The organism is Sphingomonas sp. Leaf25 (assembly GCF_001421635.1).
Lineage (GTDB): Bacteria > Pseudomonadota > Alphaproteobacteria > Sphingomonadales > Sphingomonadaceae > Sphingomonas.
Map to the genome: position 1 here is coordinate 1 of NZ_LMKU01000026.1, position 40694 is coordinate 40694.

28 protein-coding genes are annotated in these 40694 nt (G+C 66.2%); 18 read left to right on the top strand and 10 right to left on the bottom strand.

The genetic code is table 11. The features are described from left to right. The 6 genes from ASE78_RS10275 to ASE78_RS10295 all read right to left on the bottom strand — a co-directional run. Positions 1–936: helix-turn-helix domain-containing protein (locus tag ASE78_RS10275; RefSeq protein ID WP_156351446.1), on the bottom strand; the 936-nt coding region annotated here is incomplete at its 3' end. A 409-nt stretch (positions 937–1345) separates the two neighbouring features. Then, positions 1346–2278, bottom strand: coding sequence for a replication initiator protein A (locus ASE78_RS10280; RefSeq protein ID WP_056496606.1), 933 nt, complete (start codon positions 2276–2278; stop codon positions 1346–1348). After that, on the bottom strand, positions 2275–2472 hold the full coding sequence (locus ASE78_RS18700) for a hypothetical protein (protein ID WP_156351447.1): 198 nt from the start codon (positions 2470–2472) through the stop codon (positions 2275–2277). Before ASE78_RS18700 ends, ASE78_RS10280 begins: the two co-directional genes overlap by 4 nt. Positions 2473–2711: 239 nt before the next feature. Further along, on the bottom strand, positions 2712–4145 hold the full coding sequence (locus ASE78_RS10285) for an oligosaccharide flippase family protein (protein WP_056496609.1): 1434 nt from the start codon (positions 4143–4145) through the stop codon (positions 2712–2714). A 267-nt stretch (positions 4146–4412) separates the two neighbouring features. Beyond that, positions 4413–5381, bottom strand: coding sequence for a glycosyltransferase (locus tag ASE78_RS10290; RefSeq protein ID WP_082467133.1), 969 nt, complete (start codon positions 5379–5381; stop codon positions 4413–4415). Between the two features lie 10 nt (positions 5382–5391). Continuing rightward, complete coding sequence (locus ASE78_RS10295; protein ID WP_082467134.1) at positions 5392–6786, bottom strand: exopolysaccharide biosynthesis polyprenyl glycosylphosphotransferase; 1395 nt, start codon at positions 6784–6786, stop codon at positions 5392–5394. A gap of 502 nt (positions 6787–7288) precedes the next feature. On the opposite strand from ASE78_RS10295, the gene ASE78_RS10300 reads away from it, so the two are divergent. The 5 genes from ASE78_RS10300 to ASE78_RS10320 all read left to right on the top strand — a co-directional run bounded on the left by ASE78_RS10300 (position 7289) and on the right by ASE78_RS10320 (position 14163). Continuing rightward, positions 7289–8665 (top strand): O-antigen ligase family protein, encoded by a 1377-nt coding sequence (locus ASE78_RS10300; RefSeq protein ID WP_056496614.1) that lies wholly within the window; start codon positions 7289–7291, stop codon positions 8663–8665. An 84-nt stretch (positions 8666–8749) separates the two neighbouring features. Continuing rightward, on the top strand, positions 8750–9463 hold the full coding sequence (locus tag ASE78_RS10305; RefSeq protein WP_235515005.1) for a polysaccharide biosynthesis/export family protein: 714 nt from the start codon (positions 8750–8752) through the stop codon (positions 9461–9463). 23 nt (positions 9464–9486) lie between these two features. After that, positions 9487–11688, top strand: coding sequence for a GumC family protein (locus ASE78_RS10310; protein ID WP_156351448.1), 2202 nt, complete (start codon positions 9487–9489; stop codon positions 11686–11688). Continuing rightward, positions 11672–12904: a hypothetical protein gene (locus tag ASE78_RS10315; RefSeq protein ID WP_056496617.1), complete on the top strand. Its 1233-nt coding sequence runs from the start codon at positions 11672–11674 to the stop codon at positions 12902–12904. Before ASE78_RS10310 ends, ASE78_RS10315 begins: the two co-directional genes overlap by 17 nt. Beyond that, positions 12901–14163: a hypothetical protein gene (locus ASE78_RS10320; RefSeq protein ID WP_156351449.1), complete on the top strand. Its 1263-nt coding sequence runs from the start codon at positions 12901–12903 to the stop codon at positions 14161–14163. The genes ASE78_RS10315 and ASE78_RS10320 overlap by 4 nt, the downstream gene beginning before the upstream one ends. Before the next feature lie 235 nt (positions 14164–14398). Here the strand turns inward: ASE78_RS10320 and ASE78_RS18955 are convergent, their stop codons facing one another. Both ASE78_RS18955 and ASE78_RS18960 read right to left on the bottom strand, forming a co-directional pair. Continuing rightward, the gene (locus ASE78_RS18955) at positions 14399–15409 is read right to left on the bottom strand and encodes a rhamnan synthesis F family protein (protein WP_056496622.1); all 1011 of its coding nucleotides are present in this window, start codon (positions 15407–15409) and stop codon (positions 14399–14401) included. 2 nt (positions 15410–15411) lie between these two features. After that, positions 15412–16659: a hypothetical protein gene (locus tag ASE78_RS18960; RefSeq protein WP_056496624.1), complete on the bottom strand. Its 1248-nt coding sequence runs from the start codon at positions 16657–16659 to the stop codon at positions 15412–15414. 187 nt (positions 16660–16846) lie between these two features. On the opposite strand from ASE78_RS18960, the gene ASE78_RS10335 reads away from it, so the two are divergent. The 4 genes from ASE78_RS10335 (at position 16847) to ASE78_RS18305 (ending at position 21358) form a co-directional block, all read left to right on the top strand. After that, a complete protein-coding gene (locus ASE78_RS10335; RefSeq protein ID WP_056496627.1) occupies positions 16847–17878 on the top strand; it encodes an acyltransferase family protein in 1032 nt (343 codons plus the stop codon). Beyond that, a complete protein-coding gene (locus ASE78_RS10340; RefSeq protein ID WP_056496631.1) occupies positions 17875–19398 on the top strand; it encodes a hypothetical protein in 1524 nt (507 codons plus the stop codon). The genes ASE78_RS10335 and ASE78_RS10340 overlap by 4 nt, the downstream gene beginning before the upstream one ends. A gap of 161 nt (positions 19399–19559) precedes the next feature. Further along, positions 19560–20456, top strand: a complete 897-nt coding sequence (locus ASE78_RS18965; RefSeq protein ID WP_056496633.1) for a hypothetical protein — start codon at positions 19560–19562, stop codon at positions 20454–20456. Further along, positions 20453–21358, top strand: a complete 906-nt coding sequence (locus tag ASE78_RS18305; protein WP_162236488.1) for a glycosyltransferase family 2 protein — start codon at positions 20453–20455, stop codon at positions 21356–21358. The genes ASE78_RS18965 and ASE78_RS18305 overlap by 4 nt, the downstream gene beginning before the upstream one ends. 91 nt (positions 21359–21449) lie before the next feature. Here the strand turns inward: ASE78_RS18305 and ASE78_RS10355 are convergent, their stop codons facing one another. After that, positions 21450–23069, bottom strand: a complete 1620-nt coding sequence (locus ASE78_RS10355; protein ID WP_056496639.1) for a glycosyl hydrolase family 28-related protein — start codon at positions 23067–23069, stop codon at positions 21450–21452. 407 nt (positions 23070–23476) lie between these two features. On the opposite strand from ASE78_RS10355, the gene rfbC reads away from it, so the two are divergent. The 5 genes from rfbC to ASE78_RS10380 are packed head-to-tail and all read left to right on the top strand — an operon-like array spanning position 23477 to position 28037. Continuing rightward, positions 23477–24034, top strand: coding sequence for a dTDP-4-dehydrorhamnose 3,5-epimerase (gene rfbC / locus ASE78_RS10360; RefSeq protein ID WP_056496642.1), 558 nt, complete (start codon positions 23477–23479; stop codon positions 24032–24034). Between the two features lie 13 nt (positions 24035–24047). Next, the gene (gene rfbB, locus ASE78_RS10365) at positions 24048–25100 is read left to right on the top strand and encodes a dTDP-glucose 4,6-dehydratase (RefSeq protein ID WP_056496646.1); all 1053 of its coding nucleotides are present in this window, start codon (positions 24048–24050) and stop codon (positions 25098–25100) included. A 33-nt stretch (positions 25101–25133) separates the two neighbouring features. Beyond that, positions 25134–26024: a dTDP-4-dehydrorhamnose reductase gene (gene rfbD / locus ASE78_RS10370; RefSeq protein WP_235515007.1), complete on the top strand. Its 891-nt coding sequence runs from the start codon at positions 25134–25136 to the stop codon at positions 26022–26024. After that, positions 26021–26896: a glucose-1-phosphate thymidylyltransferase RfbA gene (rfbA, locus tag ASE78_RS10375; protein ID WP_056496653.1), complete on the top strand. Its 876-nt coding sequence runs from the start codon at positions 26021–26023 to the stop codon at positions 26894–26896. Before rfbD ends, rfbA begins: the two co-directional genes overlap by 4 nt. Positions 26897–26921: 25 nt before the next feature. Further along, a complete protein-coding gene (locus tag ASE78_RS10380) occupies positions 26922–28037 on the top strand; it encodes a glycosyltransferase family 4 protein (protein ID WP_056496656.1) in 1116 nt (371 codons plus the stop codon). 64 nt (positions 28038–28101) lie between these two features. Here ASE78_RS10380 and ASE78_RS10385 read toward each other — a convergent pair whose 3' ends face one another. Then, positions 28102–28416 carry a hypothetical protein gene (locus ASE78_RS10385; protein WP_156351450.1) on the bottom strand — a complete coding sequence of 105 codons (315 nt, stop codon included), beginning with the start codon at positions 28414–28416 and terminating at the stop codon, positions 28102–28104. Between the two features lie 355 nt (positions 28417–28771). Here ASE78_RS10385 and ASE78_RS10390 point away from each other — a divergent pair, with 355 nt between their 5' ends. The 4 genes from ASE78_RS10390 (at position 28772) to ASE78_RS10405 (ending at position 40432) form a co-directional block, all read left to right on the top strand. Beyond that, positions 28772–35602, top strand: coding sequence for a M10 family metallopeptidase C-terminal domain-containing protein (locus ASE78_RS10390; RefSeq protein ID WP_162236489.1), 6831 nt, complete (start codon positions 28772–28774; stop codon positions 35600–35602). A gap of 112 nt (positions 35603–35714) precedes the next feature. After that, a complete protein-coding gene (locus ASE78_RS10395) occupies positions 35715–37373 on the top strand; it encodes a TolC family protein (protein ID WP_162236490.1) in 1659 nt (552 codons plus the stop codon). Beyond that, complete coding sequence (locus ASE78_RS10400; RefSeq protein WP_056496666.1) at positions 37373–39106, top strand: type I secretion system permease/ATPase; 1734 nt, start codon at positions 37373–37375, stop codon at positions 39104–39106. Before ASE78_RS10395 ends, ASE78_RS10400 begins: the two co-directional genes overlap by 1 nt. A 9-nt stretch (positions 39107–39115) precedes the next feature. After that, a complete protein-coding gene (locus ASE78_RS10405) occupies positions 39116–40432 on the top strand; it encodes an HlyD family type I secretion periplasmic adaptor subunit (protein ID WP_056496669.1) in 1317 nt (438 codons plus the stop codon). Positions 40433–40694 lie beyond the last annotated feature (262 nt).

Below are 40694 nucleotides of genomic sequence, written 5' to 3' on the forward strand. Positions count from 1 at the left end.
CCGTGTCGTTCGCTGTTCGTTCGGGCCTGGCGTACGCAAAGCGCACTTTCGTGCAGTGACCCCGGAGAGCATTGCCCCGGCAACGCCGGGGCTTCCCCGTTTCTGTTTTGGGGTTTGCCGTTTGTAACCGTCGGCACTTTTGCTTCCATCGTTCAAGATAATCCGGCGACCGGTACGGTCGACGTCCGAACTTCCCCTATCAATAGATTTCGAGAGTGGTTCAGGATGGAAATGAGACTCGCACTCGGCACGATCGACTGCCGCACCTAATCGGGCGAGCATCGCACCCAGCTCACCGCCGACACTCGCTTCGGCCAGTTCCCGACAAGTAAGCGTCGCCAGCATCGACACATGGTCGGCCCCGCGCTCGGCTTGGTGTTGCCCGACATCGTCGGGAAGCGGCACGGCCTGAAACCAGCGCGGCAGCAGCCGCAACAGTGCCGCTGGCAGCAGCGCGCGGTAGATATTCGAGGTCTGGCGATAGCGCGCCTCGCCATCGACGCCGCGACAGAAACGCCGTTGCCGCTGGAGGAAACCGGCCGCTTCGAGCAGGTTCAGCGCCCGCGCCACCGTCGCCCGGCCGAGCGCGGTCGCCTTCGCCAGATGGTCGTAGCTGGGGAACACCTTGCCGGCGTTCAGCCGGGCGAGGGTGCAGATTTCCTCGAACACCCGCACCGCACCGGCGGTGAGCGCGGCGATCGCGCGTTCGGGAGCGCTCAGCTCGCGCGGCTCGCTGCGCACCTCGCGCCGCAACCGCCGCCCGGCGTCGAGCGCGGCGCGCGCCATCGCCAGCAGCCGGTCGGTCTCGCCCTTGCCCGGCACCGCGAAGAAGCGCGCCTCGACCGTTCCCGCCTCGACGCTGCCGCGCCGCACCGGACAGCGAGGCCGGGCAGGGGCGAACGCCCGCGCCGCCACGTCACGCAATGACAATGCCATCGTTTCCCCACCCCCTGTGTCGGGCCGGGACCAAAAAATGCAAAAAGGGGCGTGGCGCGAAACGCGCGTCCTTGATCCGGTAGGGAATCGGGGGTATTTGAAAACCACCTTGAGAGTGGATGCGACGTTTGGCGACGTCGTTTCAAAACCCTGGGACGCCCGGCCTTCGTGCCGGGCTTTCCTTTATGTGGTCACGGCTATTCCCTCATCCGCCAACCCCATTGCCGGCTTCTCGGGCCGACTGTTGCAGATGATTTCCAACAACGGAAGCGTTCCCGGTTCGTGCTTTCGCGGATGATGCACGAAAATCGTTCGTGCTATCGCGGATGAACCCCGCCGGATTCGTGCTTTCGCGGATGCCAAAGCGTGCCGGATTCGTGCTTTCGCGGATGCGTGCGACGTTTGACCGCTATTCGTCGCTCGCCGAGTCGGGGGCCTCCGCCGTCACCTCCGCACCCGATTCGCCGGCGTCGTCCTGCTCGATCTCGGGCAGGCGCGGTTCGATCCGCACCTGGGTGTACCCCGGCGTCCGCGGGCCCTTCGTGCCGCTCGGCGGGGCGTTGGTCGCCCCGATCAGCACCAGGCGATAGTCGGGGATCGCATCGGCCTCGACGATGGCTTTGAGGGCATGGCGGAAGTGCGGCAGCGAATTCTGATAGCCCAGTTGCCGCCGCAGCTCGTCGAGTTCCATTTCGCACGGGCCATCGCTGCACGATGACCTTGCGATCTCGTACAGCCGCCGCTCGACCGGCCCCAGTTGGAAGTACCCGCTGGCGTAATCGAGGATCTGTCCGTCGTGCAGGATTGCGCGGTACAACCAGTCGCACAGTCGAACGCGGATCGCCTTCAGTCGCCGCGTGTCGCCGCCGGCATCCTTGGACCGGGTATAGTAGAGCTTGGCTTCGGACAGCCACGAGAAATAGCCTTCCTCGCCCTCACCGCCCGCCTCGATATTGGTCTTGATCTGCGTGCCCTGCAATCGCTCCAGCGCCTGCGACAACCGGCCATAGGAGCGCGCGGAGGGGTTGTTGCCGGTAACGCAGAACAGGTCGTGCGCGGTGAAGTGGAACTCCTGGTTCACCTCTTCTCCGGCTTCGAGGCGGGCGATCATCAGGCTGGCGATATAGAGCACGATCTCCTTGTCGTAGATCGTGGCCGCCCCCTTGGCGGTCGGCACGATCTCAATCGAGACGGTGCCGTTGTCGTACGACAGCGGCCGCGTCCATTTGCCCTTGCTGAGCGCAAAGAACGGAAACGCCATCAACGACCGCTCGCCGCGCACATCGGCAAGGAGGGGACTGTCGAGCACGAACAGGTCGCGCTGTGGGCGGGGCACGATCATGCTCGAACCCCGATCATGGCATCATCCGCGAAAGCACGAATTATAGAGCGACCATCATCCGCGAAAGCACGAATCCGCAGGGGAGAGGAGCTGGAAAGGCAGGTTTTGGGCGTCTTGGCCGCCACCAATTCGTGCTTTCGCGGATGATGCCGGATTGCCGGTTCGATCGTGAAAAATTGCTGCGACAAAATCATGCCTGTCAATCTAGCAGCCTAGCGTCTCCTCCTCAAACATGTGGCGGTAGAGAGGCGGTTTTGGAACACCGAACATGTTTGATCCCGGCATGCAGCCGCCGCGCTCAGGTCGGCCTCGACAACGGCGAGGCGCACCACGCGCTGAAGAACCGCTCTGCGCATCGGTCGGCAAGGCGAGATCCGTGATCGCACCGCTAACGGTGCATAGAGCAGGCGCATCGTCTGGTCGGAAAACCGCTCTACCGCCGTAGCCGCGCCAGCAGCAATCGCACCTCCTCGAAGATCGGGTGCTCACGCCGCCACAATAGCAGCGCCCAGCCCGCCCCACCCAGCGCGGTCGACGCCACGATCCATGCGATCGGCACGTCGGGCGACCAGCGCTGCGACAGCATCGTCACCGCGACCGGGAGCGTCGCGGTGATCGTGAGCAGCAGGCTCTCGCGATAGATGCCGCCGATCTCACCTTGGGGCGTACCCGCGAGCCGATCGATATGGGGGCGATAGAGGAGATAGCCGACCACCGCCTCGCCGATGCGGCCTAGCGCGGCAGCCGCGATGCTGAAGAGGCAGCCGATCGCGAAGATCGCGGTGCCCACCACCGCGCGGATGATCTCGATCCGGGTCTGGCGGGCGGTTTCCTTGCGCAGCACGAACAATTCCCAGTTCATGCCGAACCCTAGCACCACGAACTGCGCGATCATCAGCAGCGACAGCGGCGTGGCGGCGGGCAGCCAGCGGCGGCCGTAGAGCAACTGCACCACCGGCCCCGCCACGATGGCAAGGCCGATCAGCAGCGGCCACATCACCCCGGTGATCATGCGCAGCGCGCGCACGAAGCTGTGATGGATCTCACCCGTCTCGCGCAGGTCGCGCGACAGCTTGGCGAAGATCACCCCGGTCGCGAGGCCATAGACGTTGACGAAGATCAGCGCCGACAGGCTGGAGGCCCGCGCATAGAGACCGAGCGCCGCCAGCCCCAGCATGCTGCCGAGCAGGATGTCCGACCCGCGCGAGGCGACCTGCGCGACGCCGCTGATCGACAGCATCTGTACCCCGAACACCGCGATCGCGCGGAACTGGTACAACCCGGGGCGGAATATCAGGTCACGCGGGCGCAGCGCCATGTAGAGCAGCGCGCACACCAGATTGGCGACCACCGGTCCTGCGGCCAGCCCCGGCACCCCCGCCCCGCCGAACACGAGGCCAAGCGTGACGCCCGCGGTGACCAGCACGCGCACCACCGTGACGGACGAGATGACGCCGTAGCGCATCTCGCGCATGAACAACGTGGCGGGCACGAATTCGAGCGCCGAGAGCAGCGGCCCGAACCCCATGATGAGGAACACGGTGGCGAGCGCCTGCTGGTCCAGCCACAACTCGATCGCTCCGGCAGCGAACAGGCACAGCGCCAGCGCCGCGCTGAGCACCAGGTTGACGGTGAACGCCGAGCGGACGACGCGCGGGTCCAAGTCGGCCTCGCGCACCAGATAGGCCTGCGTCCCGAACGACAGGAAGACGCCGAGCACCCCCGATATCGCCAGCGCCAGCGCATAGATACCCATATCTACCGGTGAGAGCAGGCGGGTGACGATGACCGAGGTGGCGAAGGTGACGCCGAGGGTGACGGCCTGGCTGCCGTAGGACCAGAGCAGGGATTTGCGAACCGACGCCATTCAGTCGCGCTTCCCTGCACGCATCGGGGTGAACCACACTGTCTCTGTCTCCACAACGCCGCTCCGGCCCCGATCGTCGGGCGCCCTAGCAGATACGCCAGGCAATGGCGCAAGGATTGTGCGGCGATACTGATGGTGCCGCCAGTGCCGCCAGTGCCGGCGTCCGTTCCGGGTGCGGGCGGAACGATGCCCCGGCATCCCGGTGCCGCTCGCGCTGTTCGCACTCGCCGCGCTGATTGCCGGGACCAAACATCTAGACCGAGCGGTTCAGCTCCGCTGTCGCCAGTAAAAGGGCTGCATCGACAGGCGCTGCTTCCATGCGTTGGACAGCCGCTTTTCGCGACTCCCCATCTTGTACCCGGCATATTTTGCAAAGGTCCGTGCGACAGCCGATGGCAATTGCGTCGGATCGTTGCGAACAAGATAGGACAGTTCCGAACGAATGAAGCGCAGTCCCTCACCTTCCGCTCTGCCAAAGGTGTCGGTCAGCCAGGGATTGCGGCCATGAAATACGCCGACATCAAAATAGCGCCGGAATTCCTCGGCAATGGTATAGCCATGGCTGTGTTCGACCTCGGCATCGCCTCGATACGCGATTCTCCAGCCTTTCATCAGCATCTGCCCGGCGACAAGCTGATCTTCCGCGAAGAAAGCATCTTCGGGAAAGCCTCCTACGGCCTGCAGGGCGGTGGCACGATAGGCAGCAAAAGAGTCCGAGCAGAATACCGTCTTTACGCCGACACGTTTGCGATCATCAAAGCCGCGTGTTTCGGATTGCGGCGGGTAATTGGTCAAACGGGCATGACGTTCGATCCCACGAGCGATCCGGCGGGGTAGTTGGCGGCCATATGCCATACCGATAGCGGGATCGGCAAAGGCGTCGACCAACCGTCGGATTGAGTCTGCATGCTGTGGGATGGCGTCTTGCGTCAACATGACCACGACCTCAGCCTCGGGACGCATCTCGACAGCGCGCTGGCGTGTGCCGCCGTGATTGAAAGTCTTGGGATCAATGCCGACGACCCGTGCGCCGAATGACTCGAACGCGGCACGACTGTTGTCGGTGGATTTGGAATCGATGACCAGAAACTGGTCATTGGGCAATCCCTGCTGAGCAAGAGCCGGCAGCAATGCACCGAGATACGGCTCCGCATTCAGGATGGGAATGACCACCGAAACACGTGCCGGGTCGACGGACCAACCGGTGGTATCACGGAGACGGGGGTGTTCGGGCAATGCTACTTCCTCAGAATGCGTTGTCGTGGCGTAGTACAAAGATCGTACGGAACAGGATCCACAGATCCTTGCGCATCGACCATTCCTGCAAATATTCCAGATCCGCCGACACGCGATTGGTCAGGTCCGTCGCAAGTACGGTGGCACCGCGAAATCCGCGAATTTGGGCAAGGCCGGTTACCCCTGGCTTTACGGCATGACGATGGCGATAGCGTGCATCGACGTCCCAATACAGCTGTTCGGCAGCTTTTGCGGACAGCGCATGTGGGCGCGGACCCACCAAGCTCATACTGCCAAATAGGACGTTTATAAATTGTGGAAGTTCGTCGATGCTGTTCGCGCGGATGAACTTCCCGACGCGGGTAACCCGGCTGTCGGAACGTGCTGTTAATACCGACGCATCGGCATCGCTACGGTCATTGTACATGCTACGGAACTTCAGCATCATGAACAGAGTGTTGTCGCGCCCGATCCGTTGCTGACGGAATAGGACAGGGCCGCGGGACTCGATCTTGATCGCGATCGCCACTGTGATCAGCACGGGCAAAAGAAGGAAGAGCGCGGTGGCCGATGCGACAATGTCGAAAAGGCGTTTAACCGCACGGTCACGCAGATGCAGCGGGCCCGCCGAAACGACCATCGTACGGGCATCTCGATATCTTCCAACGCCAATTATGCCGATGCGATCGACTTCGGGAGCGAGGATTTCCCCATCTACTGCCATGGATTTCAGCACATTCGCCCAAGCGGCCACATGATCGTCGTGGCAGGCGATCAGAACGCGGTCGGCATGAGCAATCCGCTTTGCCAGTTCGTGATAGGCAAGTGGGTCGTCTGTGCGCGGATTGAAACCGAGTTGTCGAGCATCCAGCATGATGTGATCCGCCGTCGCTTCCCACGGCACGCCATCGACGACGACCACCGTGCTGAAGGGTGCCCCGTCGAACACGCGCAACAGTAACTGCCCGATCAACAACCGTCCCGCCGTGAGTAGGACGATCACGAACATCATCCCGATCCAGAAGACGACGCGCGAAAATACCGCACCGATCTTGAATGAATAAGCGATGATGAGCATCGTCGCTGCGGCAAAGGCGATTGCCCGGACCGCCCGAAACGCACCAATTCGCGGATCGCGAAGCGTGGCGGCATTGTACAAGTCATTGATGGCGGCGGACCAGAGATAGATCGGCAGCATGACCGAGATCATCGTGATTCCGTGCGATGCCGACCATTGGCCGAGATAGACGAAGTTGGCGAGCAAGAAGCTGCTCACGATCGCAGCAGCGTCGCAACCGGCCAGGGCAGCATAGCAGCGTATCCGCTGCCGCTCCATGTTTTCGATCCGCACCGGTTCCGCAACGGCAGAAAATGGACCGATGTCTTCTCGGTTATGGATGTTCATCGACTTATTTCCGCAATGCGATCGGGAAAGGAAATGACATTATCATGCGACTGCACTATCAAATGATCCAAAAATATCGCCGTATCGGGACGATAGCGGTCCTATAACGGCGCGTTTCTAATGCACAAAGCCGTGATGGCCTATAGCCCGGTAAAGCAGGCTACGTACAGAAAGCGGGCGATCGATCCTGGCGACGGGTGGCCGTCCTGATACCGGCAGGTTGTAGCGTCATGGACATTTCAACGCGATCCATAGTGGGTCTAATGATCCGTTCCCGAATAGGCTTTGCCGGAAATGAAAGATCCGTTGCAATGCCTGACGCTCGATCCGGCCCTGCCGCTTGCCGGTTTCCCGCTTGCCCATGGGTCCGCGGCCGTACCCCCGCACATGCCGGGGAACGGCGCATCCGCCGCCCCGTCCCGTGCGATCAAAGAATTAGCGGTGGCGCGGCCGGTAGGATAAGGGGCGGCGGACCGGCTGTACCAGGGGATCGATCGACGGGATGAAGGGCAGGAATATTTCGAACGTGGCGACGATGCGCCAGTATCTGTTCGGCGCGCTGCTGGTGACGTGCGCGCTGCTTGGGGGATCGTCGCGCGCGACGGTGCCGGGCCTGCTCGTGCTGCGCCCGGTCATCGTGCTGTTCCTGGGGGCCTTCCTGCTGCTCCCAGGCGCGATCGCCTGGCGGTCGGTACGCGTGCCGCTGGCGCTGCTCGGCGCATTCGCCGCGACGATGCTGATCCAGCTCGTTCCGCTGCCGCCGTCGTGGTGGGTCGCGTTGCCGGGCCATGCGCCGCTTGCCCCCTCGCTGGCGCTGGCGGGCGATGCACTGACGTGGCGGCCGATCTCGCTCGACCCCGACATGACGCTCAACGCGCTGGTGGCGCTGCTCCCCGCATTCACGGTCATCGTCGGCTATGCCGGGCTCGACCCCGCGCGCCGCCGCGCGTTGCCGGTGTGGCTGGCGGGGATCGCGATCGGCAGCGCGCTGCTCGGCCTCGCCCAGATCGCCTCGGGCGGGCAGGGCGCGGCCTATTTCTTCCGCAACACCTCGTTCGGGCTGCCGGTCGGGCTGTTCGCCAACCGCAACCACCAGGCGGTGTTCCTCGCGCTCGCCGTGCCCGTGCTGTGGTTTTGGGCGCGCACCGCATCGGCCCCCGCGCCGGTGCTGCGTCTCAGCGTCGCGCTCGGCGCCACGCTGCTGTTCGTGCCGATGATCCTGATGACCGGGTCGCGCGCGGGGATCATGGCGCTCGCCGCCGCGCTGCTGCTGACGCCGTGGCTGGCGCGGCTGCGGCTGCCGCGCGGGATGCCGCGCGCCCGGCGACGGCTGCTGCTCACCGCGCTCGCCGCGGGCGCGCTGCTGGTCGCCGGGCTGATCGCCTATACCGTGGTGGCGGGGCAGGCGCTCTCGCTCGACCGGCTGAACGACATGGACGGCCTGTCTGGCGAGAAGCGGCTGCGCGCGCTGCCGGTGCTGCTGCGGATGCTTTCCGACTTCTTTCCCTTCGGACTGGGACACGGCGCGTTCGAACCCGCCTTCCGCATGTACGAACCCGATGCATTGTTGATGGCGACCTATTTCAACCGCGCGCACAACGATCCGCTCGAAGTGGCGATGTCGGGCGGGCTGCCTGCGATTGCGGTGATGGGCGCGCTGCTCATCTGGCTTGCGACGCGGCTGCTGTCGGCATGGCGCGGCAGCGCATCCGATCCGACGAACGCGCTGGCACGTTTGGGCGGAGCGGTGGCGACGGGCTGGCTGCTGGCCAGCATCGCCGACTATCCGCTGCGGACCCCGCTTGCCGCCGCCATGTTCATGCTGTGCTGCCTGTGGCTGGAGGACGGCTTCCAGGCGCGCCGCGCCACGGCCGCCTGAGGACACAGGCAACCATTAGGTTTACAATCGAACACCCGCTGGGGTAGGCGCAGACCAAGCGGCTTCCTGCCATCAAGGACCCTTATGCATTCCAAGTTCGCCCGCCGGGCGGCAATCCTGCTGACGATCACGCTGACCGGCTGCTATTCCACCGACCGCATGGTTGGCAGGCCCGACCTGAGCGTCGTCCAGCAGGGCGATCTGCCCGCTCCGCTCGGATCGGACCAGATATTGCAGCAGCGCCCCTATCTGATCGGTCCGCTCGACAAGGTCGTGATCGAGGTCTACCAGGTGCCTGAGCTGACCCGCACGCTGCAGGTCGATGCCAACGGCCAGATCTCGCTGCCGCTGCTCGGCACCGTGTCGGCGGCGGGCAAATCGCCCGCGGAACTCGCAACCTATATCACCGAAAACTTGCGCGGGCGCTATGTCCGCAACCCGCAGGTGACGGTCAACGCCGACACGATCAACCAGACCTTCACCGTCGACGGACAGGTCAAGGAGCCGGGGCTCTACCCGGTGCTGGGCAAGATGACGCTGCAACGCGCCGTCGCCTCGGCCAAGGGGCTGTCCGAATATGCGAACACCAATTACGTCGTCATCTTCCGCCAAGTCGGCGACCGGCAGATGGCGGGCATCTACGACCTGCGCGCCATCCGGCAGGGCCAGTATCCCGATCCTGAGGTGTTCACCAACGACATCGTGCTGGTCGGTGAATCCGGCGGTCGCCGCGCGATCCAGAACATCATTGCCAGCGGCGCCCTGTTGACGGGCCCGCTGATCGCCATCCTTCAATAAGCGTATCCAGACAGGCCCGCCCAGTGAGCAGCACCCTCGACCCGACCATGGATCTGCCCGGCGCAGTTCCCCATGTTCCCGCGCGCGAACCGCACGGGAGGCCGTCGATCGTGGCGGAAATCCTGTCGATCGTCCGCCGCCGCCGGCTGCTGATCGCGGCGATCGTCGCCGCGATGCTGACCATCGGACTCGTCTACACGCTGCTTGCTCCGCGCAAGTATACCGCCGCCGCACTGATCGAAATCCAGCGCGAGCGTGGCAGTTTCATCGAGGTCGAGGGCGCACAGAAAAGTGACAGCCTTGCCGACCAGGAATTCTACCAGACGCAATACGGCCTGTTGCAGTCGCAGTCGCTGGCCGAGCGCGTGGCCAACGACCTGCGCCTGTATGACAATGTAGAGTTCCTGACCACCGCCAAGATTCTCGACACCGATGCCGCCAACCAGTCGCGCCGCGCATTGTCGAGCGAGGAGCGCCGCAGCCGGACGACGGCGGCAGCGAGCTATCTGCTGCGCAATTTCGAGATCGAGCCCGAACGTTTCTCGCGGCTCGTCACGATCCGCTTCACGGGACGCGACCCGGCGCTGGCCAAGCGCGTGATCGATGCGTGGAGCGCCGATTTCGTGCGCATGACGCTGGCGCGCCGCTACGAGGCGACCGCCTATGCCCGCAGCTTCCTTGAACAGCGGTTGCAGCAGTTGCGCGGCCGCATCAACGAAAGCGAGCGGCAACTCGTCGCCTATGCCTCGCAACAGGGGATCGTGAACCTGCCCGCCAACAGCGGCGGGGCGGGGGGGCAGGCGGAGGGCGAACGCTCGCTGATCGCCGACGATCTCGCCAGCCTGAACCAGGAACTCAGCCGCGCCGTCGCCGATCGCGTCAAGGCGCAGAGCCGCACCGGATCGTCCGATGGCGCGGTGAGCGAGGCGATCGCTAACCCGGCGATCTCGACACTGCGCAACAAGCGCGCCGAACTGGCAGCGGATTATGCCAAGATGATGGTGCAGTTCGAACCCGGCTACCCCCCGGCACGCGCGCTGCAACGCCAGATCCAACAGCTCGACCAGTCGATCAACCGCGAGGAACGGCGCGTCCAGCAGACGCTGAGCGAGGAATATCGCGCCGCCGCCTCGCGCGAGGAAGCGCTCCAGAGCCGGATCACTGGTCTCAAGACCGGGCTGCTCGATTTCCGCCGGCGCAGCATCCAGTACAACATCCTCCAGCGCGAGGTCGACACCAACCGGCAGCTCTATGACGCTCTGCTCCAGCGCTACAAGGAAATCGGTGTCGCCGGCGGCGTAGGTGTGAACAACATTTCGGTAGTGGACGGTGCGCAGCTCCCGACCCGCCCGTCCAGTCCCAAGCTGCTGCTCACGATGGCGGCTGCGCTGCTGGCCGGACTCATCGTCGCGGGCGGCGTGGTGTTCGTGCTGGAGCAGATGAACCACGGCATCAACGATCCCGAACAGGTAGAGGAAGTCCTGGGCGTACCCCTGCTTGGAACGGTGCCGACGGTGCCGGGAAGCAACATGACCGAAATGCTCGCCGACCGAAAGACGCCGATCAGCGAAGCCTATCTGTCGATCCAGACCAATTTGCGCTTTGCGACTGACCAAGGTTTTCCCCAGATACTGGCGATCACCAGCACTCGCGCTGCCGAGGGCAAATCTACCACTGCCTTCGCGCTGGCGCATGCCATGGCGCGTCTGGGCGGACGGGTGCTGCTGATCGATGCCGATATGCGTTCGCCATCGGTGCATCATCTGATCGACTGCACCAATGCCTATGGTCTCAGCGACTTCCTTGCTGGTCGGGACGACATCGACGCGCTGATCCATCGGTTCGCCGATGCTCCGGCGGTCATGACCGCCGGTCCGCAGCCGCCCAGCGCAGCCGAACTGCTTTCGGGCAGTGGTCTGAAGCGCCTGGTGCAGGTGTTGCGTGAACGGTTCGATCATGTCGTGTTCGACATGCCGCCGGTCATGGGGCTGGCCGATGCGCCATTGGTCGCCAGCGCGGTCGATGGGGTGGTGTTCGTGATGCAGGCCGGCGAAACGCACAGCACCATGGCGAAAGCCGCGATCGGGCGACTGTCCGATGCCCATGCCCGCGTGTTCGGCGCGGTGCTGACCAAGTTCGATCCCAAGCGGGCCACCTTCGGCTATGGCTATGATTATGGCTATGGCTATGGCTATGGGAATACGGCCGATGCCAAGGGCGGTTGATCCAAGACGTTCGCCCGGCCAGGGACCGGTCCGCGTCGGGCTGATCATTGCGCTGCTGTTGCTGTTGGGCTGGCTCTCGCTGGCGGTGACCGTGGATCAGGTGCTGGGACGCAGCGTGCCCGGGATCGCCGCACGCTGGGCGCCGTGGGCAGCGGGCTGGCGGATACAGAGCGCGACACACAAGCTGATCGACGGCAATCCGACCCCCGCGCTGCGCGCGCAGGCCGCGGCAGAATCGCGCGCTGCAATCAATCGCGCCCCGCTGCGTGCCGCCGCCGCGCGTTTGCTGGGCACGACGCAGTTGCTGGAAGGCAGCCAGGCCGTCGGCGCTTACCGCTATGCGCATCGGCTATCGCGCCGCGACCTGCCGACCCAACTCTATCTGATCGAGACGAAGGTCGCCGCCAACGACGTGGCCGGGGCGCTGCGCCATTACGACATCGCGATGCGCACCAATGTCACGAGCCGGGCGATGCTGGGCGACATTCTCATCAACGCATCGGACACGCCCGAGATCGCCCAGGCGCTCGGCCGGCTGCTCGCTACCCGCCCGGCATGGCTGCCCGAATTTTATCAGCGCTTTGCGGCGCAGGCGAAAAATCCGGCCGCAATCCTGATTGTCGCCGGCGCGCTGGACTTTCGCGGCGACCGCGACGAGGATGCCGAGTTCATCACCATGGCACTGGAACGCCTGGTGCAACTGGGGGCGGTCGGCGATGCCGAACATTATTATCAGCGCGTCACGCGCACGACCGATCGCATAGCCCTGATCCGCAATGGCGGATTCGAACGCCCCAACCGTTTCCAGCCCTTCGACTGGATCATCGCCAGTGAACCGACCCACAGCGGGATCGTCGAACGGCGCCCCAATGCACGGGGTGTCGCCCTGACCCTCACCGGCAACGAAAGTCACGCGATCGCCCGGCAATTGCTGGTCCTGCATCCGGGACGCTACCGGATAACGGCTACCGTAGGCAACGTGCCGCAGGCGGTGGAGGAACGTCCGAAGCTGGTGCTGTCTTGCCAGTCGGGTGCGGCGATCGCCACGCTTCCCTTCGCCGCAGTGGGTGAGAAACCGCGCCGTTTGGAGGCTGGCTTCACCGTTCCTCAGGGGTGCGAGGCGCAGTGGCTGGACATCGTCAACACGCCCGCGTTCGACGGAGAGCCGGCCGACCCGTGGATCGACGACATCGGTATCGCCGCCGGGGCACCATGACCCATGCCGCTGTATCCGGGCGATGGAGCTACCGCGCCTTCCTGATGCGGACGCCCTTCGCCTTCGCCTTTCTGGCGATGATGCTATGCATGCCTTCGGCCGTCGCCTTTCTGGCGCAGGGAGGGTCGCATTCGCCGGGCCTGACCGTCGCCGCGGTCCTTGTCCTGCTGGCGTTGGTGCCGGTGCTGCGCGTCCATCTGCGCTACGACATTCTCGGCGGATTCCTGCTGTTCCTCGTGATTCATTTCTTCGTTGCCCGCCAGATCGCATTGACATCGACCGGACGGTTCGCAGGGTCGCTGATGGTGATCGTGCTGCTGTTCGTCGCCGCGACCTATTATGCCCAGTGGCTGATCCGGCTGACGCCGCAGGTCATGGACCGGGCCGTGCGCTACCTCGCGTGGTTCCTGGTCGCGGTGACGATCCTTGCCGTTGTGCGCTTGCAGCCGCTGGGCGGCGGCATCTGGGAAAAGCCGACCTTCCCGTTTACCGAACCCTCGCATTTCGCTGCGGTCTTTACCCCGGTCCTGCTGGCATTGTGCTCGCGACCGGGCGGGCGGCAACGCTTCGTGTGGCTGGGCGTGGGTCTGCTGACCGGGGCGCTGCTCCAGAACCTGACGGTGCTGGTCGGGGTCATGCTGGTCGTCGTCATCACCGCGCCCATATGGCAGTTCTGTATCGTGCTGGTGGTGGTGGTGGCGGCTGCGACCCAGATCGACCTTACCTATTATCTTTCCCGGCTCGATTTTTCGGTACAGACCCAAAATCTCTCGTCACTGGTCTATCTTCAGGGACTGGACTTCATTCAACAGAGTTTCGCGCGGACGTGGGGCTGGGGTGTAGGGTTCCAGCAACTTGGTTTCACCCCGCTCCACAGCCCGGCGACACTAGTCATATATTCGCTCAATAGCGGGTCGTTCCTTAACCTCCAGGATGGCGGGTTCGTTGCCGCCAAGGCGTTGAGCGAACTGGGCGTGTTCGGCGCGGTGCTGATCGGCGTCATGACGATCGCGGCGGTGCGCGCCGCGCTGATCCTGCGTCGCTCGGCGCTGACCGGCAATCCGATCGATCCGCGTCGCCGCTTCTGCCTCGCGATCACCGCGGGATATCTGATCGATATCTACGTGCGCGGTGTGGGATATTTCAGCGCGACGACCATGTTTCTGGGCATTGCGATCTTTGCGTTGAGCGCCATGCGCAAGGCAAACGTCGTCGACACATGGCAATCGCCGGGTACGGCCCGATCGCCGAAATCATAATCGGGACAACAACGCTCCGGCACTACCGCGTTGCACTGCGATCATCGTCGATTCCCGCACCCCCGATCCGGTCGTCGACGGTGTCCGCTCGATCGAACACATCGCTGCCGAATGACCCGACGTGCATCTGCTGCGTACCGAGAACAACGGCTTTGGGGACGGCGTCAACCTGGGCGTTCGGGCAACCGACAGCGAACGGGTGCGCCTCGCGTCGTTATGCTCCGGCGTTGCCGGATCAGCCCCGCAGCCGCAGCAGCACGCCAAATGCACGCGCGGCGACCCAGCGGGGGCCGCGCGTCAGGGCGGTCACCACGCGGAACAGCGTCAGGTAGCGCGCGGCATGCCGCCCGCCGCTGCGATGATCGGCCAGCACGATGCCGCGGACCTCCGGCCAATAGACGTCGCGGTCGCGGCTGATCGCCAGCTGGCCCGGCGGCGGCACCGTGCCCCGCTGCGCGAGATCGGCCTCGATCGGCGGCACCATGTCGGGGGCATGCGCCCCCACCACCGCGCGCCAGCGTGCGGTGGTGCTCACCCGCATCCGGTTGAGCCGCAGCAGTTCTACCTTGAGGAACGGTACGCCGCTCTCAATCATCTCGCGCCACAGCAGATGTGCGGGGTTGTAGGGAACGGCGCGTGCGATCCCCCCACAATCGGCAAGAGTGAAGGCGGCATGATAGCGATAGCCCGCCCGCGCCAGCGCCTGGGTCAGCCCCACCTCGTAGCGCGTGACCAGTTCGAGCTTGCTGCCGGTCGGGGCCATGGGTTGCAGCATCAGCGCCGCGAACGCATCGGAGCGATAGGCGGAAGGGCGCAACAGCACGAACCAGCTTTGCAGATGCGGCGCGATCTCGAACGTCTCCAGTGCGCCGTAGAAATCAGCGTCGACGCCGGTCAGCCGGTCGACGAAGGCGGTGAGGTCGCCCAAGGGCGCATAGACGCTGTCGTTGGCCAGCAGCAGCAGCTCGGCCTGGATCGGGAACAGCGCGCGGCATGCCTCGATCCATCCGCCGAAGTCCATGCCGTGGTTGGCGCGCAGCACCAGTTCGGCACCCGTGGCGCGGACCTTCGCGCATTCCCCTTCGCTCAGCGGCGAGGTGGAAAGTACCAGCACAGCGAACCCCGCATCGGCCAGCGCGCGCAGATAGCGCACGACATGATCGGCGACGATCGCGTCCTGATGATACTGGGCGAACAGGCAGAGCCGCCGCGCGCCGCGCAGCCGGGTGAGGTCCACCCCGTGCATCGTCACCGTGCCGCCGGGCGCAACGCGGCGAGGACCGGGGCGAAGCTCGTCGCCCAGTCGCGCAGCAGCCGGTCGTCGCGCAGCGCCGCCTCGCGCACGCCCGTGTCGCGCGCGCGCGCCGCGCCTTCGCGCAGCGCCGCGACCAAGGCATCGATCGACAGCGGGGCATAGAGGATATTGTCGCTGTAATGCCGTTCGGTCCCCTTGGGACCGAAGCGGTTGGTCACCACCACCGCGCCGCAGGCGGCAAGATCGAGCGGGGGATAGCTGGGATGCGGGGTGTACATCAGCGACAGGCCGAGATCGGCTTGGCGGACCAGTTCGGCATAGGCCGCCCAGGGGACGGTGTCGTGATATTCGATCGCGCGGTCGCCGAAGTCGATGTGCGGCACGTCGACGCCGAAGAAATGGACGTTCCATTCCGCCGCCGGGAACAGCCCCTCGGCAAAGGCGCGCTCCAGCACCGCGATGCCGCGCAGGAACAGGTTCCGCGCATGGTTGGGCCGGGCATAGAAGAACAGGTTGCTCCGCCCGTCGTGCGGGGCGGGGTGGTAGATCGACGCGGGAAAGGCGGGTTCGAACGCGATGCCGTTCGCGGCGGGGCCCGTCGTGCCGGTCTGGCGGAAATGGTCGAGCAGCAGAGCGGTGTTGATGACGTAGCGGATGCCGGTGTCTGCCAACACCTCGTCGCACAGCAGTTGCTGGTCGCCGCCGGCATAGAACATCCGCTCGTCCTCCTGGAGCAGATAGACGATCTGGTGCGGCGGCACCGCGTGACGCGCCGACCAGGTACTCCACCACGAGGTGGTCAGCACGATGTCGTCCGGCCCCAGCGGGACGGCCGCATCGGTGGCCGCGCCGGTGAAGTGCAGCACCTCGATCGTACCGGTGAAGGCCACGCCCTGAAGCTTGAGCAGGCCGTGCAGCGCGGCGATATCGTGGCGCTGCTGGCGGGTGACGATGCGCAGCGGGCGACCCCACGCCTCGGCCATGGTCGCGGCGAGCAGCAGCGCGGTGCCGACCCCGCCCATCAGTTGTTCGGGCACGATACTGTCGGTCACCATCGTGATCCGCGCCGCATCCCCCGGGCGCGCCACGATGCGCAGCGGGTTCAGGTTGCCGAGCGCGCGGGTAGTCAGTGCGGCGACGCTCACCGGGCGGGTATTGCGCTTGCGGCGGCGCAGCGCGGCGACGACCGGGTCTTGCACCGCGACGGGCAGACGCGCGAAGGCACGCCGGAGAATGGACATCGGGGCAACTCCTGGGACAGATCGTCGGCCCGTCCCTAGGCAAAGCAGGCCGCAAACTCAATCGCACGGGGCCATGCGGAGTATGGGGCGCCGATTGTCCGCAGGCGGCGCGCGGTCTATGGACGCGCTTTCCCAGGGCCAACGGAGACGCATCATTCCATCCCCGCCTCCCGCCCCCGACCGACAGATGCTGCCCAGCCTGCAACTTGGGCGATTCCTCGCCGCGCTGGCGGTGGTGTGCTTCCATGCGAACCTGACGCTGGCGCTGCCCAAATATTACGGGTCCGAAGTGCTGCCGCTGGCCCGCGCCGGCTATGCCGGGGTCGAATATTTCTTCGTACTCAGCGGCTTCATCATCGTCGTCGCCCATTGGCGCGACCTGACCGGCACCCCGCGCCCCGCCGCCTTCGCGTGGAAGCGGTTCCGGCGCATCTTCCCGCCGCTATGGGTGGTGCTGTTGCCGCTGGCGGTGCTGGTGCTGGCGAAGCCGGAGTTCAGCCCGCTGCCCGGCGTCGGCCCGGTCGATATCCTATGGTCGTTCGCGCTGCTGCCGCCGCGCGACGCCTATCAGCACGAACCGCTGCTGTCGGTGCTGTGGACGCTGCGCTTCGAGATGCTGTTCTACGCGCTGTTCCTGCTGTTCCTGCTCCGGCGCGGCGCGGCGATCGTGGTGGGAGCAGCGTGGCTGCTGGCGTCGGCCGCCAGCCTTGCCGGTGAAGGGGAATCGCTCCACCCCTTCTGGATTGCGCCCTTTCCGCTGCTGTTCGCGATCGGCGCGGGAGCGGGGTGGCTGCACGCACGGCAGGTGCGCCTCGCATGGCCGCCGCTGCTGGGGGCGGGGGGCGTGCTGCTGGCGCTCGCCGCCACGATCGCGATGCGCGCGCCCGGCGGTTTCCATGCGGCATGGCTGGTGCTGCTGTTCGGGGCCGGGGCGGGGCTGTGCATCGTGGGTGCCGCCGCGCGCGACCGCGCCCGCGGCGGGCAGGGCGGATCGCGGATCGCCACCTTCCTCGGCGATGCCTCCTATGCGATCTACCTCGTGCATTTCCCGCTGCTCTCGATCCTGTGCAAGCTCGCGGTGCGGCTGATGCCGGGGGTGCCCGCGAGCGCGGTGTTCGCGGGGGCGGTCGCCGCTTCGGTCGCGGCGGGGGTAGCGTTCCATGTCGCGGTCGAGCGCCCGCTGCTGCGCTGGATCCCGGCGCGGTTGCCCGGCCAGTGACGGTCGGGCGCCGCGCCGCTCTGGGCGGGGGGTTGCTGCTGGGCGGTGGGGCGCTGCTCGGCCTGCCCCGCCCACCGTCCGCGCCGCCGCCCGCCGGCCCGGAGGATGCGGCGCTCGTCGCGCGTTCGGCGCGGATCGCACGGGGTGGGCAGGTCGCGCATCTCCAGACGCCCGTCACCGGGCTGAACGTGCAGATGACCGACGGCCAGTCGCTGGCCGACGGGCAGGAGACCTGGCCTGCGCTGTCGACCGGAAATTACGACGGCAATCTCATGCTGGGCGATGCGGTGTGGTACGCCAACCGCGACCCCGCAGACCGCAAGGGGCAGTTCGTGCCCTTCGGCGCGGAGGCGTTGCGACCGTTACGCGCGGTGACGCTGGATGCGGCGCATACCGCGATCCTCGACCCTGCCAGGGTCGCGGCGCTGCCGCCGGGCGACGCCGCGTTCGGCGAGCCGCCCGCGATCGGCCTCGCCAACGGCCTCAAGCGGCTGATGAACCGCCGCCGCCGCATCGCCGCCGACCCTGCGCGGCGGATCGTCGCGGTCGATACCGCCTATTCGGGGCAGGACATCGCCCGGCTGCTGCCCGGCGCGCCGTTCGGCTTCTTCGAACGATCGGTCGATGCGGTTCGCCGCGTCCATGCGCTGCGCCGGGCGGAGGCGTGCGTCGTGCTGCTCAATCTGCTGATGGTGGGCGAGTTCAACTATTACGACCCCGACGGGCGCGGGGTGGACACGACCCATGCCCATTTCGTGCGTGCGCTGAACGCCTATATCGATGCCAAACAGCGCCATTTCGCCGCGATCACCGGCCAGTCGCGCCCGTTCGCGACCTTTCTACACCAGGCAGGCGGGGTCTATACCCGCGACCGCGACGCGACCGGACGCCCCGGCCTTGCCGTCGGGCAGGCGCAGGTCGACGTGTCGCTGGCGCGTCGCGATACCTTTCTCGTCGGGCCGGTCTATCCGGTGACCGACAAGAACGGGCATCTCGACAGCAACGGATCGCGCTGGTTCGGCAATCAGGTCGCGAAGGTCGCGTACCGGGTGCTGGTCGAGGGGCGCGACTGGGAACCGCTCCATCCGCTCTGGATCGACCGGGAAGGCCGGGTGATCCGCATCGGCTTCCACGTGCCCGCCCCGCCGCTGCGCTTCGCCGCACCGTGGATCGGCAGCGTGGCGCAGCCGGTGGCGCACCACGGCTTTCGTATCAGCGACGATGCGGGCGACGTGCCGATTGCCGACGTGGCGCTGGCCGGGCAGGCGATCGTGCGCATCGACCTGGCGCGCGATGTCCGGGGGCAGGCGCAGGTCTGGTTCGCGCACGAGGGCGTCGGCGGCAACGGCGGCTTGTGCGACAGCGACGATGTCGTGCTGCCCGATCGCTATGTCGATCGCCCCGGCATGTATCCCGCGGCACGGATAGCGGCGTTGCTGGATCGGTCCTATCCGGCGGCGAACTGGTGCGTCGCCTTCTGGCGCCCGGTCGGTTTCCGCGATCCGCGCGGGATCGGGTAAGCGGGAAATAGCTTGCTGCCGCCTGCGACACTACTTCCCCCTTGGAACGGAGGGGAGAAGCCAAACGCCCGATCCGTCCCGCCGTAACGGACGCCAGGTTTTCACCCCACTGTTCGGCGCGCCGATTGCAGTCCGCCCCCCGCTGGTCCAAAGGGCCACGCATGCACAGCCTCGCGCCGACCGCCCGTCCGGTTCCCGGCACCATCTCCCCCTGGCCGTTCCGTGCGTCGCGCCGCGCGCCGCGCGCGCTGGCCGGGCGGGTGCGGGGCATGCTCCGCAGCCTGCGTGGCGCACCCGCGAGCCTCGAGATCAAGCCGGTAACGCAGCGTCCGCGCTGGTCGCTGTATTTCGTCTGGGCTCCGGACGGAAGGATCGAGGATTGCCACCGCTTCACGCTTGCCCGGCTGCGCGAACGCGACGCCGGGGTGCTGGTGGTGGTGGCGACGCCGACCCCGGCGGACATCCCGCGCGAGCTCTACGATGCCGCCGATGCGCTGTGGTGGAAGGCCCTCTCGGGCTACGATTTCTCCGCCTATGCGATCGGACTGCACGCGATCGCCGCCGCGTCACCGGCGGCGGACGTGTTCGTAATGAACGATTCAGTGTTCGGCCCGCTGCTCCCCCTCGAACCGCTGCTCGACACGCCATGGGATCTTACGGCCATGACCGCATCGTCGCTGTTCGAGAATCATGTGCAGAGCTATGCCTTCCACCTGCGCGGGGTGACGCCTGCGCGGATGCGCGCGCTGGCGTCGGTATTCTCCCGCCGTTGGAGCGTCGGGCAGTTCCAGGACGTGGTGTTCCTGCAGGAGACGCGCTTCGCCCGCGTCGCGGCGCGGACCATGTCGGTCGGCGCATGGTGGTGGGCGGCGCAGGGCACCGGCAGCGACCTGATGGTGCGCGAAACCGGCGCGCTGGTCGATGCGGGCATGCCCTTCGTCAAGCGATCGCTGTTCGGCAAGAAGCGCGAGGAGGCGGATGCCCCCGCCGTCGCTGCCGCCCTCGCGCTGCTGGCGCGCCATCATCACCCTATAGCCGGACTGGACCCCGCCGCATGACCCCGCCCCCCCCGGCATCTTCCGCTCCCCCGCGCATCGCAATCGTCACCGTGCTGTATAACAGCGCCGAGGTGCTCCCCGATTTCCTCGCCTCGCTCGACCGGCAAACGGCGCGCGACTGGCTGCTGATCGCGGTCGACAATGCATCGAGCGACACGTGCGTCGCGATGGTCCAGGGCTGGGCCGGCCCCGCCGACATCATCCGCAACACCGCCAATGTCGGCTTCGCCGTTGCGACCAATCAGGGGATCGAGCGGGCGCGGACGCTGGGCTATGACTCGGTGCTGCTGCTGAACAACGACACCGCGTTCGACGGCGACTTCATGGGCGGGCTCGCCGAACAGGCGACGCAGGTGCCCGCGCCGATCCTCGCCCCGGTGGTGCTGTATCACGCGACGCCCGACCGGGCGTGGTTCGCGGGCGGCGGCTTCACCTGGGCGCGCGGCGCATACATGGCTCATGCCAGCGAGAAGATCCCGTCGGGCGATGCGCCGTGGTGGCCGGCCGATTTCGCGCCGGGCTGCGCGCTGCTCGTGCCGATGGCGGTGTTCGACCGCATCGGGCTGCTCGACGAACGCTTTTTCGTCTATTGGGAGGATGCCGATTTCTGCATGCGCTGCCGGAAGGCGGGGGTGGCGATCGCGGTGCTACGCACGCCGACCATCCTGCACAAGGTCAGCGTGCTGACCGAGGGGGTGAATTCGCCCTTTTCGATCCGCATGTACCAGCAGAACCAGATCCGGTTCCTGTACAAGCATCTGGGGCGCGCCGCGACGCTGGCGCAGACCCCGCTGCTGGTGGTCAAGGCATTGCAGCGCTTCGTGCGGCGGTGCGAGCCTTGGTCCGCCACCCGCCTGCGGCTGCGCACGATCGCTGCCGCGCTGGCGGAACGCGAGGGATAGGGAGCCTCCTCCCACCGTTCGTGCCGACACCTCCCGCCTGCGCGGAAATGACGGAAAGCGGGCGACATCGTGAACCGTGTCGCCCGCCCCTTCACCGCAACAGCAGTTCGATCGATTCGATCTCGATCGTCGTCGCCCCGCCCGAACGTTCCAGGTAGAAGCCGCGCCGCGCGCGGGCCGATTGCGGGGAGAAGGCGAGCGGGCAGTCGAACCGCTGGAACCGCGGGGACAGGCGCAGGGGCACCGCCGCGCTGCCGGCATCGTCCTCCATCTGCCCGATCGTCAGCACCTCCGTGCCTCCGGGGCTGCGCGCGACGATGCGCAGGACATAGGCCTGCCCCGCCTCCAGCAGTGCATTTTCGGGGCCGAAGGTCAGACGCGCCTGTGCCGCGAAACCGGGCAGCAGCAGCAGCGTATCGCCGCGCACCGCCAGATACCGGTCGGCGTGGTTGGCGAACAGCATCGGCGCGTCGAACATGCCGATCGTGCGCCCGTCGATCCGCCGCCCCGGCACTGACGACGAACGAAAGCCGTTCCAGATGCCGAACTCCGGCGAGCGGAAGTCGAAGGCGCAGGCATTGGTCTGACTGAAGATCACCGGCACCCGGTCGGTGATCGCGCCGTCGCCGTCGACCAGCGCCAGATAGCGCGCACCCTTGCGCGGCCAGCCCCCGGTGGTGCCGGGATCGATGATCTCGCCATAGGTCTGCCCGCCGGGCTGGTAGCGATAGACGAAGCCAGTGACACGGCTCGCGCCGTCGATCCGGTTGTCGCGCAGGATGGTGGTGAGGCGCTCACCCCCCGGATTGCGCCCGATGCGCGGCGCGCCCACCGCCGATGCGTCGATGAACCCGGTCAGGGTGATGGTTACATCGTCCTCACCATGTTCGAGGTAATTGTCGCGGATGCGGGCGTGGCGTGCGGTCGTCTTGATGAAGATGCATTCGGGGCTGCCCGCCGCCAGTATGTCGTTGTGCTCGATCAGGTTCTGCGACCCGAAGGTGCCGACCGACAGCTCAAGAACCTGGAAGCGGGTGGCCAAGGTGATGCGGTTGCGGCGCACCGCATTCAGGTCGCAGCCCACCAGCAGCACATTGATGCCGAAGCCGATGATCTCGCACCCCTCGATCACCCCGTCGAACATCTTGGTCCAGGCGATGCCGACGCCGGTGCCGCGTTCGCGCGCCACCACCTCGCAGTCGCGCACCGCAGGCCGCGTGCCATAGGGCATGTCGGATCTGGCGCCATCGTCCACGTGGCCGCGCTCGGGATCGTTGAAGCGGATCGGATGGTCGGCGGTCAGGCGCAGGTTGGCGATCACCGGCATGCCGCGCCGCGCGGTGTCATGATCGCGGCTGTACCACAGGCAGCCGCTGCCCGGCACGTCGTTGACGATCCACGCGACGCGCGCGCCCGCATTGACCGATACCGCGCCCGATACCGATTGTCCGACGGCCAGCTCGATCGGACGGGTGATGCGGTAGCGGCCGGGCGGCAGCACGATTGGCCGCCCGCTGTCGGCCGCCGCCTGCAATGCGGCGCTGTCGTCGTGGCTACCGTCGCCCTTCGCGCCGAACTGCATCGGCGAGACGGGGCCGCCCCCGTCGTTCCCGGCCTGTGCCGCCGCGACCGGCGCGGCGGTGAGCGCCGCCCCCCCGGCGACGACGGCACCGAGCGCGGAGCGGCGCGAAACGATGTGGGGATCGGACATGATATTCGGGTCTCCTGATCGATCCGCCGGGGATGGTCCGACAGGGATCGGGGCGGGCGGCATGATGAAAGATTGCCCGCGCATAATATTCTAGCTATCGGGGCACAGCTTTTGCACAGGATGGGGCAATCGGATGGAATGAGCCGTCGCCGGGTTGTTCTTTGTCGTACCGGCAGCGTTGATAGGTGGTTTCGCTGTCCATAGCAGTCTCTATCAGCGCCGCCACGTGAAACTGGTGACCCGTTCCAAACGCCTCCGAACGTCCGACTGAAAACGCGCTGAACGTATTTCGGGGGGTGCGGCACTACCTTGAAAAACGTCTTCCCGCGCGTTTCCCATAGGGCCACGCAACCCGCGCAGAGTATCCCTGTTGCCCCGCAGCAAGGGCCTGTCTAAAGGCGGATCCCATGCCTGTTCAACTCATCCGCCCCAAGCGCTTCGGCGACAGCCGTGGCTGGTTCACCGAAGTCTATTCGGTTCCCGCCTTTACCAGCCTCGGGATCGACTGCACCTTCGTGCAGGACAACCATTCCTACTCTGCGCCCGCCTTCACGCTGCGCGGACTGCATTTCCAGACGCCGGACCGGGGCCAGGACAAGCTGGTGCGCTGCATCCGTGGGCGCATTTTCGACGTTGCGGTCGACGTTCGCAAGGGCTCGCCGACCTATGGTCAGTGGGTCGGAGCCGAGCTCAGCGCCGAGAACGGGCATCAGCTCTTCATTCCGATCGGGTTCGCGCACGGCTTCGTGACGCTCGAGCCCGATTGCGAAGTCACCTACAAATGTTCGGACACCTATGCTCCGGCGAACGACGGCGGCATCCGTTGGGACAGCGTCGGGATCGACTGGCCGATGCCCGAGGGCACGATCCCCGAGCTGAGCGACAAGGACAAGGTGCAGCCCGCCCTCGCCGCGTTCGACAGCCCGTTCGCCTATGACGGCCGTCCGCTGGCCCCGCTTTCCTAAAAGGACTTAACCCATGCGCATTTTCGTCACCGGCGGTGCCGGCTTCATCGGTTCGGCCCTCGTGCGCCACCTGATCGAGAACACCAACCACGAAGTTCTGAACTTCGACAAGCTGACCTATGCCGGCACGCTGACCACGGTCGAGCGCGTCGCCGACAGCGATCGCTATCAGTTCGTGCAGGGCGACATCTGCGACGCCGACGCCGTCCGCGAAGCGATCACGGCGTTCAAGCCCGACGTCGTCACGCACCTTGCCGCCGAGAGCCATGTCGACCGTTCGATCGACGGCCCCGGCGCGTTCATCCAGACGAATGTCGTCGGCACCTTCGTGATGCTGTCCGAAGCGCGCGCCTATTGGCTGGGGCTGGACGCGGACGCCAAGGCAGCGTTCCGCTTCCACCATATCTCGACCGACGAAGTGTACGGGACGCTGGGCGACACCGGTCTGTTCACCGAGGAAACGCCGTACGATCCGCGTTCGCCCTATTCGGCGTCGAAGGCCGGGTCGGACCACCTCGTCAGCGCATGGGGCCACACCTTCGGCCTGCCGGTGCTCATCACCAACTGCTCGAACAACTACGGTCCCTATCACTTCCCCGAGAAGCTGGTCCCGCTGATGATCGCCAAGGCACTGGATGGCGAGCCGCTGCCGATCTACGGCAAGGGCGATCAGGTCCGCGACTGGCTCTATGTCGAGGATCACGTCCGCGCGCTGCAGGCGGTGTTCGAGCGGGGCGAGGTCGGCCGCACCTACAATGTCGGTGGCCATAACGAGCGGCAGAACATCGAGGTCGTCCAGACACTGTGCGCGATCCTCGACGAGCTGCGCCCGCGTGCCGATGGCAAGCCCTATGCCAAGCAGATGACCGAGGTCGCCGACCGTCCCGGCCACGACAAGCGCTATGCGATCGACGCCGCGCGCATCGGCGAGGAGCTTGGCTGGCATCCGGCCGAGACGTTCGAGACCGGCATCCGCAAGACCGTCGAATGGTATCTGGCGAACGAGGCATGGTGGCGTCCGCTGGTCGCGGCCAAGGCATCGCAGCGTCGCGGTGTCGCAGCGTAAGATTGTCGACGTGTCGACATGTCGGAGAATGATGTGACCAAGACGATCCTTGTCACCGGAGCGGGCGGCCAGCTCGGGACCGAACTGCAACGCTGCGCATGGCCCGAGGGGTACGAGGTCGTCGCGATCGATCACGACACGCTCGACCTGACCGATACGGCGGCGATCACCGCCAAGGTCGCCGAACAGGAATGGGCGGCGGTCATCAACGGTGCCGCCTATACCGCGGTCGACAAGGCCGAGAGTGATCTCGTCACCGCATGGGGCGTCAACGCCATGGCCCCGGCCGCCTTCGCCGAAGCCTGTGTGAAGGCGGGCATTCCGCTGGTGCAGGTGTCGACCGACTATGTCTTCGCCGGCGACAAGCAGGGCGCGTGGGAGGTGAACGATCCGGTCGCACCGCTCGGTGTCTATGGTGCCTCCAAGCTCGGCGGCGAGCTGGCAGTGCGGACCAGCGGCGTGCGCCATGCGATCGTGCGCACCGCCTGGGTCGTGTCGGCGCATGGCAATAACTTCGTCAAGACGATGCTGCGCGTCGGGGCCACCCGTGACCAGCTCTCGGTCGTTGCCGACCAGCATGGCTCGCCGACCAGCGCCGCCGATCTGGCGCAGGCGCTGATGACGATCACGCTGCGGCTGATCGAGGACGAGGCGGCCCCGACCGGCACCTTCCACTTCAGCAACGCCGGGGAAGTGAGCTGGGCGGGCTTCGCCACCGAAATCTTTGCGCAGAGCGCAGCACGCGGCGGGGCCACGGCAGAGGTCGTGCCGATCCCGAGCAGCGACTATCCCACCCCGGCCAAGCGTCCGGCCAATTCCCTGCTGAGCCACGACGCGATCCGCGCCGCCTATGGCATTGAGCCGCGCGACTGGCAGGCAGCACTCAGCGACATTCTCGACGAACTGATCGGAGCACGCACATGAAGGGCATCATCCTCGCCGGCGGTTCGGGCACCCGCCTCCACCCGGCTACCCTCGCCGTCAACAAGCAGTTGCTGCCGGTCTACGACAAGCCGATGATCTATTATCCGCTGTCGGTGCTGATGCTGGCCGGCATCCGCGACATCCTCATCATCTCGTCGCCGGAGTTCATCGACAACTACCGCCGCCTGTTCGGCGACGGATCGGCGCTCGGCCTCACCATGACCTATGCCGAGCAGCCGAGCCCCGATGGTCTCGCGCAGGCGTTCACCATCGGCGCGGACTTCATCGGCGACGACAATGTCGCGCTGGTGTTGGGCGACAACATCTTCTTCGGCGCGCACCTGACCGACCTGCTGGCGAGCGCCGTCGCGCGGCCGACTGGCGCCACCGTGTTCAGCTACCGCGTCGAGGACCCCGAACGCTACGGCGTGGTCGAGTTCGGCGAAGGCGGCCGCGCGATCAGCCTCGAGGAAAAGCCCGAGGCGCCGAAGTCGAACCATGCGGTGACCGGCCTGTACTTCTACGACAACCGCGTCGTCGAGTTCGCCCGCAACCTCAAGCCTTCCCCGCGCGGCGAGCTCGAGATCACCGACCTCAACCGGCTCTACATGGAGGCGGGCGACCTCTATGTCGAACAGATGGGCCGCGGCTATGCGTGGCTCGACACCGGCACCCACGACAGCCTGCTCGAAGCCGGCGAGTTCGTCCGCACGCTCCAGCACCGCCAGGGCGTGCAGGTCGCGTGTCTCGAGGAGATCGCGTTCGAGATGGGGTTCATCTCGGCCGATCAGGCTCGTGCGGCGGGTGAGCGGTTCAAGAAGACCAATTACGGCCGCGCGATCCTGAACGCGGTGAACGCGGCCGGGGTATGATGCCTCAGCCACGGGCGGACGCGCGATGAGGTTCCTGCTCAACCTGTCGAGCATCGCCGCTCATCCGACCGGCCTCGGCAGCTACGCCATGCGGATCGGCGAGCATGTCGTCGACCGTTATGCGGCGACGGTGCTGGCTCCGGCCTATCTGTCGCTTCCGCCGCACGTCGACCGGATCGAGACGCCCGCGCATATCGCCATTGCTGCTGCGCCCAAGTCGCAATTCGCCCGGCTGCGCGTGCTGGCGCAGCGGCAGTTGTTCCATCTGCGCGGACCGATCGGGCGCGACGATTTCGTCTATACCCCGACGCACCATGGTTTCTTCAACACCCGGCAACAGATCGTGACGATCCACGATCTGATCTCGCTGCACTACCCTGAGAATTTTCCCCGCCAGGCGCAGTTCTTCCGCAAGGTGATGCCGCGGATCATCGCCCGCTCGCGCGCGGTGTTCACCGTGTCGGAGGCGACACGGCAGGAAGTGATCGACGTCTTCCGGCTTGAGCCCGAGCGGGTGTTCGTCGTGTCGAACATGATCGAGCCGCGGGTGCCGACTGCGCCCGTGCCGGTGCCGGACGACAAGGAAGATTATCTCCTCGTGGTGGGGTGCCACCTACCACACAAGAACATCGAAGAGATATTGCGCGTCGCACCGCTCTGGACGCCGCACTACCGCCTCAAGATCGTCGGCGCGACCGGCGACTATGGCCGCCGCATCCGTGCGCTGGTCAACGACATGCGGCTCGGGTCCCATGTCGAGTTCGTGCCCTTTGTCGCCGATGCCGAGCTGGACCGGCTGTACCGTAGCGCTGCGGCATTGCTCTACCCATCGCTGGTCGAGGGATTCGGACTGCCACCGCTCGAGGCGCTGACCCGCGGTACCCGTGCGATCGTGTCCGACATCGCGGTCCACCGTGAGGTGATGGGCGAGGCTGCGACCTTCGTGACGCTTGGCGACGAGACAAGCTGGGCACACGCCTTCGCGACGCTCGCCGCCGAACGCGGCGTACCGATCGATGCGGCGGCGCGGGCGGCGGTGCTGGATCGCTACGGCACGCAGGCGGTGGCCGAGCAGTTCGACCGGGCGCTGGCGGCGGCCGCTCCCGACGTGGAGCGCATCGCCCGCCGATTGCACGGGTAGCACGGCGCGGCCAGAACATCAGGCAACGCACCAGAGCTTCGATCCGGCAAAGCCGGGTCAGGCCCTAGCGTGTCCGTACGTCGTTTCCCGGCCGAGCGGCGGCAATGGCGGCATACCCGCCGCAGTGGCGCTTGCCCCCCGCCGCATCCGCCACCGCCTGCCCGCAATAGCCCTGTGCTTCCATCGCCACATTGCGCAACACCAGCGCGCGCCCGTCGTGCAGTTCGATCGTCAGGAGGCCGTCGGGACCCACGCGGACAAAAGCGCTCGACAGGATCCGGCGGCCCAGCGCCGCAGCCGGGGTATCGCGGTCCTTGGCGGGACGGGCGGCGTGCGCGGTACTGCGCGCACCCGCCGGAGCCTGATCGTAAATCGGCATGGCGGCATTCCAGTGCGGGAGGGAAGCGGCGACCAGCATCGCGCAGCAAGAGAACAGGACAGGATGCATCACGTGTCCATGCTATGCGCACGGCAGCGCCAAGTCATGCGGCAACTGCACCCCGCCCCGGCGGCGCGGCATGCGCTCGGCCAGCGGCTTCCTCCGGTCAGCTTCGGTAAATACGAAGTAAAACCGTCATTTGACCTTAATTCCATAAAGTACGGAATGCACTGGAAGGGCTGCTTGACGCGCTCGGGGGGAACATGGATAAATTGTAATAATAGCCGGTTTGGCGGTCCGGGCCGTCCCGTTTCGGGAAGTGGATCGCACGTCCGGTGGTTCAAAGGGGATTATGATGAGCACGTCCGAACTCGGCTTTGGTGCATCTAACGGCGACATGGGCACCGGCACCGTCGACCTGCTAACGGACATTCCCCATGAAACCGTCGTGGCGGGCTGCGGCTGCGCGATCTGTCAGGGGATGCGCGACGGCGTCGACAAGACCCAGTCCGGCGTCACCGATGCCAACCCGGAAGGGAACAACATCGGCACGCTGTTGACCCTGGTTACCAATCCCGATGGCAGCCGCTCGTTCACCGGCAACCGCAACGTCGATGCCACGCTGATCGGTTCCAAATGGGGTACCCAAAACCTCACCTACAGCTTTCCGCTGACCGGATCGAACTACAACGGCAACGGCTATGACAGCAACGGCGTCAGCCTGTACCATATCGACCTCGGCGGATTGCAGCAGGCCGCGGCACGCGCATCCTTCGCGCAGATTTCGGCGGCGACCAACCTGACCTTCCGCGAGATCGTCGAAACCGATACCGAACACGCCAACATCCGCATCTCACAGAGCGCGGATCAAGACGTAGGCTCCGCCTATGGCGGCTTCCCGTCGGATACGCGCGGCGTTGCAGGGGATATCTGGTTCGGTCGCACCAACCAACCCTTCTACGATCTCTCGGTCAAGGGTACATGGGGCTATTCCACCATGATGCACGAGATCGGCCACACCATGGGGCTGAAGCACGGGCATCAGGACTATACCAATTCCGACCTGTCCTTCTATTTCGGCACTGCGCCGCGCTTCGGCACCCAGTCGCTGACTCCCGACCGCGATGGCCAGGCATGGTCGCTGATGACCTATACTCCCGCCCCCGGCACCAGCGGCTTCGCGGGCGAGAAGGTCAACCAGCCCCAGACCTACATGCAGTATGACCTGGCGGCGCTGCAGTATATGTACGGTGCCAACTACACCACTAACGCCAGCGACACGACCTACACCTTCAGCCAAACGACCGGCGAGATGTTCGTCAACGGCATCAGCCAGGGCATCCCCTCGGGCAACAAGATCTTCCTGACCATCTGGGACGGCGGCGGCAACGACACGATCGATGCCAGCAATTATGCGAACGGCGTGACGATCGACCTGCGGCCCGGCGAGTATTCGACGGTCGACCAGGCACAGTTGGCTAACAGCCTCGCCTATCAGAACGGGGTCGCGCTGGCTCCGGGCAACATCGCCATGTCGCTGCTCTACAACAACGACGCACGCTCGCTGATCGAGAATGCGAAGGGCGGCGCGGGCAACGACGTGTTTGTTGGCAACATGGCCAACAACATCCTCGACGGCGGCGCGGGCAGCGACACGGTGGTGTTCACCAACACTACCGGCGTCACCGTCACGCTGAACGACACCGGCGCCGATGTCGTCGTCACCCATGATGGCGAAACCGACATCCTGCGCAGCATCGAGAACATCCAGGGCACCGCCGGCAACGACGTGCTGACTGGCAACAGCCAGAACAACACGCTGAGCGGCGGGCGCAGCGGCAGCGATGTGCTCTCGGGCGGGGCGGGCGATGACCGTCTGATCGGCGGCGGCTTTACGGTCGTGAACAACGCGCTGATCACCAAGGCGCAGTCGGATTCCAATCTGAGCATCGCGACCGCAATCAACCCGCAGGCGCGGAATGCCTATACGCTGACGAGCGACGCGAACGTCACCAGTTCGACCACGCTGCCGCACGCGACGATCAACGCGACCGCGACCGGCGGCGGGCTGGAATATTACCGCGTCGATGCGACGGCGGGATCGAGCGCAATCTTCGACATCGACTTCAGCAGCATCGACACCTGGATCGAACTGGTCGACGCGGCCGGAACCATTCTCGCCTCGAACGACGATAACGGCAATGATCCGGGCAGCTCGGCTACCAACAGCCTCATCGGCTATACCTTCGCCACAGCGGGCACCTATTATCTGCGCGTCGGACGCTGGACCGCGAACGAGGATGCACAGGCGCAGCCGCTGGCGGCGGGCACCACCTATACGCTGCACATCTCGCTCAGCTCGGCGGCGGTGAACTCCTCGCCCTTCTCGGCAATCAACAACAGCAGCGCGGTGCTTGACGGCGGCGAGGGCAACGACTTACTCCAGGGCACGCTGGGCAACGACACGATCGCCGGCGGCGCGGGCACCGACACCGCATCGTTCGCCACCGCGTTCAGCAACACCGCGACCGGCGTGATGGTCGACCTGGCACTTCAGGGCACGGCGCAGAACACCGGGGCTGCGGGCAGCGACACGCTCAGCGGCATCGAGAATCTGGTCGGCTCGTCATATAACGACACGCTGCTCGGCGACGCTGGAGCCAACGTCATCGAGGGTGGCGGCGGCAACGACACGCTGGTCGGCGGCGCGGGTGACGATACCGCCTCCTATGCGGGCGCGGCGGCGGGCGTGAACGTCAGCCTCGGACTCCAGGGCCAGGCACAGAACACGGGCGCGGCGGGCAACGACACGCTCAGCGGCTTCCAGAACCTGCTCGGCTCGGCGTTCAACGACACGCTGACCGGCGATGCGGGCGAGAATGTGCTGACCGGCGGCGCGGGCGACGACACGCTCGCCACCGGCGGCAATGCGGCGGGAACCGTCGACCTGCTCGATGGCGGCACCGGCAGCGACACCGCATCGTTCGCGGGCTATACCACCGGCGTCACGGCCACGCTGCGCGGGAGTGCCGATGGCAGCGCCGCGATCGGCGGCGCGGCGATCGCGGCGCTGCGCGGCATCGAGAACCTCGTCGGCGGCACGGGCAGCGACATGCTGACCGGCGACGCGGGCGACAACGTTCTCGAAGGCGGCCTTGGCGACGACATGCTCGACGGTGGCGCGGGCAGCGACACCGCATCGTTCGTCGGCACGACGGCAGTGACGCTCGATCTGCGCGTTACCACTGCGCAGGCCACCGGGGCCGGCAATGACACCCTCGTCAACATCGAGAACGTCCGCACCGGATCGGGCAACGACACCATCACCGGCAGTGCCAGCGACAACGTGTTCTACGAGGGTGGCGGCAACGACAGCTACAACGGTAGCGGCGGCGTCGACACAATCGACTATTCGCGGGTGAGTGGATCGGTGACGGTCAACCTGAACCTCACGACCGCGCAGAACACCGTGGGTACCGGCGGGACCGACACGATCACCGACATCGAGAACGTGGTCGGGGCAGCGTTCGGCGTCAACACTCTGACCGGCGGCAACACCTCGGCCAACCGCCTGACCGGCGGCGCGAGCAACGACTATCTGATCGGCGGCGGCCTGAACGACGTGCTGATCGGCGGCGCGGGCAGCGACGTGCTGTTCGGCGACTATGTCAATACGTTCAGCACCGGGGCGACGAACGCCGACGGCGACGACGTGCTGGAAGGCGGCGCAAGCAACGATTCGCTGGTCGGCGGCATGGGCAACGACATCCTGCGCGGCGGCGACGGCGACGATACGCTGATCGGCGGCATCGCCAACGGCAGCTCGGCCGGGGTCAGCACCATCTACACCAACGACGGTGGCGACGACGTCTATGACGGCGGCGAGGGCAGCGACACTGCCTATGCCTATTACACCGACCGCGCCGCCGGCATCAGCTTCAACCTCGCCAATGTGGCGGGCAACAGCGCGATCCTGGTCGATGGCGTCGCGCGCGGATCGTTCACCAGCATCGAACGGGTGATCTTCCGCGGCGGTACCGGCAACGACAATGTCGTCGGCACCGCCGGCGTCGACACGCTGCTCGGCAACCAGGGCGACGACGTACTTGATGGCTGGTACGGCAACGATGTGCTCTTAGGCGGGCTTGGCAACGACACGCTGAACGGCGGCGAGGGCCTCGACACCGCGTCCTTCGTCAACGCGACCGCCGGGGTCACCGTCGACCTGCGCATCGCGGGCCAGGCGCAGGATACCGGCGAGGGTCTCGATACCTTCAACGGCATCGAATATCTGACCGGCTCGGGCTTTGGCGACACGCTGCGCGGCAACGACGACTTCAACCTGATCGTCGACAACGCGGTCGCTGCAACGACCGCGCTCAGCCAGACCGACGCGCTGTACGGCTATGGCGGCAACGACAGCATCCTGGTCACCCGCGCGGCCAACAGCGTGGCGACCACCATCGTCATGGACGGCGGCGATGGCAGCGACTTCATCGAACTGCGCAGTGGCACGCTCATCGGCGGCGGACTGGCAAGCCTAGGCAATGGCCTGTCCACCGCGACCTATCTGGCGCTCGGCGCGGTCTCGACCGATCGCAACCTAGACGTGGTGAACGTCGACGGCGGCGCGGGCGACGACCGCATCGTGCTGAGCGGCGTCGCGCGGGCGACGATCGATGCCGGATCGGGCAACGACTTCGTCAGCATCAGCATGCGCGGCGCGGCGGGCGTCAACAATCATCGGATCACGCTGGGATCGGGGGCCGACACCATCCAGCTGGGCATCGGGGGACTGGTGGCCGAAGCGACCAGCACCTTCCGCCAGAACGTGGTGACCGATTTCGAACGCGGCGACAGCGGCGACCGGTTCGAGCTGACCACCTATCTGAACCAGGGGCTGACGAACTACACCGCCAACAGCAACGCATTCACCAGCGGCCATCTGCGGCTGTTCCAGTCGGGCACCTCGCTGGAACTCCAGGTCGATCGTGACGGCACGACTGGGACCGCCAACGGCTTCGTGACGATCTTCAGCCTAGCCAACGCCTATACCGGCGGGCTGACCGCGTTCAATTTCGATGGCTTTATCGGCAATCTGTCGCTCAGCGGCTTTGCTGGTGACGAGACGATCACCGGCGCCACCGGTAGCGACATCCTGAGCGGCGGCGGCGGCAACGACGTGCTCATCGGCCTTGCGGGCAACGACATGCTCATGGGTGACGATGGTGACGACGTGCTGATCGGCGGGGCGGGCGACGACCGGCTGTTCGGCGGGGCGGGCAGCGACACGGCTAGCTATGCCGATGCGGCGGTGGGCGTCACCGTCAGCCTCGCGATCGCCGGAGCGCAGGCGACCGGCGACGGTTCGGACACGCTCGAGGGGATCGAGAACCTGATCGGGTCGCGCTTCAACGACATCCTGACCGGCGATGCCGGGGCAAACCGCCTCGAGGGGGGCGCGGGTAGCGACAGGCTGGACGGTGGCGAGGGTGATGATACCGTCAGCTATGCCGGCGCGATGGCGGGCGTCACCGTCAACCTGATGCAGGGCAGCACGATAAAGACGGCGGGCGGTGCCGACATCCTGATCGGGATCGAGAATGTCGTCGGATCGGCGTTCGGCGACACGCTGACTGGCGGTGCGGGCAGAAACTACATCGAAGCCGGGGCGGGCGACGACACCGTATCGGGCGGGCTCGGCGATGATATGCTGTTCGGCGGCGATGGTTTCGACACGTTGTCCTACGCCGATTCCACCCAGCGGGTTTCTGTCAATCTCGCCAATAACGAAGCCACCGAATTCGAGGGTGGCAATGACCGGATGTACGGGTTCGAGCGCTTGGTGTTGGGGGCCGGCGACGACTACGTCAACGGCAGCATACTCGGCGACATCGTCGAGGGCGGCGCTGGCAATGATGAAATCTTCGGCGATAGCGGCGACGACCGGTTGTTCGGCGATAGCGGCGACGACCGGCTAATCGGCGGCGACGGCAACGACCTGCTCGATGGTGGCGTCGGCGCTGATCTCATGTACGGCGGCGACGCAGGCGATACCTATGTCGTCGATAACATCGGCGATCAGGTGATTGAGAATGCCGGCTTTGGCGGCGACACGGTCTTGGCAAGCATCAGCTACACCTTGGGCAGCAATCTGGAGCGCCTGGTCCTGACCGGCACGTCGGCGATCAACGCCACCGGCAACGACGCCGACAACTATCTGCTGGGCAATGCCGGCCGCAACATCCTGTCGGGTGGTGCCGGCGGCGACATCATCGCAACCGTGGCGGGCAACGCCGCGATCAAGGTTGGCGGCGGATCGGACCAGGTGATCGGCGGCAGCGGCTTCGACACGGTAATGCTGGGTGGCGCCCAGTCCGACTATCGCCTGCTGAGCAGCGGCGGGCGCAACTTCCTCGTGTCCTCGAGTGGCGCGACTGAAGTGTCCGAGGTCGAGCAGGCAGGCTTCTTCAGCCCCGGCTTCCAGTCGTGGTCGAACGTGCTGGCGACCACTACCGCCTTCGACGCGATGAGCTACATCGCCGGTTATAGCGACCTGCGAGCCGCCTTCGGCACCAACGCGGCGGCCGGTGCGCAGCATTTCATCGACTATGGCTTCGCCGAGGGCCGCAGTCTTGCGTTCAACGCGCTCGACTATATCGCATCGCACAGCGACCTGCGTGCCGCCTTCGGTACCGATGTGACCGCGGGTGCGAAGCACTTCATCGAATATGGCGCCGCCGAGGGGCGGACGACCGATTTCGATGGCTGGGCGTATCTGGCATCCTATGGTGACCTGATCCAGTTCTACGGTGCCGACGAGGCCGGGGCGGCGAAGCATTTCATCCAGTACGGCGCGGCCGAGGGACGCATGGCGAGCTTTGACGCGCTGGCCTATGCCGCGACCTATGCCGATGTTGCCGCCGCGTTCGGGACCGACAAGGAAGCGCTCGCCCGCCACTATGTGCTCTACGGCTATGCCGAGGGTCGTTCGCCGGGCGTGGCGGCGACCGGTGCGGTGACGGCGACGACCGCCGGTGCAGTCGATGCCGGCGGGCACGACACCGTGCCGGCATCCGCGTTCGCCGATGCGACGGCGGGCCATGTCGATGGGGTGAAGTTCACCGGCGAAAGCTGGTTCGGCGAAATCGGTGTCCCCTACAACGACATGATGGTAATCGCCTGAAGCAAGGCTCCCCGGACCCGTTCTCCACGGGTCCGGGGATGCCATGTTGTGTTTTGCGCGACGATGGTGCTTTGCTTCCCCTTCCATGCAACGTCAGTCAGCCATCCGCGCCATGATCGTATCGACCACCGGCGGGTGCCGTACCCCACGCATCGGCCGTGCCGTCCTCCTCGGCACGATCGCGCTGGCCGCAGTGCCGGCATCGGCGAGGCAGGCGGTGCCCACCCCTTCAGGATCGCTGGTGATGGATCCGCAGCAAGGTGCCACGCCGCGCCCGCTGCCCCAGACACCCACCACGCCGCCGGCAGCTAGCCCTGCCCCGGTTTCCGGGCCGAGTGCTCCGGTTTCCGGACCGTTGCTGTCGCTGCCCCCGGCCACCCCCGCCGCCGCTACGCCCGGAACGGTGACGCCGGCCGAACCGCTGCCTGTGCCGCGCACCCGGATCGAAGGCGGGCTGCCTGTACCTGTCACCGATCCACTGCGCATTGATCCCGCCGCCGACCCGATACTACGTCTAGCGCGGGCATCGGCCGACCCGGTGCCATTCCGCACCGCCGTAGCCGATGCGGTACGCCGCAATCCGGCGCTGGACGAGGCGACGGCTCAGGTCGACGAAGCCGAAGCGGTGCGCGACGAGGCCGAGGCCCGCGCGCTGCCGAGCGCCGACCTGACCTTTTCCAGCTTCGAGGTGCTCAGTCGCGCCTTTTCCAACGATCCGCGCAACGTGCTCGAACGCTCGCGACCGCGCAACCGCACCGATGCGCTGCTGCGCGTCCAGCAGCCGATGGTGGACTGGGGGGCCAGTCTCAGCCGAATCCGTGCCGGCCGCGCCCGGTTGGAAGCGGCCCGGGCCGGGGTCGAGGATACAGGCACGCAGGTCGCGCTGCGTGCGGTATCGTCCTGGTATCAGGTCTATGGCTATCGGGTACTCGTCCGCTTGGCAGAGGTGTTCGCCACCGGGCAGCGCGACCTGCGCACCGCGCTGGAGCGCCGCATTACGCAAGGAGCGGCGGCAGCGGGCGACGTGGCGCAGGTGGACGGCTACATCGCCGCGGCCGATACCCAAGTCGCCGACTTCCGCCGCCTGCTGCGCGGTGCCGAGGCGCAATACGTCGCAGTGATCGGCGCTGCGCCGCCCGCCAACCTCGGCCGCGCACCCGAGCCGGCGCTGGCCGGGGTTAGCACTGCGGGCATTGCGGGCGACGTCGATCGCCTGCCCACAGTCCGGATCGCACAGGCCGGGGCCGATGCCGCGCGGCTCGATGCGCGGGCGTCACGCGCCGACTTGTTGCCGCAGTTAGGGGTCGGCATCGATGCCGGGCGCTACGGCGTCTTCGAAACCGAGCGCGATTATGACATCCGCGGCAGCGTGACCGTATCGATGCGGATCGGCGGCGGCGGAGAGCAGCGCGCGCGCCAGGCGGCAGCGCGCGCGAGCGGGGCCGACGCCCGGCTGCGCCGCACCCGGATCGACGCCCGGCGCGACGCCGAGATCGCGCTGTCCGACGTCGCCGCGCTGGAGGCGGCGCGGACGGCGATCGAAACCAACTATGTCGCCGCCAGGCGCGCGCGCGACGTACTCGCCGAACGTTTCCGGGTGGCACGCGGCACCTTGTTCGACCTGCTGGGTGCCGAGAACAATTATTTCGGCGTGGCGTCACGCTATATCCAGACCGTCATCGAACTCGACAGTGCCCGCTACGCCCTGCTTGCCCGTACCGGCCGGTTGCTGCCGGCGCTCGGCATCGCCCCTGCAACGCTGGACCCATAATGAGCCATTCTCCCGATCTGGTCGAGCTGCCCCGGCCGCGCTTCGCGCCGTGGCTGATGGAGCCGATGTTCCGCAACAAGCGCGCATATATGAAGGTCGCGCTAGCTGCCGCGATGATCAACGTCTTCGGCCTCATCACCTCGCTTTTCACCATGACGGTGTACGACCGGGTGGTGCCCAACAACGCCTTCACCTCGCTGACTGCACTCTCGATCGGGTTGCTGGTGGTGGTGGTGTTCGATTTCCTGCTGCGAATCCTGCGCGCCTATTTCACCGACCTTGCCGGGGCGGACATCGACTATGACATCGGCGGGCGGGTGTTCCGCCGGCTCGTCGCGATCCGGCTCGATCAGAAGAAGGGGTCGACCGGGGCATTGACCGGCATGATGCGCGAGTTGGAGACGCTGCGCGATTTCTTCGCCTCAGCCACCATGACCGCGCTGGTCGACGTGCCGTTCATCGTCGTCACGCTGGTGTTCATAGCGGTCCTGGGCGGGCCGCTGGTCTGGGTACCGCTCGCCGCGATCCCGCTGGTGATTGGGGCCGGTTGGCTGACCCGTCCCGCGCTCGATCGTCTATCGGCGAAATCGATGCGCGAGGGGCTGTCCAAGCAAAGCGTGCTGGTTGAGACGGTCGGCGCGCTCGAGATGGTCAAGACGTCAGGCGCCGGACGGCTGTTGGGACGGCGCTGGAGCCGGGCCAATGTGGCGCATGGCGACAGTTCCACACGGCAGCGACTGGTTTCGACGATCGCGACGACGGTTGCCGCCTCGGCCAACACGCTCGCTTATGCGGGCACCGTGGTGGTGGGCGTGTTCCTGATTGCCGACCATCGCCTCACCACAGGCGCGTTGGTCGCCTGCTCGATCCTGTCGGGCCGCGCGGTACAACCGCTGGCGACCATCGCCTCGCTGCTCTCGCGCATTTCGGCGACCCGCACCGCCTATCGCCAGATCGACACCATGATGGAAACCGCTTCGGAAGAGCCGGGCGAAGGCGCGCTGCGTCCGGCGCGGTTCGAGGGCCGGATCGAGCTGCGCGGTGTCGCGTTCCACTATCCCGGTGCGGCGGAAAAGACGCTCGACGGGTTCGACCTCGTCGTGCCGGCCGGACAGCGTGTCGCGCTGCTGGGCCGGGTCGGGTCGGGCAAATCGACGATCGCGCGGCTCGTCCTGGGGCTATATCCGCCGCAGGAAGGGCTGGTAATGATCGACGGCAGCGACATCCGCCAATATGATCCCGAAACGATGCGCGGCCTGATCGGCACTGCGCTTCAGGAACCCGTGCTCCTGTCGGGCAGCGTGCGCGAGAACATCGTGCTCGACCGTGCGGGAATCGACGATACTGAAATGCTGCGCGTCGCCGAGCTGTCGGGCACCCATGCGTTCATGGGGCGGATCGCCAATGGCTACGACCGGCAACTCGCTGATCGCGGTGAAGGACTGTCGGGCGGTCAGCGCCAAGCCATCTCGCTTGCCCGCGCGCTGGCCGGGCATCCGCAGATTTTGATCTTCGACGAACCCACCAGCGCGATGGACCAGGCAACCGAAGCACAACTGATCGCCCGCCTCGAAACCGAGCTTCGGGGGCGTACCTTCCTGCTCGTCACCCACCGCCCCGCGTTGCTGCGGCTCGTCGAACGGATCGTGGTTGTTGAGAATGGCCGTGTCGTGCAGGACGGACCACGTGATGCCGTGCTCAAGGAACTCCAGCGCCCCCGTGCAGCGGCCTGAAACCCGAACATGACCAATACCCGCACCGCCCCCGCCCATCTCGAGGATCTGGCCGACCGGATCAAACCCCGGGCAGTTTCCAACCTGCTGCTGTGGCTGATCCTGGGCTTCGTCGTTGTCTTTGCGATCTGGGCCAGCGTCGTGAAGCTAGACCGCACCGTGCATGCCTTCGGACGGGTGGTCCCGTCGAGCCGTTTGCAGGTGCTCAGCAACCTCGAAGGCGGGATCGTCGCGCAGATCCTCGTGCGGGCGGGCGATGTCGTGCGCCGTGGCCAGCCCCTCGTCCGGCTCGATCGGACGCAGGCCGGGGCCGAACTCGGCAGCTCGGAGGCGACGGTCGCCGCGCTGACCGCAAAAATCGCGCGATTGCAAGCAGAAATCGCCGGGCGCGATCCGGCCTATCCCGCCGCGACCACACCCGAGATCGCCGAGCAGATCGGGATCGAGCGTTCGCTTCACGCGGCACGGATGAGCGATCTCGCGAGCCTGAGCGCGGCGGCGAGCGCACGGCAGACACAGGCGGTGCGCACCGTCGCCGAAGCGCAGGCCGCCTATCAGTCGCGGGTTTCGGCCCGGGATTCCGCCCGACGCCAGCTCGAACTGATCCGACCGCTGGTACAGCGCGGGATCGAGCCGCAACTGACGCTCATCCAGCTCGAGAACAGCGCAGCGGTCGCCACCACCGATGCGGCCCAGGCGGCGGCCGCGATCGCCCGGGCGCAGGCTGCGGTTTCTGAGGCACAAGCATCGCTGATGCAGGTGCGCGGGGGCTGGCGGGCGCAGGCAGGCACCGAACTGGCCGCAGCGCAGGCCGAACTGGCCGCCCGCCGCCAGGCAGTACCAGCACTGGCCGCCCGGCTTGACCGGTCGACGCTTACCGCCCCGGTCCACGGGCGGATCAACCGGGTATTGGTATCCACCGTCGGTGCCAGCATCGGTCCGGGACAGCCGATCGTCGAGGTGGTTCCCTCCGCCGATGCACTGACTGTCGAGGCGATGGTCAATCCCAAGGACATCGCCTCGGTCCGGATCGGGCAGCCCGCCCGGATCAATGTGACGGCATATGAATCCGGTGTTTATGGCGGCATGGAAGGCCGGGTCGTCACCATATCGCCCGATGCCACCGTCGACGAGCGTACCGGCGAAAGTCATTACCTGGTCCGCGTTCGCGCCGATGCGCAGAATTTCCGGGGACCGGACGGACGACGGTTGCCGATCGGGCCGGGGATGACCGCCGATGTGAATCTCATCGGCGAGAAGCGTTCGGTGATGGCCTATATCCTCTCGCCCTTCACACGGCTTCGTGAGGATGCGTTCCGGGAATAGAAGGCGCATCACCACAACATGCCCGCCGAATGATTGCCGACGATGTCGGATGGATCCCCACAGTCGAAATCGGACTCGTCCATCGCCGGTTCCGAGTTGATCTACCATGTGCGGGCGAGGCAGCGAACGTCATCAGCCGCCCGTCGAAGCGCGCGCCATCGGTGACCTTCCCGCGTCGGATGAAGCCGTAGCGCCGGCAGATTGAAGCGTCCCGGGTTTCCTGGAGGCTCCCACTTGTGAGTAGGAGCATCGGTAATGAGCA

What these genes read in the sequence shown, in the direction of transcription:
- ASE78_RS10285 (WP_056496609.1), bottom strand. Translation starts at nt 4,145, where the DNA reads ATGGCGTCGGTTCGCAAATCCCTGCTCTGGTCCTACGGCAGCCAGGCC.
- ASE78_RS10305 (WP_235515005.1), top strand. Translation starts at nt 8,750, where the DNA reads ATGCATTCCAAGTTCGCCCGCCGGGCGGCAATCCTGCTGACGATCACG.
- ASE78_RS10300 (WP_056496614.1), top strand. Translation starts at nt 7,289, where the DNA reads ATGAAGGGCAGGAATATTTCGAACGTGGCGACGATGCGCCAGTATCTG.
- ASE78_RS10315 (WP_056496617.1), top strand. Translation starts at nt 11,672, where the DNA reads ATGCCAAGGGCGGTTGATCCAAGACGTTCGCCCGGCCAGGGACCGGTC.
- ASE78_RS10405 (WP_056496669.1), top strand. Translation starts at nt 39,116, where the DNA reads ATGACCAATACCCGCACCGCCCCCGCCCATCTCGAGGATCTGGCCGAC.
- ASE78_RS18955 (WP_056496622.1), bottom strand. Translation starts at nt 15,409, where the DNA reads ATGCACGGGGTGGACCTCACCCGGCTGCGCGGCGCGCGGCGGCTCTGC.
- ASE78_RS10320 (WP_156351449.1), top strand. Translation starts at nt 12,901, where the DNA reads ATGACCCATGCCGCTGTATCCGGGCGATGGAGCTACCGCGCCTTCCTG.
- ASE78_RS10385 (WP_156351450.1), bottom strand. Translation starts at nt 28,416, where the DNA reads ATGCCGATTTACGATCAGGCTCCGGCGGGTGCGCGCAGTACCGCGCAC.
- ASE78_RS10280 (WP_056496606.1), bottom strand. Translation starts at nt 2,278, where the DNA reads ATGATCGTGCCCCGCCCACAGCGCGACCTGTTCGTGCTCGACAGTCCC.
- ASE78_RS10395 (WP_162236490.1), top strand. Translation starts at nt 35,715, where the DNA reads ATGATCGTATCGACCACCGGCGGGTGCCGTACCCCACGCATCGGCCGT.
- rfbC (WP_056496642.1), top strand. Translation starts at nt 23,477, where the DNA reads ATGCCTGTTCAACTCATCCGCCCCAAGCGCTTCGGCGACAGCCGTGGC.
- ASE78_RS10400 (WP_056496666.1), top strand. Translation starts at nt 37,373, where the DNA reads ATGAGCCATTCTCCCGATCTGGTCGAGCTGCCCCGGCCGCGCTTCGCG.
- ASE78_RS18305 (WP_162236488.1), top strand. Translation starts at nt 20,453, where the DNA reads ATGACCCCGCCCCCCCCGGCATCTTCCGCTCCCCCGCGCATCGCAATC.
- rfbA (WP_056496653.1), top strand. Translation starts at nt 26,021, where the DNA reads ATGAAGGGCATCATCCTCGCCGGCGGTTCGGGCACCCGCCTCCACCCG.
- rfbB (WP_056496646.1), top strand. Translation starts at nt 24,048, where the DNA reads ATGCGCATTTTCGTCACCGGCGGTGCCGGCTTCATCGGTTCGGCCCTC.
- ASE78_RS10390 (WP_162236489.1), top strand. Translation starts at nt 28,772, where the DNA reads ATGAGCACGTCCGAACTCGGCTTTGGTGCATCTAACGGCGACATGGGC.
- ASE78_RS10355 (WP_056496639.1), bottom strand. Translation starts at nt 23,069, where the DNA reads ATGTCCGATCCCCACATCGTTTCGCGCCGCTCCGCGCTCGGTGCCGTC.
- ASE78_RS18700 (WP_156351447.1), bottom strand. Translation starts at nt 2,472, where the DNA reads ATGATTTTGTCGCAGCAATTTTTCACGATCGAACCGGCAATCCGGCAT.
- ASE78_RS10295 (WP_082467134.1), bottom strand. Translation starts at nt 6,786, where the DNA reads ATGAACATCCATAACCGAGAAGACATCGGTCCATTTTCTGCCGTTGCG.
- ASE78_RS10335 (WP_056496627.1), top strand. Translation starts at nt 16,847, where the DNA reads ATGCTGCCCAGCCTGCAACTTGGGCGATTCCTCGCCGCGCTGGCGGTG.
- ASE78_RS10380 (WP_056496656.1), top strand. Translation starts at nt 26,922, where the DNA reads ATGAGGTTCCTGCTCAACCTGTCGAGCATCGCCGCTCATCCGACCGGC.
- ASE78_RS18965 (WP_056496633.1), top strand. Translation starts at nt 19,560, where the DNA reads ATGCACAGCCTCGCGCCGACCGCCCGTCCGGTTCCCGGCACCATCTCC.
- ASE78_RS18960 (WP_056496624.1), bottom strand. Translation starts at nt 16,659, where the DNA reads ATGTCCATTCTCCGGCGTGCCTTCGCGCGTCTGCCCGTCGCGGTGCAA.